This is a genomic window from Mucilaginibacter frigoritolerans, from assembly GCF_007830615.1.
In the GTDB taxonomy this organism is placed as follows: Bacteria; Bacteroidota; Bacteroidia; order Sphingobacteriales; family Sphingobacteriaceae; genus Mucilaginibacter; species Mucilaginibacter frigoritolerans.
In genome coordinates, this window is sequence record NZ_VLLI01000001.1 from 519,042 (window position 1) to 576,712 (window position 57,671).

At 37.0% G+C, this 57,671-nt stretch carries 55 protein-coding genes and 1 pseudogene (2 of these 56 cut by a window edge); 19 read left to right on the forward strand and 37 right to left on the reverse strand.

Annotated features, from left to right (window positions below; translation table 11 throughout):
• The 4 genes from secDF to JN11_RS02180 all read right to left on the reverse strand — a co-directional run.
• Positions 1–2,454: the 5' portion of a protein translocase subunit SecDF gene (gene secDF / locus JN11_RS02165; protein ID WP_144909170.1), read on the reverse strand. The gene continues 528 nt to the left of window position 1, outside the view; 2,454 of the gene's 2,982 nt are visible here — the first part of the coding sequence; its start codon is at positions 2,452–2,454; the stop codon falls past the left edge of the window.
• Positions 2,455–2,679: 225 nt separating this feature from the next.
• A complete protein-coding gene (locus JN11_RS02170; RefSeq protein ID WP_144909171.1) occupies positions 2,680–3,162 on the reverse strand; it encodes a dihydrofolate reductase in 483 nt (160 codons plus the stop codon).
• 42 nt (positions 3,163–3,204) lie between these two features.
• Positions 3,205–3,438, reverse strand: coding sequence for a four helix bundle protein (locus JN11_RS24945; protein WP_211360626.1), 234 nt, complete (start codon positions 3,436–3,438; stop codon positions 3,205–3,207).
• 71 nt (positions 3,439–3,509) lie between these two features.
• A complete protein-coding gene (locus tag JN11_RS02180; protein ID WP_144909173.1) occupies positions 3,510–4,331 on the reverse strand; it encodes a thymidylate synthase in 822 nt (273 codons plus the stop codon).
• A gap of 262 nt (positions 4,332–4,593) precedes the next feature.
• Between JN11_RS02180 and ispE the strand changes: the two genes are divergently transcribed.
• Complete coding sequence (gene ispE, locus JN11_RS02185; RefSeq protein ID WP_144909175.1) at positions 4,594–5,397, forward strand: 4-(cytidine 5'-diphospho)-2-C-methyl-D-erythritol kinase; 804 nt, start codon at positions 4,594–4,596, stop codon at positions 5,395–5,397.
• Positions 5,398–5,460: 63 nt separating this feature from the next.
• Here ispE and JN11_RS02190 read toward each other — a convergent pair whose 3' ends face one another.
• The 6 genes and pseudogenes from JN11_RS02190 to tgt all read right to left on the reverse strand — a co-directional run bounded on the left by JN11_RS02190 (position 5,461) and on the right by tgt (position 10,739).
• Positions 5,461–6,348 (reverse strand): NAD(P)-dependent oxidoreductase, encoded by an 888-nt coding sequence (locus JN11_RS02190; RefSeq protein WP_144909177.1) that lies wholly within the window; start codon positions 6,346–6,348, stop codon positions 5,461–5,463.
• 4 nt (positions 6,349–6,352) lie between these two features.
• Positions 6,353–6,631, reverse strand: a complete 279-nt coding sequence (locus JN11_RS02195; protein ID WP_144909179.1) for a LapA family protein — start codon at positions 6,629–6,631, stop codon at positions 6,353–6,355.
• Positions 6,632–7,596: 965 nt separating this feature from the next.
• Positions 7,597–8,085 (reverse strand): DMT family transporter, encoded by a 489-nt coding sequence (locus JN11_RS24910; RefSeq protein ID WP_317131264.1) that lies wholly within the window; start codon positions 8,083–8,085, stop codon positions 7,597–7,599.
• Between the two features lie 51 nt (positions 8,086–8,136).
• Positions 8,137–8,493 (reverse strand): annotated as a pseudogene (locus JN11_RS24915) (EamA family transporter); the annotation flags it as partial.
• Between the two features lie 8 nt (positions 8,494–8,501).
• Positions 8,502–9,608, reverse strand: a complete 1,107-nt coding sequence (locus JN11_RS02205; RefSeq protein WP_144909182.1) for an LptF/LptG family permease — start codon at positions 9,606–9,608, stop codon at positions 8,502–8,504.
• Positions 9,609–10,739, reverse strand: coding sequence for a tRNA guanosine(34) transglycosylase Tgt (tgt, locus tag JN11_RS02210; RefSeq protein WP_144909183.1), 1,131 nt, complete (start codon positions 10,737–10,739; stop codon positions 9,609–9,611).
• Positions 10,740–10,958: 219 nt separating this feature from the next.
• Here tgt and JN11_RS02215 point away from each other — a divergent pair, with 219 nt between their 5' ends.
• From JN11_RS02215 to dprA, 4 genes are all read left to right on the forward strand, one after another.
• Complete coding sequence (locus tag JN11_RS02215) at positions 10,959–12,077, forward strand: glycosyltransferase (protein WP_144909185.1); 1,119 nt, start codon at positions 10,959–10,961, stop codon at positions 12,075–12,077.
• On the forward strand, positions 12,068–12,673 hold the full coding sequence (locus tag JN11_RS02220) for an RNA polymerase sigma factor (RefSeq protein WP_144909186.1): 606 nt from the start codon (positions 12,068–12,070) through the stop codon (positions 12,671–12,673). Before JN11_RS02215 ends, JN11_RS02220 begins: the two co-directional genes overlap by 10 nt.
• On the forward strand, positions 12,663–13,292 hold the full coding sequence (rsmG, locus tag JN11_RS02225; protein ID WP_144909649.1) for a 16S rRNA (guanine(527)-N(7))-methyltransferase RsmG: 630 nt from the start codon (positions 12,663–12,665) through the stop codon (positions 13,290–13,292). Before JN11_RS02220 ends, rsmG begins: the two co-directional genes overlap by 11 nt.
• 102 nt (positions 13,293–13,394) lie before the next feature.
• The gene (gene dprA, locus JN11_RS02230; RefSeq protein ID WP_144909188.1) at positions 13,395–14,495 is read left to right on the forward strand and encodes a DNA-processing protein DprA; all 1,101 of its coding nucleotides are present in this window, start codon (positions 13,395–13,397) and stop codon (positions 14,493–14,495) included.
• Between the two features lie 26 nt (positions 14,496–14,521).
• Here the strand turns inward: dprA and JN11_RS02235 are convergent, their stop codons facing one another.
• The 7 genes from JN11_RS02235 to sppA form a co-directional block, all read right to left on the reverse strand.
• Positions 14,522–14,998, reverse strand: coding sequence for a SixA phosphatase family protein (locus tag JN11_RS02235; RefSeq protein WP_144909190.1), 477 nt, complete (start codon positions 14,996–14,998; stop codon positions 14,522–14,524).
• A gap of 162 nt (positions 14,999–15,160) precedes the next feature.
• On the reverse strand, positions 15,161–16,192 hold the full coding sequence (locus tag JN11_RS02240; protein WP_144909192.1) for a glycosyltransferase family 9 protein: 1,032 nt from the start codon (positions 16,190–16,192) through the stop codon (positions 15,161–15,163).
• A complete protein-coding gene (locus JN11_RS02245) occupies positions 16,193–16,798 on the reverse strand; it encodes a DUF4254 domain-containing protein (protein WP_144909194.1) in 606 nt (201 codons plus the stop codon).
• Positions 16,799–16,813: 15 nt separating this feature from the next.
• Positions 16,814–17,317 carry a D-glycero-beta-D-manno-heptose 1-phosphate adenylyltransferase gene (rfaE2, locus tag JN11_RS02250; protein ID WP_144909196.1) on the reverse strand — a complete coding sequence of 168 codons (504 nt, stop codon included), beginning with the start codon at positions 17,315–17,317 and terminating at the stop codon, positions 16,814–16,816.
• 4 nt (positions 17,318–17,321) lie between these two features.
• Entirely contained in the window at positions 17,322–17,876 is a 555-nt protein-coding gene (gene gmhA, locus JN11_RS02255) for a D-sedoheptulose 7-phosphate isomerase (RefSeq protein ID WP_144909197.1), read from the reverse strand.
• A gap of 37 nt (positions 17,877–17,913) precedes the next feature.
• Positions 17,914–19,599 (reverse strand): DNA polymerase/3'-5' exonuclease PolX, encoded by a 1,686-nt coding sequence (locus JN11_RS02260; protein WP_144909199.1) that lies wholly within the window; start codon positions 19,597–19,599, stop codon positions 17,914–17,916.
• Between the two features lie 147 nt (positions 19,600–19,746).
• Entirely contained in the window at positions 19,747–21,528 is a 1,782-nt protein-coding gene (sppA, locus tag JN11_RS02265; RefSeq protein WP_144909200.1) for a signal peptide peptidase SppA, read from the reverse strand.
• Between the two features lie 87 nt (positions 21,529–21,615).
• Here sppA and folK point away from each other — a divergent pair, with 87 nt between their 5' ends.
• Positions 21,616–22,095: a 2-amino-4-hydroxy-6-hydroxymethyldihydropteridine diphosphokinase gene (folK, locus tag JN11_RS02270; RefSeq protein ID WP_144909202.1), complete on the forward strand. Its 480-nt coding sequence runs from the start codon at positions 21,616–21,618 to the stop codon at positions 22,093–22,095.
• 23 nt (positions 22,096–22,118) lie between these two features.
• Positions 22,119–22,496, forward strand: a complete 378-nt coding sequence (locus JN11_RS02275) for an Hpt domain-containing protein (RefSeq protein ID WP_144909204.1) — start codon at positions 22,119–22,121, stop codon at positions 22,494–22,496.
• Between the two features lie 75 nt (positions 22,497–22,571).
• On the opposite strand, the gene purS is transcribed toward JN11_RS02275, so the two are convergent.
• From purS to rho, 3 genes are all read right to left on the reverse strand, one after another.
• A complete protein-coding gene (gene purS / locus JN11_RS02280; protein WP_144909206.1) occupies positions 22,572–22,826 on the reverse strand; it encodes a phosphoribosylformylglycinamidine synthase subunit PurS in 255 nt (84 codons plus the stop codon).
• A 23-nt stretch (positions 22,827–22,849) separates the two neighbouring features.
• A complete protein-coding gene (gene pssA, locus JN11_RS02285) occupies positions 22,850–23,605 on the reverse strand; it encodes a CDP-diacylglycerol--serine O-phosphatidyltransferase (RefSeq protein WP_144909208.1) in 756 nt (251 codons plus the stop codon).
• 91 nt (positions 23,606–23,696) lie between these two features.
• Positions 23,697–25,322 (reverse strand): transcription termination factor Rho, encoded by a 1,626-nt coding sequence (gene rho, locus JN11_RS02290; RefSeq protein ID WP_144909210.1) that lies wholly within the window; start codon positions 25,320–25,322, stop codon positions 23,697–23,699.
• Between the two features lie 405 nt (positions 25,323–25,727).
• Here rho and pyrF point away from each other — a divergent pair, with 405 nt between their 5' ends.
• Complete coding sequence (pyrF, locus tag JN11_RS02295) at positions 25,728–26,558, forward strand: orotidine-5'-phosphate decarboxylase (RefSeq protein ID WP_170227679.1); 831 nt, start codon at positions 25,728–25,730, stop codon at positions 26,556–26,558.
• Positions 26,559–26,584: 26 nt separating this feature from the next.
• Here pyrF and JN11_RS02300 read toward each other — a convergent pair whose 3' ends face one another.
• The 3 genes from JN11_RS02300 to JN11_RS02310 form a co-directional block, all read right to left on the reverse strand.
• Positions 26,585–27,949, reverse strand: a complete 1,365-nt coding sequence (locus JN11_RS02300; RefSeq protein WP_144909214.1) for an exonuclease domain-containing protein — start codon at positions 27,947–27,949, stop codon at positions 26,585–26,587.
• Positions 27,950–28,110: 161 nt separating this feature from the next.
• On the reverse strand, positions 28,111–29,955 hold the full coding sequence (yidC, locus tag JN11_RS02305; protein WP_144909216.1) for a membrane protein insertase YidC: 1,845 nt from the start codon (positions 29,953–29,955) through the stop codon (positions 28,111–28,113).
• Between the two features lie 20 nt (positions 29,956–29,975).
• On the reverse strand, positions 29,976–31,586 hold the full coding sequence (locus JN11_RS02310) for a CTP synthase (RefSeq protein WP_144909218.1): 1,611 nt from the start codon (positions 31,584–31,586) through the stop codon (positions 29,976–29,978).
• 228 nt (positions 31,587–31,814) lie between these two features.
• Here JN11_RS02310 and JN11_RS02315 point away from each other — a divergent pair, with 228 nt between their 5' ends.
• Positions 31,815–32,858 carry a hypothetical protein gene (locus tag JN11_RS02315; RefSeq protein ID WP_144909220.1) on the forward strand — a complete coding sequence of 348 codons (1,044 nt, stop codon included), beginning with the start codon at positions 31,815–31,817 and terminating at the stop codon, positions 32,856–32,858.
• A 54-nt stretch (positions 32,859–32,912) separates the two neighbouring features.
• Here the strand turns inward: JN11_RS02315 and JN11_RS02320 are convergent, their stop codons facing one another.
• The 5 genes from JN11_RS02320 to trpS form a co-directional block, all read right to left on the reverse strand.
• Entirely contained in the window at positions 32,913–33,566 is a 654-nt protein-coding gene (locus JN11_RS02320) for a hypothetical protein (RefSeq protein ID WP_144909222.1), read from the reverse strand.
• Between the two features lie 77 nt (positions 33,567–33,643).
• Entirely contained in the window at positions 33,644–34,321 is a 678-nt protein-coding gene (locus tag JN11_RS02325) for a hypothetical protein (protein WP_144909224.1), read from the reverse strand.
• An 84-nt stretch (positions 34,322–34,405) separates the two neighbouring features.
• Positions 34,406–35,134, reverse strand: coding sequence for a 3-deoxy-manno-octulosonate cytidylyltransferase (kdsB, locus tag JN11_RS02330; RefSeq protein ID WP_144909225.1), 729 nt, complete (start codon positions 35,132–35,134; stop codon positions 34,406–34,408).
• Between the two features lie 78 nt (positions 35,135–35,212).
• Entirely contained in the window at positions 35,213–35,827 is a 615-nt protein-coding gene (locus tag JN11_RS02335) for a deoxynucleoside kinase (protein ID WP_144909227.1), read from the reverse strand.
• Between the two features lie 137 nt (positions 35,828–35,964).
• Complete coding sequence (gene trpS, locus JN11_RS02340) at positions 35,965–36,960, reverse strand: tryptophan--tRNA ligase (RefSeq protein ID WP_144909229.1); 996 nt, start codon at positions 36,958–36,960, stop codon at positions 35,965–35,967.
• A 37-nt stretch (positions 36,961–36,997) separates the two neighbouring features.
• On the opposite strand from trpS, the gene JN11_RS02345 reads away from it, so the two are divergent.
• The 4 genes from JN11_RS02345 (at position 36,998) to JN11_RS02360 (ending at position 39,629) form a co-directional block, all read left to right on the forward strand.
• Positions 36,998–37,723 carry a lysophospholipid acyltransferase family protein gene (locus JN11_RS02345; RefSeq protein ID WP_144909230.1) on the forward strand — a complete coding sequence of 242 codons (726 nt, stop codon included), beginning with the start codon at positions 36,998–37,000 and terminating at the stop codon, positions 37,721–37,723.
• An 83-nt stretch (positions 37,724–37,806) separates the two neighbouring features.
• On the forward strand, positions 37,807–38,538 hold the full coding sequence (locus JN11_RS02350) for a lysophospholipid acyltransferase family protein (protein WP_144909232.1): 732 nt from the start codon (positions 37,807–37,809) through the stop codon (positions 38,536–38,538).
• Positions 38,535–38,822, forward strand: a complete 288-nt coding sequence (gene gatC, locus JN11_RS02355; RefSeq protein ID WP_144909234.1) for an Asp-tRNA(Asn)/Glu-tRNA(Gln) amidotransferase subunit GatC — start codon at positions 38,535–38,537, stop codon at positions 38,820–38,822. Before JN11_RS02350 ends, gatC begins: the two co-directional genes overlap by 4 nt.
• Before the next feature lie 75 nt (positions 38,823–38,897).
• Positions 38,898–39,629, forward strand: coding sequence for an ABC transporter ATP-binding protein (locus JN11_RS02360; RefSeq protein ID WP_144909236.1), 732 nt, complete (start codon positions 38,898–38,900; stop codon positions 39,627–39,629).
• Between the two features lie 65 nt (positions 39,630–39,694).
• On the opposite strand, the gene JN11_RS02365 is transcribed toward JN11_RS02360, so the two are convergent.
• The 3 genes from JN11_RS02365 to JN11_RS02375 all read right to left on the reverse strand — a co-directional run bounded on the left by JN11_RS02365 (position 39,695) and on the right by JN11_RS02375 (position 41,645).
• Positions 39,695–39,877, reverse strand: coding sequence for a bacteriocin-like protein (locus tag JN11_RS02365; RefSeq protein WP_144909238.1), 183 nt, complete (start codon positions 39,875–39,877; stop codon positions 39,695–39,697).
• 95 nt (positions 39,878–39,972) lie between these two features.
• A complete protein-coding gene (locus JN11_RS02370; protein WP_144909240.1) occupies positions 39,973–40,593 on the reverse strand; it encodes a hypothetical protein in 621 nt (206 codons plus the stop codon).
• Between the two features lie 62 nt (positions 40,594–40,655).
• Positions 40,656–41,645, reverse strand: a complete 990-nt coding sequence (locus JN11_RS02375; RefSeq protein WP_144909242.1) for a chitinase — start codon at positions 41,643–41,645, stop codon at positions 40,656–40,658.
• Positions 41,646–41,803: 158 nt separating this feature from the next.
• On the opposite strand from JN11_RS02375, the gene JN11_RS02380 reads away from it, so the two are divergent.
• The 3 genes from JN11_RS02380 to JN11_RS02390 all read left to right on the forward strand — a co-directional run bounded on the left by JN11_RS02380 (position 41,804) and on the right by JN11_RS02390 (position 42,927).
• On the forward strand, positions 41,804–42,352 hold the full coding sequence (locus tag JN11_RS02380) for a cob(I)yrinic acid a,c-diamide adenosyltransferase (RefSeq protein WP_144909244.1): 549 nt from the start codon (positions 41,804–41,806) through the stop codon (positions 42,350–42,352).
• A gap of 88 nt (positions 42,353–42,440) precedes the next feature.
• On the forward strand, positions 42,441–42,662 hold the full coding sequence (locus tag JN11_RS02385; protein WP_002996718.1) for a DUF2795 domain-containing protein: 222 nt from the start codon (positions 42,441–42,443) through the stop codon (positions 42,660–42,662).
• Positions 42,663–42,777: 115 nt separating this feature from the next.
• On the forward strand, positions 42,778–42,927 hold the full coding sequence (locus tag JN11_RS02390; RefSeq protein ID WP_144909245.1) for a lmo0937 family membrane protein: 150 nt from the start codon (positions 42,778–42,780) through the stop codon (positions 42,925–42,927).
• A 68-nt stretch (positions 42,928–42,995) separates the two neighbouring features.
• Here JN11_RS02390 and JN11_RS02395 read toward each other — a convergent pair whose 3' ends face one another.
• On the reverse strand, positions 42,996–43,706 hold the full coding sequence (locus JN11_RS02395) for a 2-C-methyl-D-erythritol 4-phosphate cytidylyltransferase (RefSeq protein ID WP_144909248.1): 711 nt from the start codon (positions 43,704–43,706) through the stop codon (positions 42,996–42,998).
• A 99-nt stretch (positions 43,707–43,805) separates the two neighbouring features.
• On the reverse strand, positions 43,806–44,855 hold the full coding sequence (queA, locus tag JN11_RS02400) for a tRNA preQ1(34) S-adenosylmethionine ribosyltransferase-isomerase QueA (RefSeq protein WP_144909250.1): 1,050 nt from the start codon (positions 44,853–44,855) through the stop codon (positions 43,806–43,808).
• Between the two features lie 246 nt (positions 44,856–45,101).
• Here queA and JN11_RS02405 point away from each other — a divergent pair, with 246 nt between their 5' ends.
• Positions 45,102–46,349, forward strand: a complete 1,248-nt coding sequence (locus JN11_RS02405; protein WP_144909252.1) for an ABC transporter permease — start codon at positions 45,102–45,104, stop codon at positions 46,347–46,349.
• A 23-nt stretch (positions 46,350–46,372) separates the two neighbouring features.
• Here the strand turns inward: JN11_RS02405 and JN11_RS02410 are convergent, their stop codons facing one another.
• Entirely contained in the window at positions 46,373–49,483 is a 3,111-nt protein-coding gene (locus JN11_RS02410) for a PAS domain-containing hybrid sensor histidine kinase/response regulator (protein ID WP_170227674.1), read from the reverse strand.
• Positions 49,484–49,868: 385 nt separating this feature from the next.
• On the opposite strand from JN11_RS02410, the gene JN11_RS02415 reads away from it, so the two are divergent.
• Positions 49,869–51,155, forward strand: a complete 1,287-nt coding sequence (locus JN11_RS02415) for a citrate synthase (protein WP_144909255.1) — start codon at positions 49,869–49,871, stop codon at positions 51,153–51,155.
• A gap of 173 nt (positions 51,156–51,328) precedes the next feature.
• Here the strand turns inward: JN11_RS02415 and JN11_RS02420 are convergent, their stop codons facing one another.
• From JN11_RS02420 to JN11_RS02430, 3 genes are all read right to left on the reverse strand, one after another.
• The gene (locus JN11_RS02420; protein ID WP_144909257.1) at positions 51,329–52,396 is read right to left on the reverse strand and encodes a SusE domain-containing protein; all 1,068 of its coding nucleotides are present in this window, start codon (positions 52,394–52,396) and stop codon (positions 51,329–51,331) included.
• Positions 52,397–52,460: 64 nt separating this feature from the next.
• On the reverse strand, positions 52,461–54,104 hold the full coding sequence (locus tag JN11_RS02425) for a RagB/SusD family nutrient uptake outer membrane protein (protein WP_144909259.1): 1,644 nt from the start codon (positions 54,102–54,104) through the stop codon (positions 52,461–52,463).
• A gap of 32 nt (positions 54,105–54,136) precedes the next feature.
• On the reverse strand, positions 54,137–57,190 hold the full coding sequence (locus JN11_RS02430) for a SusC/RagA family TonB-linked outer membrane protein (RefSeq protein ID WP_144909260.1): 3,054 nt from the start codon (positions 57,188–57,190) through the stop codon (positions 54,137–54,139).
• Between the two features lie 346 nt (positions 57,191–57,536).
• Here JN11_RS02430 and JN11_RS02435 point away from each other — a divergent pair, with 346 nt between their 5' ends.
• Positions 57,537–57,671 carry the 5' portion of an alpha/beta hydrolase gene (locus tag JN11_RS02435; protein WP_144909262.1) on the forward strand. Its footprint extends 1,008 nt past the window's final position, so only the first 135 of its 1,143 coding nucleotides appear in the window; its start codon is at positions 57,537–57,539; the stop codon falls past the right edge of the window.

The following is a 57,671-nucleotide window of genomic DNA, read 5'->3' on the forward strand; positions in this document are numbered from 1 at the left end:
TGCTATAGTGGGGTCAACCTTTTGTGAGCTTGCAATGTTAGCTGAGGTAATAGTAGTTTGTGGTGTTGAAGCAAGTGCTTTTATTAAAGCATCTTTTACCTTTTGATCGGTATTAGGAGCAGTGCTGTTAATTAAATATTTGGTAGTGATACTAATCCTGTCAGTACCAAATGTTTTAACCTCATTACCTTCACCAAGGGTCTTATCAACAATTTTACGAACATCTTCAGTAGAGATATTTGGACTATTAAATTTAACCACATAGTTATGACCTCCCACAAAATCAACTCCATAATTGAAGCCCTGGGTAGCCATTGAAATTAAACCTGCAATGATAAATGCACCAGAGAAGATATAAAATTTGAAACGGTTTTTTACGAATGCATAGTTTGCATTTTTAAAGGTATGTGAACTCCATGGGTTTGAGAATTTGATATCCCAACCTTTTTCAAGCATGTATTCAAATATCAACCTAGAAATTAATAATGAGCAGAACAATGAAGTTGCGATACCGATCATTAATGTGATAGCAAAACCTTGTATCGGGCCTGAACCAAATACATAAAGTATTAAACCGGTTAAGAATGTACTGATGTTTGAATCGAGGATTGACGACAATGCATGTTTAAAGCCATCAGTAACTGCAATTCTTATTGATTTGCCAAGTGCTAATTCTTCACGTACACGTTCATAGATCAATACGTTCGCATCAACCGAGATACCTAAGGTAAGTACTATACCCGCAACACCCGGCATGGTTAACACTGCACCAAGGCTGGTTAACACACCCATCAGGAAGAAGATGTTGATAATAACCGCAACTACTGCAACAGTACCCCCGCGGTTGTAATAAGCAATCATAAATACCAGTACCACCAATAAACCGACAAGGCTTGATAATAGGCCTGCGCTTATAGCTTCCTGACCTAATGATGGGCCAACCACAGCTTCAGCAACGATATGAGCAGGAGCTGGTAAGCGACCGGCTTTTAATACGTTGGCCAAATCTTTTGCCTCTTCAGTAGTGAAGTTACCTGAGATTGAAGATACACCTCCAGAGATTTCATTTTGAACAACAGGAGCTGAATAAACATTATCATCCAAAACAATTGCAATGGATTGTTTGCTGTTTACATCAGCCGCCGCTTCAGCAGTAACCGCTGCCCATTTCTGAGCACCGTCTGAATTCATGATCATTACTACTTCAGGGCTACCTTTTTGGTCAACGTCATTATGTGCGTCAGTAATTACATCGCCAGCTAATACCGGTCCGTTTTCGGCACCTACTAATTTGATGGCATATAACTCAAATGATTTAGTTTTATCAAGTGGTTTTACTGACCACAGGAATTTCATATTTTGAGGAATAACAGATTTTACCTCTGGGCTGTGCAGGTATGCGTTAACCTTTGCAGTATCTTTAACCTCAGCATGACCAACAATTGGGCCGCGGCCTAACTCTGCTTGTCCGTTTTGTCCTTGGAAAACCATTGGTTTCAAAACATTGAACAATGGATATTGATCAGCAAATTGTGATTTATTATTTAAAGCAGATGCACCGGTATCTTTAGATGCATTTTTCTGAACTTTATTTAATAAAGCTAAAGCGCCTTGTGCTTTTGCAGAATCAGTAGTTGCAGTTGCATTTTTAGCTACTGCTTTAGTAGTATCTTTTTTAGCTGCTTTGATTTTAGCTGCAATTAAACCGTTGATGTTGGTTAGCAACTGGTAAACCTGGCTATTATCATAAGTTTGATAAAACTCCAACTTGGCAGTACCTGATAAAAGTTTACGAACACGATCGGGTTCTTTTACACCAGGTAGCTCAATTAAAACACGATCAGTACCTTTTTGCAACTGAATGTTAGCATTCGCTACACCAAATTGGTCAATACGGGTATTGAGGATGGTGTATGATTGCTGAACAGCTACAGCTGCCTGATCTTTCAGGTAAGTTTCAACTTCAGAGTTTGAAGCATTAAATTTCAAATGATCCTGGTTATCTTTTGTTGAAAAGATAGCTGCTAACTTACCATTTGGATTAAGTTTCTCATACTCGTTAACGAATAGAGTAATATAATCTGTTTGGTTGGTGATGGCATCAGTGGTTGCCGCAGCAAGCGCCTGGTTAAACACCGGATCAACATTGTTATTCGAAAGTTTTTTTACCAGCTCGTTTAACGAGATCTGCATGGTAACGCTCATACCACCTTCAAGATCCAGACCTAAGGCCAGTTCTCTTTGTTTAACATACTGATAATTGTGTTTGAATAGCGGATATACCGGTTGTGTTGAAACAGAATCCAGATAAGCTTTTACTTTCGTCGTATCACCTTTAGCGTACACCTTAGCGTCATTTTCAACTTTGTGAGCTACCCACGTGAATGAAAGCTGGTATAAGCATACGATTGCCAGCACTATGGCGAAAAATTTAACAACCCCTTTACCTTGCATTTGAATTTAAAATATGTAATTAATTAGTTTATAAGCATTTTAAATAAGACGGCAAATCTAATAAAATTTCCTAACCATGAAATTTTTAATTAAAACAAAATGACGATAAGTGAATTTAGTTGCCGAAGATTAGAAGAAATATTATTTAATAATTGATAATGAGTGGTTTAGATTTATAAAGAAAAAGCCATTTAGCTTTTAAAACTTAATGAAAGTTACGCTTTATTAAGTTCTTTCATAAGTTATGAATGAATAGGGTAAAGAATTTTTTTCATCGGGCTGATAATCTTCACGATAAACTTCGTTCCATTCGTTTTTATTAATTTCAGGGAAAAAGCTATCGCCATCAAATTCTTTATGAACAATGGTTAAATATATCCTGTTAGTTAAATGTAACGATTGTTTGTAGATCTCTGCACCGCCTACAATAAATACTTCTTCTTCATCTTTACTTAAGGCCAAAGCGGTTTCAATTGAATTTACTACTTCACAGCCTTCAATAGCAATATCCTGACGGGTTATAATGATGTTACGGCGTTTGGGCAGTGGTTTGCCAACAGACTCATAGGTTTTGCGACCCATAATTACCGTATGGCCGGTAGTAATATCTTTAAAATGCTTTAAATCATTTGGCAGGTACCAAAGCAATTTATTGTCTTTACCAATAACATGGTTTTCTGAAATGGCTACAACTATTGTTATTATCATTTGGTCATCGGGTCATTTAGTCATTGTTGCAATGTCCAATAGTTATTTTATTGGGTTTGGTGCCTTGCCAATGAATTTTGTATAAATATTTAATTTTAGATGGATGGTTTCTAATTGTTGCATTGGCGATTGATAAGCCTCATCATTTAAACCTCGTGTTTTTGCTTTTCTAAGCCAACCTTTGGTTTCAATTATTGAACCTCTGCTAAAGTAGCAGAAGTTTTTGTTTTCTTTATAATGAAACCGGCCAAATCCTTTGGTAATGCTTGATCCAATAGAATCGTGAGGAGCGGACTACTTGTTTTCCTACAGTGTCTTTTGCGAAAATCAATCACTCAATGATATTACTAAACCGCTACTGCCGCCTTAATATGAGGCCAAGGATCATAATTTTCTAAAGTGAAATCTTCAAACTTAAATTGGAAAATATCTTTTACTTCCGGATTAATCTTCATGGTTGGCAACGGCCTTGGCTCCCGGCTTAGTTGAAGCCTGGCCTGGTCGAGGTGATTGTTGTAAATATGAGCATCGCCGAAGGTGTGGATGAAATCACCATAGTCCAAATCACATACCTGCGCTATCATCATGGTAAGTAGAGCATATGACGCAATGTTAAATGGTACTCCTAAAAATATATCAGCGCTGCGCTGGTATAGCTGACATGATAATTTACCTTTTGTTTCTCCTTTTAGCAGGTTAGCAGGTTCTACATAAAACTGGAACAGGCTATGGCAGGGTGGGAGTGCCATCTGGTTAACATCTGCAACATTCCAGGCCGAAACGATCATTCTTCGTGAGTCGGGATTGTTTTTAATCTGATTAACAACTTGTGTTATCTGATCAATATGGCCGCCGTCTGGTTTTGGCCATGAGCGCCATTGGTATCCATAAACCGGCCCGAGGTTGCCTTCGGCATCGGCCCATTCATCCCAAATGCGTACGCCGTTATCTTTTAAATATTTAATATTGGTATCGCCGCTTAAAAACCAAATCAACTCATGGATGATCGATTTTAGGTGCAGTTTCTTAGTAGTCACCATCGGGAAGCCATCCTGCAGGTTAAATCGCATCTGGTAGCCAAACACACTCAGCGTTCCTGTGCCGGTGCGGTCATGTTTTTGAGCACCGGTTTCCATCACATGGCTCATCAAATCGAGGTATTGTTTCATTTTTGGGGAGTTGATTGGATTGATTAAGTTGGATACGACTGATTAAGTAATTAATCCCATCACTATGCCTGCTCTATCAACAAAATAAATGCAAATAAAAATAATCTATCACTGGTATCCTAAAGATGTGCAAAAATAGCGAGTTGTTAATCATTTCTATTTACGGTAACATAATAACTTTGCAATAAAAGAAGGTTATTTGTGTGGCCACAGATAAACAAAAAGATCAGTTTTTAATTTATTCAATCACCCCAATCCAACAATGCTTATATTTCCTAACGCAAAAATTAATATTGGTCTTAATGTAATTAATCGCCGGGATGACGGTTATCATAATCTGGAAACTGTTTTCTATTCTATAAAAATAAATGATGCCCTTGAAGTAATAGAAGCACAGGAATTGAGTTTTGAGTCATCAGGGTTAAAAATACCAGGTAGAATAGAAGATAATCTGTGCATAAGGGGATATCATTTACTGAAAAAGGATTTTGATTTACCTCCGGTTAAGATCCATCTGCATAAAAATATTCCAATAGGAGCAGGGCTTGGAGGCGGATCAGCCGATGCAGGCTTTTTTATCCGGCTAATGAATCAAAAATTTGAGCTTGGATTATCTGATGATCGTATGATTGACTATGCCAGGAAGCTTGGGGCTGATTGTGCTTTTTTTATCAAAAACAAACCAGTGTTTGCTTTTGATAAAGGCGATGAGTTTGAACCAGTAAAGCTCGATCTGTCTGTCTATGAAATTGTATTGGTGATGCCCCCGGTTCATGTTTCGACAGCTGAAGCTTACGGAGGAGTTAAACCGGCAGAGGTAAAGCAATCGTTAATGGAATTAGTAGAGCTTCCGGTTAAAGAATGGAAAAGTCATATTAAAAATGATTTTGAAGTTTCCATATTCAAAAATCATCCTGAGATAAGAGGAGTAAAGGCTGCACTTTATGAAGCTGGTGCTATTTATGCCAGCATGAGCGGGAGTGGAGCCTCTGTATTTGGCATATTTGATAAATTGCCGGACTTGAGTGAGTTTGAAAAATCAAACCAGGTGTTCACTAATTTATAAATGATGATTTCAGATTTATTGACATTGAAGATCAATAAATCTGAAATCGTTTATCCGGGGCTCTTAAATCCCCGCATCTTCGGTTACCCCGCGTCCAATGCCTTCAACCCAATCAGTATCACCCCAACCTTTGGCTATGGCTGTCAATAAGCGGTTGTGAACGAGGGATACAGCTGGCATAGGGATTTCGCTGGCTTGTGATAGTTTGAATGCCAGGCGGGCGTCTTTATAGCCTAATGCTGATTTAAAACCAACTGGCTCATATTGCTTGTTGGCAATCAACTTGCCATAGTTTTGAAAAATTGGGGCATTGAAAATTGTTGATCCAAAAAACTCCGCAACCTTTAATCGATCTATTCCATTTTTTTCGGCTAGGGTATAAGCTTCGGCCATCATTTCAATCGAAGCCATGATCATAAAGTTGCCTGCAATTTTTACCACATTGGCACCACCATGGGTTTCCCCAAAGTCAACTATCCCCTGTCCTAAATTTTCTAATATGGGTTTTGCAATTGCTTTGGCCTGTTGATCTCCCGAAACACAGATCCATAATTTTTTTGCAGCAGCAGCTTCCGGCCTCCCAAATACTGGTGAGGTAAGGTAGCTGTTTCCTGCCTGGGTATGATGCTTAGCTAACAGTTGTGAGGTCTCTGGCGAGATGGTGCTCATAGAAATATGGACGCTGTTTTTAGGGAGCGTTTTTAAGATACCCTCTTCGCCCAAAACGGTCTCTTTTAAAACTTCGTCATCGGCCACCATAGTGATAATGGCGTGCACTCCTTTTGCAGCCTCTGCCGGACTTTTACATTTGGTGATGGATGCCTGGTCAAGCTCATCAGCTTTTGAAATTGTACGGTTAAAAATCATCAAATGATAGCCCGCGTTAATCAAATTTTGGGCCATGTTGATACCCATATTTCCCAGTCCGATAAATCCTATTTTCTTTTCCATTTTTTTAATTTATATAATCCCTGTCTTCGTCGCTTAGTGTATTGTGATTTCTATGACCATGGTCATCATTAGTGTAGTCATCTCCCAGTCGTTGTGCTTTTTTTGGACGACCGACAAGAACCCCTAAAATAAAACCTATCCCCGCCACAAACAAAAGCAAAACTAATTTTGACATGGCAAATGTGATCCATAAAAATTCAAAATTCACCCTGCCTGTATTTTGCATCAGTACTATGGTAAATAAAATAGTTATGAGGATAATGACGATTGTTTTTATACGCATGATGTTTCCGGTTAATATTTAATGCAATATCCGGTTTTTAAAAATGGAATAAAAATCCATTAAAATTTAGGGTGGTTTTTAAGAGGTGAGGCGGGATAGATTTTCATATAAAGACATCAATTTTACTAAGACCTTCATCCACAAATTAGGTGCATTGTTTAAGCGGTTTGTTGATGATTGAAATTAAGGGTAGGTGCGGATTTTTTTTAGAATTTGATTTTACAAAACAGCGCGCGTAAGACCTTACTATAAATTTTAAACAAGAGCTACAGCAATTTTCCTTCCCGCATTTATCCTCTAAAATCTGGTACGAGGATTTGTGTGAGAATAAATAAAATCAGCGCAAAAATTAATTTTGTATACCAATTGTCTTTTAAATTTCTATTTATCTAAATCTGTTTTTAGTCGATTTCAATACACTTAGCCTGATTTATTACATCAAAATCTGTTATTCTAATTGAATATTTATATATCTCTCGCAATTATACTGATTTATAGATGAATATATTGTTTTTATGATCCTTAAATGGAGCTATGCTAAAATTACTAGTATTTTGAGAATTTAAATCTTTTACATCGTTTAATTAATAGTTTATATATATATCATAAATTAAAGATTATTAGTTATTTATGTTTTTAATAAAATTGAATATATTCTATTTTATTAAATAAAATTGATGATAAATCAGACGATTTTGCTATTAGTTTTTTAATTCTTTTTATTTTGTATTCAGTACACTTATTGAGGATATGGAATTTCCGTTAAATCGATTGAATTTAGTGGGATGTGGAAATCACCTCCCGGAAATTAAGTGCCATTAGAGGGGCTGAAAATGCGAAATTGGGTATGGCGCACTTATCCCCTACCCGGGGGAGCAAGCAAGCAAAAGCATGGAAAACCAATAGGAAAATGAAGAGCTAACTATCAAGTCAGCCTGTTATTGGGGATTGAAAAGATAGTTAACTTATTGGCGATTTCTGCGCTTGGCTATTTGTTTTTGCGTTACCGGGTAAAGCATTATTGTTGATAAAATAACCACTGCGCCTGCCCAGAAACCAGGCGTCATTTTGTTGAGATCGCCGAAAAAGAAGAAGGCGATTATTATTCCATAAACCGGTTCCAGATTAGTGATCAGTGCGACTCTGAAGGCCGAAAGTTCTCGCATAACATAAACCCCTATAACATAAGCTACCGACGTGCAAACAGTGCCAAGCAGCACCAGGTATACTATATCAACATGGCTTGGAACAATTGATTTATTAAAACCATGGGTGAAAAAAAGGAATAACGTTATCCAGAAAAATGCTCCCGAAAGCTCATAAAATGCGATAACAGGGGCATTTAAATTCTTAACTAATTTTGAATTGAATATGGCAAAAAGGCTTGCCAAAAGTGCACTGCTTAATCCTGCTATTATACCCTTAGTGTATTGTGTTTCGAATTTAAATATCAATACAATACCACATATGATCAGAATTCCTGATAAAATTTCGAGCTTTGAAATACGTTTTTTATTGATGACGGGCTCTAAAATTGCGGTGAATAAAGTTATAGATGAAAGGCAAACCAAGGTGATTGCAACGGTTGATAATTTGATTGCGGCGAAGAATAAAATCCAGTGCCCGCCTACAAGCGCCCCATTAGCAATGAGCTTTAAAAAGGAGAATTTACTTACCTTGAAATTGGTTCTGCAAATGATAAAATATATCAGTAAAGACACCGATGCTATGAATACCCGATACCATACCAAGCCTACAGCCGGTATGGAAATAAGCTTGCCAAGTGAGCCTGTAAAACCCCAAACCAAAACTGTACAATGCAGTAAAATAAGGTTTTTATTTATAGAAGAACGACCAGTCATGGTGGCAATTATTTAGGTGCTTTTGAGAGTAAATAATACCCAACCAGACCAAATATTCCATTAGGAACACACACAGCTATTAAGGGGGGTAAGCTTCCTTTAATGGCGAAAACAAAGGCAAACCGGTCTACAACGATGTAAGTAAAACATAGAAAAATACCGATCCCCAAGGGTAAACCGATACCCCCACGCACCTTCCTGGAGGATATGGAAACGCCAATAAGGGTGAGTACAAATGACGATAAAGGATAAATAAAGCGTTGATATTTTACATACTCCATTTCTTTTAATGCTCCTGTTCCCCGTATTTTTTCCTTTTCAATATTTCTGCTCAACTCACTTGTTGGCATAGCCGTATAGGCGTTATCATATACTATAAAGTCTGTTGGGCGCATGTCGAGTACGGTGTCTTTAATTTTTCCTTTGCTATCGAACCAGCCCTCTTTGAGGCCGTTTATATACTTAACAGTATAGTTTCTTAATGACCATACCCGTTTAACAGAATCATACACAACAGAACCAGCACAAAGCTTTTCTCTTAATTTATCATCATCAAATTTCTCCATTATGAACTGGTAACCAGTATGAATGGTATTATCAAATGATTGCATGTACACAAACGTGTGTTTATCTAATTGTATGTGTACCTCGCTCTTTGTTGGATCCTCGCCATTAAACTGGTGAGCGTTTTCAAAGGTTATTTTTAGCCTGTTAGTAAATGGAATAAGGTAAATATTAGCAAAAAATGATACAATGAATATTAACAATGCACAAACAAAATATGGTCTTAAAAAGCGATTAAAGCTGGCTTTGCTACTTAATATAGGTACAATTTCTGTTTGATTAGCCATTTTTGCAGTAAAGAATATCACTGCCAGGAAATTAATAAGCGGCGATAGCAGATTGAGGTAAAAAGGTATAAACCCAGCGTAATATTGAAAAGCTATTTCTTTAAATGTGGAATGGTTCTTTAAAAAATTATCAAGGTGTTCAGATATATCAAAAACAACCGTTACTACAGTGAATATACCCAGGGTAAACACAAAAGTGCCCAGATACTTTTTAATAATATACCAATCAATTACCTTTAAATACCTATCTAAAATAGCTTTCATTTATAGCCTTTGTCCTAAACGGTTAACCATTATTTTTTTCCAGTTATAAAACTCGCCAGCAATAATTTTCCCCCGGGCTTCCTTAACCAACCATAAGTAAAAATGCAGGTTGTGCAAGGTGGCAATTTGCGCCCCCAATATCTCTCCCGAGTGTATTAAATGGCGTAAATATGCTTTTGAATAAACCTTGTCAGAAAACAGCTCGCTGTTTTCTTCAATGGCAGAAAAATCATTTTTCCATTTCTCATTCTTGATGTTTATTATGCCATCCTTTGTAAAAAGCATTCCGTTACGTGCATTACGGGTTGGCATAACGCAGTCAAACATATCAATTCCTAAAGCAATATTCTCCAATATATTTACAGGCGTTCCAACACCCATTAAATAACGCGGTTTTTGCTCTGGTAATATATTGCAAACCACTTCTGTCATGGCGTACATCTCTTCTGCAGGTTCACCTACTGATAATCCGCCTATGGCGTTACCTTCTCGTTCATACGATGCAATAACTTCGGCCGATTTTATACGTAAATCTTTATAAACAGATCCTTGTACAATTGGGAATAAAGTTTGGTTGTAACCATATTTAGGTTCGGTGCTATCAAATCGGTCGCAACAGCGTTTCAGCCAGCGATGAGTCATTTCTATTGATTTACGTGCATATCCGTATTCGCAGGGGTAAGGGGTGCATTCATCAAATGCCATTATAATATCAGCGCCTATAATACGCTGTATATCCATCACATTTTCGGGAGTGAAAAGGTGTTTAGATCCGTCGATATGAGATCGGAAAGTAACACCTTCTTCCTTTATTTTCCGCACCTCTGTTAATGAGTAAACCTGGTATCCACCGCTGTCAGTTAAAATAGGGCCTTCCCATCCGTTAAAACGATGTAACCCTCCGGCGCTTTCAAGCGTATGCAATCCTGGCCTTAAATATAAATGGTAAGTGTTGCCAAGTATAATTTGCGCTTTAATATCATTTTTAAGCTCGTGTTGATGTACTGCCTTTACCGTACCTGCAGTGCCAACGGGCATAAAAATAGGAGTTTGTATAGTTCCATGATCAGTAACGATCTCACCCGCGCGTGCTTTTGAAAGCGGGTCTTTAGCTGTTAAGTTAAATTTCATTATAAGGATGCAAAATTAACATAATAGTTGTAAAGGGTTGAAAATGTTTAAGAAGATAAAAGGAAGTTAATTTATAATATCTGAACAGACTATAAACGCATTAAAATGCTATTTATGCAACGTTTTAACTAATTGGAACTATTTGAACTTATTATAACTTATTACAACAATTTCAACTAATTTCCACAAATTTGTAGACTATTTAATTTAAACTAGAATTTGGAAACATATATACCCGAAGCACTGTTTATTGTATTTTTGCTTTGCTTAATAACGCAATTGTACATTTTAGTTATTAATCAAAGTAAACTAAAAAAATATAATCCTGCTGATGAGTTGCCAGCAACTTCGATCCCCGTTTCTGTAATTATAAGCGCACGTAATGAGGCCCCCAATTTACTTGTAAATCTACCCTTAATTCTGCAACAAAATTATCATGATTTTGAGGTAATAGTGATAAATGATTGCTCGTATGATGGTACCGAAGAGATTTTGAAAGGTATTAAAGAAAATTATCCTGAGTTAAAAATAGTTACTATTACGGAGCATGATCGCTTTAAGACAGGGAAAAAGTTTGCTTTAACTTTAGGTATAAAGGCTGCCAAAAATGAACATTTATTGTTTACTGATGCTGATTGTAAACCAGCCTCTGAACATTGGATAACCCGTATGGCGGCTAATTTTGAACCCGGTATTGAAATTATTTTAGGCTATTCGCCTCATATCAAAACCCGTAATTTTTTAAACGCGCTTATCCGATTTGAAACCATAAAAACGGCTATCAATTATTTATCAGCTGCTATAAGAGGAAATGCTTATATGGGAGTTGGTCGTAATTTAGCTTATACAAAGACCTTGTTTTTTTCGGTGAAAGGATTCGCGTCCCATATGCACGTATTATCGGGTGATGATGATCTTTTTGTGAACCAAAATGCTACTCAAATCAATACAACTATTGAAGTTCACCCGGATTCGTTTGTTTATACCGATGCCAAAACATCTTTAGCATCCCTGTTTCGCCAAAAAAAGAGACATATGGGGGCTGGTAAATTGTATAAAGGCAAACATCGCCGGGCGCTAACTGTTGAAGCATTAAGTGGTTTTTTGTTTTATATTTTATTAACATTGAGCCTAGTTTTCAACTTCAACCCTTTGTTAGCCTTAGGTTTGTTTATGTTTAGATTGATTATTCAATTAATTATTTACAGTAAACTATTTAAGCGTTTAGATGGTAAAGACCTGCTATGGTATTTCCCTTTTCTTGATATGATTTATTACATTTACCTCAATACATTTGGCTTTATAGGCTCTTTTTTAAAAACTAATCGATGGAAATAAATTCGAATTTTACCGAGAACGCGAAAAACGATTTTCACCTTGTTGTTAAGGCGCGACAGGGAGACCAAAAAGCCTATGCCGACCTGATGCACAGGTATAAGGATTCAATTTATTTTATGGTGCTTAAGATGGTAAATAACAAGGAAGACGCAATGGACTTAACCGTTGAAACCTTTGCGAAAGCCTTTGAAAAACTTGAAAAATACCAACCAGACTATGCTTTTAGCACCTGGTTGTTTAGAGTTGCAACTAATAATTGTATTGACTTTATCAGGAAAAAGAAACTCAACACTATGTCAATTCATGGAATGATGGATGAAGACGGCGAGGAAAAACAATTACAAATCAAGGCAGATGTACTTAACCCTGAAGAATCATCTATAAAGAAACAGCAAACACAAGAGCTGAAATTATTGATAGAAAGTTTGCCTGCCCGATACCGTAACCTGATTACATTGCGTTATTTTGATGAACTTTCATACGAGGAAATTGCACAACAATTAGATTTACCTTTAGGTACTGTAAAAGCCCAGCTATTCAGAGCAAGGTACTTGCTTGGAAATATCATTAATCGTTTTAACAGAGATGACATCTGATATTATAGTAAAATATTTTCCATCACTAACTGAAAAGCAACTACAGCAATTTAACAGGCTTCCTGAGTTATATAATTACTGGAACAACCAGATTAATGTAATATCACGTAAAGATATTGACCTGCTTTTTGAACGGCATATACTGCATTCATTAGGAATAGCAAAAGTGATGCAATTTTTACCAGGAGAAAGTGTGTTGGATGTTGGAACTGGTGGCGGTTTTCCAGGTATTCCATTGGCAATTTTATTTCCAGAAACACAATTTTATCTGGTTGATTCTATTGGGAAAAAGATAAAAGTAGTACTTGAAGTTGCAAAGGCGCTGGAGCTTAAAAATGTTAGGGCTTCACATAATCGAGCCGAAGAAATCAATGAAAAATTTGATTTTATAGTATCAAGAGCTGTTACCAGGCTGGGTGAGTTTTATCCTTGGATAAAAGACAAATTTAGTAAAGCTTCAAAAAATGTCTTGTCTAATGGAATCCTCTATTTAAAAGGTGGGGATCTGGAAGAAGAGATTAAAGAATCAGGACTACAGGTAAAGCAATATTATTTGAAAGATTATTTTAAAGAGGAATTTTTTGAGACCAAGCAGGTTATTTATATTAAGGGAAAATAATATCATCTGAAATAATTTTAATTCCTCATTTTATTGTCTTTATAAACCACATTTTTATTTTTTATCAAATACTGTTTTCCTATTTTAGGCGATAAAATCCTTATGCCTTTACATCACCAAATCGGGTTAACTTTTCTGAAAAATATTGGGCCTACATTAGCAAAAGTGCTTGTGAGCTATTTTGGCGATGCTGAAAATGTTTTTAAAGCATCCAATGCAAAACTGCTGAAAGTACCGGGGATAGGTGAAAAAACAATTGCCCAGCTAAACTTTGGCGAAGCTTTGACTAAAGCGGAAGCGGAGATGAAATTTATAGATAAACATGGGATAGATGTTATTTTTTATACGGATAGTGCTTACCCTAAACGATTAAAAAATTGTAATGATTCGCCGGTGCTTTTGTACACCAAAGGGAATTCCGATTTAAACGCACAGCATATTATAAGTATCGTTGGTACACGCAATGCCACTGAATATGGTAAGCAATTGTGTAAACAACTGATAGAGGAACTACAGCAGTATAATGTGTTAGTAGTAAGCGGTTTGGCTTTGGGTATTGATGTTGCAGCACATAAAGAAAGCCTTAAATTAAATGTACCAACTGTTGGCGTGCTTGCACATGGGCTTGACCGGGTTTATCCCAATCAAAACCGTTTAATAGCCGAAAAGATGCTGGAAAATGGCGGGTTATTAACCGAATATCCATCAGGAACTACTCCCGATAGGGAGAATTTTCCGCAACGCAACCGGATTGTAGCAGGTATAGCTGATGCCACTATTGTTGTTGAGGCAAGTATAAAAGGTGGTGCATTGATTACTGCTGAAATTGCTAATTCTTATAACCGGGATGTTTTTGCTTTCCCAGGTAGGGTTGGAGATGATTTTTCAGAAGGCTGTAACTTTTTAATCCGAAATAATAAAGCGGCCTTACTTACTTGTGCTGCAGATTTAGCCTATAGTTTGGGATGGGAAACCAATAATTCCGCTAAACCGACCATTGAACAATTTGTATTGCCCATTGATCTTTCAACTGATGAAAGATTAATATTTGATATTCTGCAACAACATAAAAATCCAATAGCCATTGATGATTTAACCCTGAAAATAAACATGACCACAAGTATGTTGGCTATGAACCTGCTTAATATGGAAATGCAGGGCTACATTAAATCATTGCCAGGAAAAACCTATCGTATTAGTTAGATATTGGTTATGGTCTTATAAGTAAACTACTCCTTTGGAGAACTATAGTAAGTTAATTTCCCAGTATCACGACTTATTGCGGCCCATTCATCCGTTTCAAATTCAATCAATGCTGTTGTGCTGGTGTGCACTTCTCTTGCCTCGCCGGTTAAATAATAAAGTATCTGGCTTACGCCTGGATTGTGGCCTACAATACCAATAAAATCATATTCGGCAGGTAATTGATTAATGATTTTTAGCCAGGTTTGCTGACTGGCTTCATATATAGCTTTATTTGAAGTAGGATTAGCTAATTTAAGGTGATCAGTAAATATTTCGGCAGTAGTTTTCGTACGTAATGCAGGACTGGTAATAATAGTTTGGGGCACTATGTGCTCATCCTTTATACGGTCGGCCATAAAAGCAGCATCCTGCATACCTATATATTTTAGCGGCCTGTCAATGTCTTTTCCTGCAGTTTCTTTTTCTGCTTTGGCATGCCGTATCAACAATAATTTTTTCATGTCGATTTTTAATTTTATAGTTACCAACCCATATTATTATCATGTTTTCAGGCTATTCCATTAGCTTTGTTACACGATACAAAGTACGATTAATTTGCTGTTTAATTGAAGCTGGGTTTGATGTTTTTTGTTTTAACTACGAAGCGATTTTTAAATGAATAATCAGATTAAGAACTTGTTTAACTTACTGATAACCATAGATGGATCAATATTGTTTAGGCAAGCATAATCTTTACGAAAGCACGGCTTATTTCCATACACAGAACATGGTCTGCATTCGATATCATCCGCAACTATATTAGTTTCGGATTGTCCATAGCCTAAAAATCCGGCATAATGATGCGTAGCACCCCATACTGAAACAACCGGAATCCCTTCCAGCGATGCCAGGTGCATGGCTGCCGAGTCCATGCTCATCATCACATCCAGCTGCCTTATCAATAAAAGCTCCTGTTGCATAGTTAACCTGCGCACCAGGGAAGTTGCATTTTTATATTTTAACTCCCACTGTTTACAGATCTCTTCTTCCATTGCCGAACCGCCAAAAAGGAATAGTTTAATGTCTTTACTATTAAAATATGCTATGATTTCTTCTGTTTTATCAAGCGGGTAAATTTTTCCTTTATGCTTTGCAAACGGAGCAATACCAATCCATGAGGTTGTTTTTTCGCCGACAATCTTTATTAACGCGTCATTATCAACTACTTGTTTTTTTTGAAGCTGATGATTCAGTGTTACGGGATATCCTAATCCACGAAAAACATCTGCATAACGTTCTGTTGTCAATTTCAGTGGTTTTAATACCTTATTAGGAAATTGAGTTAAGAGTTTTTTTTCTGAACGCCCTTTATCAATATATCGGAAAGGGATACCTGAAAATTTTAAGAGATTCCTTAATATTTTAGTACGTAAATTATCGTGCAGATCTGCTAAAGCATCATATTTATGCTGTTTTTTTAGCTCGCTTACTAGTTTCATTAAACCCTTAAAGCCTTTATATTGTTTGTTAAGGTTGGCAGGGAAATAATTTAAGCGGGGAATATTATCAAAAAAAGCAGTAAACTCCGGGCGGGAAACATAGGTTATGTTAACGTCAGGATGCTGATTGAGCAGCGCTTTTATAACCGGAACAGTCATAGCCACATCACCCATTGCCGAAAACCGGGTCACTAATAAATGTTTTGTTGCTGACATTTATTTTTTGCTATTGTATAATACCGGGTTAAGTTCAGGGTCATTATACATTTTCATCTGGCGGTATACTTTCATGTATTTACTGCCGTTTTCAATATCCTGAAGTAATTCATCTATAGCCAAAGAAAGGTCTTTTTGCTGCTGGAGTAATATAGCCAGTTTCTCTTTACGCTGTTGTAATTGAAGTTGATCAACATTTGCACGGGTTGTTTCCTCATGCATGTGATATATTTTCAGAGCAAGGATAGATAGCCTGTCAATTGCCCATGCCGGGCTTTCGGTATTTATTTTGGCTGCTGAAGAAGGCCGAACATTTTTATATTTGTCTAAAAAATAGCTGTCAATATATTCAACCATGTCGGTACGTTCCTGGTTAGAACTATCGATACGCCGTTTCCATCTTAAAGCTTCAACAGGGGCAATGTTCGGGTCGCGGACTTCATCTTCCATATGCCATTGAGCAGTATCAATCCAGCATTTGGTATACAATAAATTGTCAAGTGAGCCGGCTGGATATGGGTTTTCGCAGGTTTTATCAATATCATTAAATAGGTGATAATCTTTAATAACTTGCTCAAATACCTGGTTACAGCGTTCACTAATCATTTTATATTTATAGAATTAAATTGTTTTTCCTTTTATCCGCTGGATAATAGAAGTTGAGGAATATCCCTCCACAAAGTTAATAGTTTTAACTTCACCGCCATTTGCTATTACTTCTTTCCCGCCAACAATATTTTCAATGGCATAATCTGCACCTTTAACCAAAATATCCGGAAGTAATGTACTGATTAAGTTTAAGGGGGTATCCTCCTCAAAAACTACAATAGCATCAACAAAAAATAATGCTGCCAATAACATAGCACGACTGTTTTGATCGTTGACCGGCCTGCTTTCGCCTTTTATACGCTTTACGGAGCTATCTGCATTAAGGCCGATGATTAATTTGTCGCCCAGTTCTGCTGCTTTTGCCAGGTAAGTAATATGGCCTATGTGCAGTAAATCAAATACGCCATTGGTAAAAACTACTTTGTTGTTGTTTTTTTGCCAGGCTGTAATTGTTTCTTTGAGCGAAGAAATGTCAGTTATTTTATTGAGCAGTGTTTTTTCGATATCGCTTCTCATCAGCTTAAAATAAATCGTCAACAGCTTTGCAAAGTATATGGCCTATTAGAATGTGCATTTCCTGAATACGTGCAGTAATATCCGATGGGACAACGATATTTAAATCACAAAGGCCATTCATTTTTCCACCGTCTCTTCCTGAAAGTCCGAGTGTATGGCAATTTAATTTTTTAGCAGATTCAAATGCATTTAGTATTCCATGGCTATTGCCACTAGTTGATATTCCAATAAAAAGATCGCCTTCCTGAGCTAATGCTTCTACTTGTCTTGAAAAAACATGTTCGTAGCCATAATCATTGGCAATAGCTGTTAAGGCAGAAGTATCAGTAGTAAGTGCAATTCCGGGCAATGCTTTACGGTGTTTAACGAAGCGGCCGCTTAGTTCAGCTGCGATATGTTGCGCATCAGCTGCACTACCACCGTTTCCGGCCAGTAATACCTTTTTGCCATTTTTTATAGCAGAAATAATCATTTCGCAAGCTTGCTCAATATCGGGTACAAGCTGTTCAATTACCTTTTTTGTTAATTGCTGATGATCATTAAGTTCTTCTATAATCATATTTTAATTAGATGTCTGATTGGTTGTGTTTAATATGTTACTCTGCAATAGCTGAGGTTTTCTTTTCAAATACGCTTTTAATTTCCTGCAATGATAACGCATTCAAACATCTTTCCTTATATAAACCGCCTTTTCTGGCGGCTAATAATCCGTATTGTGTATCGTGGAAGCCTTCGGTACGATGTGCATCAGGATTTATAGAAAGCCAAACACCTTTGTCAAGTGCATACTGGTGCCAGCGCCAATCCAGATCAAGCCGTAATGGGTTCGCATTTATTTCAATCACCACATTATTTGCTGCACAGGCGTCAATTACCTTTTTGTAATTGATCGGGTAACCATTACGGCTTAGCAACAATCGCCCGGTAGGGTGACCAAGTATAGTGGTATATGGATTTTCAATCGCTTTTATAAGCCTTGAAGTTGCTTTTTCTTCATCCATTTTTAGAATGGAGTGAACCGATGCAACAATAAAGTCAAAACGTTTTAATATTTCATCAGGATAATCCAGAGAGCCATCGTACAAAATATCCGATTCAATACCCTTAAAAATGTGGAATCCAGTTAGTTTTTTATTTAGATGATCAATTTCTTCCTGTTGCTGTAATACACGCTCTATACTTAATCCTTTGGCATAAAATGCGCTTTTGCTATGGTCGCACATGCCCAGGTATTCCAGCTTTAACTCATCCCGGCAATACAAGGCCATTTCTTCAACTGTATTGATGCCATCGCTCCAGGTGCTGTGGTTATGTAATGTGCCCTTTAAATCATGTTGTGTTATAAGTATTGGTAGTGTGTTTTTTGCTGCCTTTTCAATAAAGGTTGTTCCTTCGCGCAACTCAGGGAGTATAAACTCCAGGCCTGCTTTTTTATAGATCAACTCTTCGCTGGTAGGCTGATCAATGGTATCGGTAGTTTTGGACAGTACCACCTTTGCATGTTCATCATCCCCGGTTTGTATAAATAGCTCCTGGTAAAAGTATCTTTTCTCAACGCAAACAATGGTTATATGTAAGCCATTTTCAAGTTTGCTGTTAATATGGTTTCCTTCTGCTTTTCCATCATTAAAAATAGCTGATTGGAGCAGGCTATTAAATGCAATTTCCTGATCGCGGCTTCCTACTACAATTATCAATTTACTGATGATCTCGCAGCACCTGCGAAACTCACCGGCAGATTCAATTAATCCTTCAGGCAAAATGCTTTTAAGCTGTTCAATTAAATCTTTAGCAATCGGGCTTACCTGAGCATATAAAAACTTACCGTGACTGGCCATGGTAAATTCAATTGCCTTTTGAATATCTTCTTGTGTTTTAAGACCAAAGCCTTTTGCTTCAACCAGGCGATTTTCATTGCAGGCATAAAATAGCTCGCCTACGTTTTCAATACCCAAATCATGCCATATAATGGCCACTTTTTTAGGGCCGATACCCTTTATATTCATTATTTCAATAACGCCGGCAGGAGTTTTATCCAGCAGTTCATCCAGCTCAGCCATGGTGCCGGTTTCAAGCAGTTCGGTAATTTTTCCGGCAATGCTTTTACCAATACCATCAACTTTTTCTAATTCAGCCAGGGTTTTACCTGCCACAGGAAAAGGGAGCTTATCAACCTTAAAAGCTGCATTGGCAACTGATTTAATTTTGAATGGGTTAGCATCATGCAGTTCCATCAGTTGAGATAGCAGGCGAAGCTTACGGGCTATGGGTTTGTTTTCCATAATTTATTTGAAGGTGTAAAAATACAAAAGCAACATGTATTAGAAGATGTTTTGATGAAGCTTTATTTTTTGTGTATTTAAAAACCAGTAAATAACAAAAGACCATCCGGAAAGGATGGCCTTTTAATCAAAGTGTATTTAAAAAAATTAATTAATCACAATATCATAAGGTAACCTGGCCTGTGGCGTACGCATCATTTGGGTTACGCTTTTTATCTGTTCGTAATATTTAAAATTATCGCCCAGTTCTGATTTTACCATACTTGTTTTTACTTCAGCAGTTAAGCCTGCGCCAAACTTGTTAAAGATGCTTTTTTGCTCAGGATATGCAACCAGTTTATAGTTTTTAATACCGGCCTTTTTAGCTGCCGATTTAACCGCATCATTAATATTACCCAAGCGATCTACCAAACCCTTTTCTATAGCCTGTTCACCAGTCCAAACGCGACCCTGGCCAATGCTATTAATATAGGCTTGTGTTTTATGACGGCCATTGGCTACCGCTTTTGTAAAATCATCATAGCCATGATCAACCTGATTCTGTAATATGGCATGCTCTTCGGGAGTGAGTGGCCGGCTGATGTTGCCTAAATCGGCATATTTACCTGTTTTTACACCATCGAAAGTCACACCTAACTTATCGTTAAAAAACTTTTGCATGTTAGGCAGTACTGCAAAAATGCCGATTGAGCCTGTAATGGTATTGGGTTCAGCAAAAATAGAGTCAGCTGCACATGAAATGTAATAACCGCCCGAAGCTGCATAATCGCCCATGGATACAATAATTGGCTTTGCTTTTTTAGTAAGCATTACTTCGCGCCATATTACGTCAGATGCCAGCGAACTACCACCGGGTGAATTTACACGTAAAACTACCGCTTTTACTTTATCATCAAGCCTTACCTGGCGTAAGGCTTTTGAAATACTTTCAGAACCTATTGAATTGTCATCACCATCACCACCATTTATTTCGCCAGAGGCATACACAATAGCTATGCGATTTTTTGATTCTTTTTTATTGTCATCTTTAGTTTGAGATTCACTTTTTAAGTAGTCGCCCAGTTCAACAGTTTTTAAGTCATCCTTTGTGTCAAGACCGGTTCGTTGTTTTAGCTCATCTAAAATCTCATCTTTATATTTAAGTCCATCAACCAGTTTATACTTCAATGCATCTTCCGGAAGCCTAACCTTTAGCTCATTAGCATAATTGAATAAGGAGTCTTTATTGATTTTGCGGCTTTCACTAATCCCGGTTAAAAAATGATCATATAATGAACCCAGATAGGAGGTAACCTGTAAACGGTTTGCATCACTCATTTTGGTTAAAAAATAAGGCTCAACAGCGCTTTTGTAAGTGCCTACTTTTATTATTTGTGCTTCAATACCCAGCTTATCAAGCGCACCTTTTAAGAACGTAATTTGCTGGCTAAAACCATGAAATAAAAATATTCCTTTTGGATTGATGTAAACCTTATCCGCAACAGAAGCCAGGTAATAAAAGCCTTGTGTATAAATTTCGGAGTAAGCAATGATGAATTTTCCGGATTTTTTAAAATCTATTAAGGCATTTCTTATCTCTTCGGAAGTAGCTTCACCGGGTGTGATGTTACTTTCATTCAAAAAAATTCCTTTAATATTATCGTCAGTTTTTGCCTTTTTTATATTGACTAAAATGTCATTTAGGCCAATGCTTTTTTCGCCATCAATACCTAAAAAGTTTAATGCCGATAAAGGATTATTTGGGGTACGCTCCGAAACAGGATAATTAAATGATATTTGCAAAATGGAGTTTGGTTCAACTTCTACCGTTTTATCATTTGCTTCAGCAAAAATGCCGAAAATTAGTACAATAATGACGACTAGTACAATAACGCTTGTGAGAAGAAATCCTACCATGCTGGCAAGGACAAATTTGAAGAATTGTTTCATTAAGTGTTTTAAATCTTTTATCTATGCAAACTTAGCAATTCATTGCTGTATAACATTAAGAGCTTTGTCTATAATATTTGTTACAACATGATTGATGTTTTTTTATTATTAGGAAGTAACTTGGGAGATAGGCATTTGTTTCTTAATCAGGCAATTGAGTACCTTAATAAGGATATTGCTCCTGTATTGAAAATTTCATCAATTTATGAAACACAATCGTGGGGCAAAACAGATGCTCCGGATTATCTGAATCAGGTAATTGTTTTACGAACAGAACTTTCTGCCCGGAAAGTTTTAGAAAAAGTATTGCATATTGAAACCATATTAGGCCGTCAGCGTGAAGAGAGGTGGGGATCAAGGACAATCGATATTGATATTCTGTTTTATGGACAAGAAATCCTTAATGAGCCGGATCTGCAAATACCACATCCACAGTTGCATAATCGCCGTTTTACGCTGGAACCATTGGCTGAAATTTCTCCCGGATTTGTCCATCCTGTGTTAAATAAAAATATTTTACAGATCAAAAGCGAACTTAAAGACGACTTGATCGTAAAAAAGTTATAATTTTGAAAAATATAAACCTTTTTATGTCTCACATTTTACCTGATCAGGATCTAGACCTTGGCGTTTTGTACGAAATAGCTGATGGAAGCGAAGAATTTATCATCGAATCAATCGACATGTTTCTTCAGCATACGCCTGAAATGCTTGAAGCTATTTCATCAGCTATAGCAAACAAAGATTGGCCTGTTGCCGCTTCCGTTTCGCATAAACTTAAACCTAATCTTGGTTTTTTTGGAATGCCAATAAGCCAGGCCACTATACAAGAGGTTGAACTGATGTCAAAAGCGGGTGCACCTGATCCTGAATTAGTGCTATCCAAATTTAATGAGGTACAAGCCCGGGTACAAGCTAACATCATCACTTTAGAAAAAATAAAAGCTGATAAAGAAGCTGGGGCGTAATTAGTAATTAGAGATTAGTTGCTTTACAAACTGATTTATATTGCAGCTAATCTCTGAAGGTGGATCACTTAATCACTAAACTTCGTGTAATTCGAAAGAATAGCTTTCCATAATAAGATTTGCCAACAGGCTTTTACAAGCTTGTTCAACCTTATTGTGGGCAGTTTCTGTACTCTCGGCTTCAATTTCCAATGAAATGTGTTTGCCAATACGTACGTTTTGTATTTCGGCCAATCCAAGATTTTTCATGCTACCTGTTACTGCTTTTCCTTGTGGGTCAAGGATTTCTTTTTTTGGCATTACGTCAATTTCGGCCTGGAACTTTTTCATTAAATTAGTTTTTATAAATGTTATTAAGAGTGGTTCTTTACATCTTTAGGTGTACCGCTCATAATACTTACACTTGTGAATTTGAATTGAATTATTGAAAGGGTAACATATATAAATATGATTACCGGAACTGCCGCAAATTTAAAAAATAGTATCAGTATTGCCGAAAATAGTAGTAATAAATAGCGGAAAATATTTTCATTAAAATCCTTGTTCTTAAATTTTAACGACATCATCGGCATTTCTACTACTAATAATGAACACATTATAATAATAAAAACTGATAAAATATATGGATTTAAAAGATAAGGGGTATAATACCTGTTATGATGATCAATAATTAAAGGAAATGATGCTATTAAAATTGCATTGGCAGGGGTTGGCAATCCTATGAAATTTTCAGCCTGGCGTGTGTCTACATTAAATTTAGCCAACCTTAATGCCGAAAACACAGGTATTAAAAAGGCAATAAAATTTAAATAGGTACTAACAGTGTCTATTTGATGTGCCTGCAAAAGCAATTGATACATAATTACTGCAGGCAGTACTCCAAAGCTAACCATGTCTGCAAGTGAATCAAGGTCTTTCCCTATTCCTGAAAATGATTTGAGCACGCGGGACGCAAGCCCGTCAAAGAAATCAAAAATTGCAGATAAGAAAATAGCGTAGGCTGCTGCTATCAGATTGCCCTGAAATGCAAATACAATACCTATGCAGCCACTAAAAAGATTGGCACAGGTTATAGCGTTCGGCAAATGTTTTTTGAGACGAGTCTTCATTCCGCTATGAAGGTATCAAGATTAAATTAAGTATTTATGAAGTTTTGCATTAACTTTTTATATTAATATAAACTTCATAAACACTAAATTATTACGAATTCATTGATATCAAAAACTCTTCGTTGGTTTTTGTACCTTTTATCTGACTTTGTAAAAACTCCATTGATTCCTGCGAATTCATATCAGCCAGGTGATTACGCAAAATCCATATCCGTTGTAAGGTATCGCGGTCAAGCAATAAATCATCACGACGAGTACTTGATGCAGTAATATCAATAGCAGGGAAGATACGTTTGTTTGATAACTTACGGTCAAGCTGAAGCTCCATATTACCTGTACCCTTAAACTCTTCAAAAATAACTTCGTCCATTTTTGAACCTGTTTCGGTAAGGGCAGTAGCAATAATAGTTAATGAACCTCCATCTTCAATGTTACGGGCAGCACCAAAGAATCGTTTAGGTTTGTGCAGTGCATTAGCATCAACACCACCTGATAATATTTTACCTGATGCAGGAGCAACGGTATTGTAAGCACGTGCCAAACGGGTAATTGAATCGAGCAGGATTACTACATCATGTCCGCATTCAACCATGCGTTTTGCTTTTTCTAAAACAATATTGGCAATTTTTACGTGGCGTTCAGCCGGTTCATCAAAAGTTGATGAAACTACTTCTGCACGTACGCTACGGGCCATATCAGTTACCTCTTCCGGGCGTTCGTCAATCAGTAATATAATCAGGTAAACTTCCGGATGGTTTTTTGCAATGGCGTTGGCAACGTCCTTTAACAGCATTGTTTTACCTGTTTTAGGTTGAGCCACAATTAAACCACGTTGCCCTTTACCAATAGGCGAAAACAAGTCCATAATGCGGGTTGAATAATTACCCGGATCAGTAAATAGGCTTAACTTTTCGGAAGGGAATAATGGTGTTAAGTGATCAAAAGGAACGCGGTCACGTACTTCGGCAGGTATACGACCGTTTATGGCTTCAACACGTACCAAAGGGAAATATTTTTCGCCTTCTTTTGGTGGCCTGATGCTTCCGCGAACGGTATCGCCCGTTTTAAGACCAAAAAGTTTTATTTGTGACTGAGATACATAAATATCATCAGGAGAGGTCAGGTAGTTATAATCAGACGAACGTAAGAAACCATATCCATCAGGCATAATTTCTAATACACCTTCATTTACAATAACGTTGTCAAAATCAAGGTTTATTGCTGGTTCCTGGCTTTTTTGCTGATTGCCTTGGTTGCTTACTCTGCGCTCAAATTTTTGAGGACGAGCTTCAGGTGCAATTCCTTCTGCTTTTGGGATATTTTCGCCAGACTGTAAAGAAGGAGTTTCTTCTTCAGTAACAGCTACTATTTCGTTATCCTCTTCATCAGCAGAAGGTTCATCATCAGGCATATCAAATAGATTGGTATCGTCTAACGGAACTTCAACACGAGGTTTATTAGTGCTTTTTATAGTGCGGATTCTTTTACGGGCCTTATCAGTAGGTTCTACTTCTGGCTCCGTTTTGTCAATAGTGGCATAATTGCTATCAACTGCCTGTTGTTGGGCCCTTGCAGCTTCAATTAGCTGCTCTTGCTCCACAATGCGGGTAATTAGCTGCGCCTTTCTAAGCTCATCAGACTCGGCAATACCTAAATTTCTGGCAATTTCGCGCAACTCTGAAACGAGTTTGTCGTTCAATTCGTTTGTATTAAACATGTTATGAATTAATATTTCAAAAGGATTTTAAATTGAATACTTTTTGTGATTTTTTATATTTTTCACCGGTACTATAAGGCTATCGTCAGTAAAGCTATTTGCGCAATGGCAATGAATTTAAGTGTTTAAGCAAATCCAATTTATATTTTAAACATGGAGATGTTTATTTGAAAGAAATTTGTTTTGCAACTTTGTTTATGCAACATCTAAATCCACGTAAACTAATTAATAAATAACCTGGAGTTTTAAATTGTTTCTTTGGTGCAAGAAAAATTCAACGGAAAACACTGCAATTTTAATCATTTAATTTAAAAAATCAAATTATTTAAAAAAATAACCTCGAAGGGTGAACAGTTAAGTTTATTTTTAGTTTTTTTGCACATCAAAAGTTAATTTCTTTTCATGATTTCCCGCCCGCAGCTAATTTCCCAGATCAAACAGAAAAAATCATTTTTATGTGTTGGACTTGATACCGATATTGAAAAGATACCTTCTTTTTTAAAAGAATATCCGGATCCGGTATTTGAATTTAATAAAAGGATAATTGATGCTACAAAGGATTTGTGCGTATCCTATAAACCAAACTCAGCATTTTATGAAAGCAGGGGTCTTAAGGGATGGCAAAGTTTAATTGATACCTGGAAATATCTGCCGGTAGATTGTTTAAATATAATTGATGCCAAACGCGGTGATATCGGTAATACATCAGATATGTATGCCAAAGCTTTCCTTGATGAAAGTGCCACCGGGATGAGTTTTGATGCCATAACGGTTTCGCCATATATGGGGAATGATACGGTGAAGTCCTACCTGGCGTATCCAGGTAAGTGGGTTATTCTTCTGGCTTTAACTTCATCAGCCGGAAGCAAAGATTTTCAATACCTGACTACAGAGCATGGGTTTTTATACGAAACGGTAATTCAGAAAGCCAATACATGGGCCGGAGATGACCGAATGATGTTTGTAGTTGGTGCAACTAAGAGCACTGAATTTGCAAATATCCGTAAAATAGCTCCTAATAATTTTTTGTTGGTACCTGGAGTAGGCGCGCAGGGAGGTAATTTGGCCGATGTTTGTCAGTACGGAATGACTAAGGATTGCGGATTAATAGTAAATGCCTCACGGTCTATTATTTATGCTTCAAATGGCGAAGACTTTGCAGAAGCTGCAAGGGCAGAAGCTTTAAAGATTCAACAAGAGATGCAAATGGAATTGGAAAAGGCCGGAGTTATTTAATTTTACAATAACAAAGGAGACTTTGTTTAACTAAACACCACCTTCCGTTCCGGGAATTTAGTTACATATCCAGCTATCATTCCTCTTATATAATCATTACCCGGATAGGGGGTAAGATGGTTTTTGAGCTGGGTTAAGCTATCTACATTAAAATAATGGGAAATGTAACCCATTCCATAAAATTTACCTTTCTCAATCAGTAAACAACTATGCTCATCATCTGTACGGCCAGCATCTCTGATGGCAAAAGTTGGTAGGGCTTCGTTTAATTCATTGATTGCTGCTTCAACTTTTTCATTATATTCATGAGGCAACAGCCCTCCATGGCAGGCACAGTTTTCACCGTGTATGCCCGTGCATAATTCATTATTGTTTTGGATGAAACACAACTTTGGGCAAAGCTCAAAACTTTCTATCAACTTTAGTAGCAGGGTGCGCCCTTCAAATAAGGTATTGCAGCTATAAATAGCACCTGTCATTTTGCGGTGTTTGTCAACCGCCAGGCGCATGTAGCCACGCTGATCCTCAAATGCATATAAACTATAAGCATGCTCAAAACGCTTTAACGATCGGTTGTATTTGGGCCACAGGCGCTTAATTTCAACTGCTTCCAGTACTAAAGCAACCAGTTCGGTGCCGCAAAGCTGATGAGTTATGCGATGAATGTTCCTTAAAAACTCCTGCCTTTGTGGCCCGGTATTATTACCGGTAAAATGACTGCATACCCGTTTCTTTAAGTTTTTTGCCTTGCCAACATAAATTACTTTCCCTTTATCATCATGAAAATAATATACTCCGGGGGATGATGGCAAAGTTTCTACATCTCGTTTAGGCAGATTAGCGGGTAAGAGTTGTTCTTTTGAAGTTACTTTTAAGGACTGCAGAATATGGTTTTGAGTGTCACTTTTTAGTAATAACGAAAATAATTGAGCGGTGGCTTCTGCATCACCGGCAGCGCGATGGCGGCTTTCGTTGTCAATGCCTAAGTGCCTGCAAAGTTTACCAAGACTATATGAAGGCAGTCCCGGAATAATTTTACGGCCCAGCCTTACCGTACATAATTTTTTGCTTTGTAAATCGTATCCGGCCGCAAGTAGATTATGCCGCACAAAAGAATAATCAAAATTTACATTATGGGCTACAAAAATCTTGTTGTTAAGGAGGTGATAAATATCATGTGCTACATCTTCAAATGGCGGTGCCTTTTCAACCATTTGGTTGGTAATACCTGTTAAGGCACTGATATAAATAGGGATGTCTCTTTTAGGGTTAATGAGTGTTGAATAACGCTCAATTACCTTTTTACCATTATGTATGCAAATAGCAATCTCGGTAATGCCATTAGCACTGGCATGCCCCCCCGTAGTTTCAATATCAACAATTGCATACATTGGTGTAAATGTAATAAGTTTTTGCTAATATATTTAGTTTAATTTTTTGGAAGCCAACGGCAACGTAATTAATAAAGTTAAGAAGATAAATTCTCCAATAAAAAGAAATCCCGGCAGTATTACCTGTCGGGATTCTTTTTTATTTCTTTTAGGACTGAAATTTATTTCTTTTTTGGAGGATTTGGCGCTGGCGACAATTGCTGTTTTTGGCGCATCATTTCTTCCATACGGGCTTGGAAGCCACCGGTTTTTTTCTTGTCGTCCGGTTTCTTTTTATTTTCCTGTATCTGTGCATGAATCTTTTTATCATCAACCATTAAACGGATAATGTATTGCTGTAAGAAAGTCATCATGTTGGCCAGGAAGTAATAATAGTTCAAACCTGCAGGATAACCATTCAGTGCTCCTAAGAATATGATAGGAGTGATGTAACCTATATATTTCATTTGTCCGGTTGCACCCGAAATCTGATTGTTGAAATAAGTATAGATCAAGGTTGAAATAGTCATCAGCAAACACATTAAACTTAAGTGGTTGCCAATGAATGGAATACTTGGGAAGGTAATGATTGAATCGTAAGTTGATAAATCATGCATCCAAAGGAAACTTTGTCCGCGTAACTCAAATAAACTTGGGAAAAAGCGGAAGAAGGCAATTACAATCGGCATCTGTATTAACAGGGGCAAACATCCCCCTAAAGGATTAACACCTGCTTTTTTGTAAAGCTTTAAATATTCTTGCTGTAAAAGCGTTGGGTTGTCTTCACCTACCTTAGTTTTAATTTCATCCATCTCCGGTTTAAGCACACGCATTTTAGCCATTGAGAGATATGATTTGTAAGTAAGTGGTGATAATACCAGTTTAAGGATAATGGTTAGCGCTAAAATGATTAAACCATAATTCCAGTTGAATTTCTTAAGAATATTAAATACCGGTAATACAGCAAAACGGTTAATATATTTCAACGGGCCCCAACCTAAATCAACTTGTTTTTCTAAGGCAAAGCCCTGGTCTTTTAAAGTTGAGTAACGGTTTGGACCGAAATAGAATAACAAAGGAAAAGTTCCGTCGGTATTACGTGACAATACGAGATTGGCACTCATCTGTTTGCTATCAGTTGTATCAGTAACATCAAGGCTTTCTGCTAAACTAGATTTATCAAAACCTTTTTCAGCTATGATAACACTGGAGAAAAAGTGTGCTTTGAATGAGATCCACTGCAGTTTTTTGTCAGTTATTTCTTTCTGATCATCTTTGGTTTGACTTAGGTAATCATTTTCGCCATCAATATTGTTATATGAAACGTACGAATAGCGACGCTCCTGCTCCATATCTTTTTCCTGCTTGCGTACGCTGGCAGCCCAGTTAATGTTTATGGAGTTGCTGTTAGCAATTACCTGATCTAACCCGGTTTGTTTAATGGTTAGGCCCAGTTTATAACCTGTTCCTTTTAACGAATAGATGTAATCAACATACTGTGTAGCGCTATAGCTTAAACGCATGGTTACAGTGCTTGAATCAGTACCGGTTACTTTAAGTGAGCTTACACTTGGCGTAAAGTATAATTTGCCGGTATTGATGCTGTTATTACCTGCTGTAAAGTTTAAGCCAAACTGGTTTTTATCTCCATCAAAAAGAATAAGCGGTTTTTTGTTAAAAGTCTTATAGTCTTTCAGCTCAACAGAATAAACCCTGCCACCACGAGTGGAAAGCTTTACAATAAGGTCTTTGTTTTCTAAAGTTACCAGTTTATCGGTACCAACTGTTGCGGCGCCGAATGGCATTTTTAAAATAGCAGAATCTAATTGTTTAGCAGCAGTAGTTTTAGCAGAGTCAGTAAACTTAGCGGTAGCAGCAGCTTTTGGCAATTGACCCCTTTTTACAGAGTCAGCATGTGCCTGTAATCTTGCTTTTTTTAAGTCAGTATCTGACGGTTTCAAGAAATAAATGGAGGCACCCATTATAATCATGATCAGGAATAATCCTGTAAACGTATTTTTATCCATTTTATGTGTAGTACAATTACCTATTTCTTACGGGCATAAGCCATCGAAGCGGCGACAAAGTTAATAAAAAGTGGGTGTGGATTTGCAACTGTTGATTTTAATTCGGGATGGAATTGGGCGCCCACAAAAAATGGGTGATTTTTGAGCTCTACAATCTCTACCAGGTTATTCTCCGGATTGATGCCTGTAGGCATTAAACCTGCATTTTCGTAGTCTTTTAAATAATCATTATTGAACTCATAACGGTGCCTGTGACGCTCGGAGATATGTGTTTTTCCATAAAAGTTTGCCGCTTTGCTGCCTTTTTTTAAATCGCAGGCATAAGCGCCCAAACGCATGGTGCCGCCTTTATTAACCACTTTCTTCTGATCTTCCATCATTCCTATAACCGGGTGAGGGGTATCAGGGTTCATTTCGGTGCTGCTGGCGTCTTTAAGACTCAAAACATTACGGCCAAATTCTACAACAGCACACTGCATGCCTAGGCAAATACCAAAAAATGGAATATTGTTTTCGCGTACATAGCGGATAGCTTCAATTTTTCCTTCAAAACCACGTTCGCCAAAGCCCGGAGCAACTAAAACACCATGAAGGCCCTTTAATCTCTCAACGGCGTTTTCAGGGGTTAATTGTTCTGATGGAATGTATTCCACATGCACTTTACATTCGTTTTTTGCACCTGCATGAATAAATGATTCGCTGATGGATTTGTAAGCATCCGGAAGTTCAACATATTTACCTACCAGGCCAATTTTTACTTCGGAGGTAGGGTTTTTTAAGCGACCCAAAAAGTCTTTCCAGTTCTCTAAAGCCGGATCAATTTTATGTGGTAGTTTTAATTTGGTTAATACCGTTTTATCCAGTTGTTCTTTTAACATTAACAATGGCACATCATAAATAGTTGATGCATCAATTGATTCAATAACGGCATTAATATTAACGTTGCAGAATAAAGCTATTTTTTTGCGGATATCCATGGTAAGGTGATGCTCTGTACGGCAAACCAGGATATCAGGCTGAATACCATACTCCAACAGCATTTTAACAGAGTGCTGTGTGGGTTTGGTCTTTAATTCGCCAGCAGCAGCAAGGAATGGGATGAGCGTTAAATGGATAACCAATGAATTGCCCGATCCGTTTTCCCATCTGAACTGACGTACTGCCTCAATGTAGGGTAATGATTCGATATCGCCTACGGTACCACCTAATTCGGTTATCACGATATCATAGTCGCCGCTTTCGCCAAGGATGCGGATATTTCTTTTTATTTCGTCGGTAATATGCGGAACTACCTGTACTGTTTTACCTAAAAAGGCACCCTCACGCTCCTTGTTAATCACATTTTGATAAATACGGCCGGTAGTAATGTTGTTTGCTTTTGAAGTAGGGGTATTTAAGAAACGTTCGTAGTGACCAAGGTCCAGATCAGTTTCGGCACCATCTTCGGTAACGTAACATTCACCGTGTTCGTAGGGGTTTAATGTACCCGGATCTATATTGATATAGGGGTCGAATTTTTGGATCGTAACACGGTAACCGCGCGATTGAAGAAGTTTTGCAAGTGAGGCAGATATAATGCCTTTCCCTAACGACGAAGTAACGCCGCCCGTAACAAATATATATTTAGTCATGATTTTTTGCTGATTTGCTTCGGATTTATGCCAAAACAAATTGTTTGTGTACGGGATACAAAAGTAGGAAAATTTTCAGGACTTGGCGGAAGAAAATGTAATTGTTAAAAAGGTATGAAAATTAGATGACTTTACAGTTGGAGATGTTCATCTGCCTAACAAAATCTTTACGCAGTCATCTAGAAATGACGGATGCTTTTCAAATAAATCTGCCTAATTTGGGGTGCTATGAAAAAAAACAAATATTTTGTACACCCATTATTGGGTTTGTTGCTTGTTTTACAAGGTTATATAGCTATTGCCCAAAATAAGAAAACAGAACGCTCATGCCCCTTCGTTTTTGAGCTGCATAAAAAGGGTGGAACGCAAAAATTGCGTTATGCAAGTAACCACTTTTTAACAACGGTGGATACTTCGGTGAAAACCTTGCTTGTTTATATTCATGGCATTAACCGCAACGGAGAAGACTACTTTGAATATGGTGAACGGATGTTAAGGGCGACTAATAAAAAGAAGGAAACTTTGTTGATAGCTCCTCAATATGCCAATGCAGAAGACCTGGATTATTATCAATTGGGTAATGATTTTTTATACTGGAAAAAAGCGGAATGGAAGGATGGACATACGTCCATTTCGAGCGATAACAGGCCTCAAAGTTTAAAAATCAGCTCGTACGAAGTATTGGATTCCTTATTAACAGCGGTACTTAGCTCGGGTAAATTCCCTAATATACAAAGAGTAATTGTATGCGGGCATTCGGCAGGGGGGCAATTTGTACAGCGTTATTCGGCTATTACACCTGTTCCTGATAGATTTACTCAATATAAATTCAGGTTTTTGGTGATGGACCCATCATCGTATATGTATCTGGATGGAAGACGTCCGCTGGCTGATAAAACTTTTGGCGTGCCTGATACATCAGGCTGCCCGGAATATAATAATTACCCCAAAGGATTATTAAAACTTAATACTTATGCAAATACAATTGGTGCGGAAAATATAAAGCGTAACGTGATGCAGCGGGATATTGTGATTTTATTAGGCGAGAAGGATACCAGAACAGATGATCCTAATTTAGATGTAACCTGTTCTGGAAATTTGCAAGGCCGTTTTCGCTTGGAGCGGGGTTTAAATTACGTATCGTATCTTAGTTGTTTTCCCGGATATACCCATAAAGGTAATTACAATGTGGTAGCAGGCAGTGGTCATAATGGCGATACTATGATCAACTCTGACGAAGCAAAAAAATGGATATTTGATGAGGGTAATTAATAAATTACTTTCGTGCTACGCGATTTTTTTGACTTCGCGTAGCACATGATTCAATCAGTTTTTATTGGAATTATTGGTTTTATCATCTTTTTTAACAGATGTATTGCCTGCAGGATCTTTATAAGTAGTGTCTCCTGTATTATACAAACGCACCAGGTTTAGGATAGCCTTAAAGCTGAATTTGTTTTCTGACAAATACTTGTCAGAAACCTCTTTATTATCCTTTATCAGATCCAGAAAATTGTCTTTCCTATCTTTTTTAGAATCCATGGAAAAAATACTTGTGGTTTTTAACTCACTTACCGTATCTGTAGCCTTGCTAACGTACCATACCTTTGTAGAGGTACTTACTCCATTAGCAGATGTGTTGGTGTAGATCATTTCATACAAATTTATTTTACCTTTTTCTATAACCGTCATATACAAAGGTTTTGTAGGGAAAAAGGTGGTGGCCTTTTTAATTACAACAGCTCTGAATGTTTGGTTTCTACGCGCAATTGAGTATTCTTTAACTTTGTCAACTTTAATTTTTTTAGATTCATTGGTGCCTTCAACCTTATACTTAGGGGAACCTATTAAAGGGAAACTGATTTTACAATTTATGGAATCACCATTTGTGGTAATAATATAATCTTGTTGAGCTTTGGCGGTGAAGGCAAATGAAATTATGGCAATTAAAATAAATGCTTTTGTAAATAGGGTTTTCATTATTTTAAGTTTAATGAGGTTTAGCTTATTGAATGCTTTAATTGTAGAAGTTTCCAGATATGTTTTAACTATATATCTTAGTCTTGATTTGGGTTGAAACCATTTGACGAATCTTCTTTAGGCTCTACATAAGGGGGGTCTTTATAGGGTGTACCTGTATTGTAGAGGTGTATGAGGTTTCGAATGGCTTTAAAGCTAAAATCATTATCTGCTAAACATTTATTGTAAACCTCTTTATTGTCCTCAATCATGTTCAAAAATGCACGATTTTTGATTCTTAATTTAGATGATGAGGTAAATATACCGTCGGTTTTTACTTCACTTACCCAATCGTCGATTTTGCTGACATAGTATTTAATAGTGGAAGTACCTCCACCTATAGCAATAGGGCCCAGGCCAACCCCAACCGAAGTTCCTGGTGTGCTGTAAATCATTTGATATAAACAAATTTTGCCCTTTTCCAAAACAGGCATAAATAACCGCGGGTTTTCATTAAATCCGGCACCACTCATATCCAATACCGATTTGAATAATGCATCCTGATCCGCTATATAATACTCTTTAATTTCATCGGGCCTGATCTTTTTGGACTCTTTAGCTCCTTTTGCTTGATATTTGGGAACTCCAAGCAAGCGGACATTAATTTCACATGTTAGTGAATCGTCACCTGCGGTGATCACATAATCATGCTGAGCTTTGGCTGTAAGGGCAAATAAAATGGAGGTGATAAATGTAATTGTGAATAGGGTTTTCATTGTTTAAGGCTTAACCAGGTTGTTAAATTCAGGGCTTTATTTTTTACGTCAGCTTCCGGCCCGATAAGTTTTATGCGAGAGCTATTATTTCGTTAACTTTTCCAAATCCTCCGGCGTATCAATAGCATAAGTTTCCAGTTCAGTTTCGGCTACTTTTATACGATAGTCGTTTTCTATCCAGCGCAGCTGTTCCAGGTTTTCCGCTTTTTCGAGGGGAGATACTGGGAGTTTGGTGATTTGTTGTAAAATATCGGCGCGGTAGCCGTAAATACCAATGTGTTTAAAATAAGTATAGTGTTTTAACCAATCTGTTTGCTCTTGTCCGCGGATATGGGGCAACGGGGAGCGTGAAAAATAAACGGCCTCCGATAGTTTATTGATTACCACCTTGGGCGAATTGGTATTAAATAATTCCTGCTCAGTATTTACCTTCTTTATAAGGGTAGCAATTTGCGTATCTGCATTTTGAAAGCAGGAAGCCAGTTTGCTGATCTGTTCCGGGTCAATATAAGGCTCATCACCCTGTATGTTAATGATTACCTCGTATTGCGGATGTTTAAGGGCAACTTCGGCACAGCGGTCGGTTCCGCTTTGATGATCGGGCGAGGTAATGATGGCCGATCCGCCAAAATCATGCACGTGTTTGTAAATGCGTTCGTCATCGGTAGCAACAATCACTTCAGCCAGTTGATCACACTTTTTTGCCTGCTCATAAACCCTTTGAATCATGCTTTTACCAGCAATATCAACCAATGGTTTACCCGGAAAGCGGGTAGATGCATAGCGGGCAGGGATTATTCCGAGGATATTCATTATTTACTATTTTAGATTTAAGATTTACGATTGCAAATAGGCAGATCAATCGTAAATCTTAAACCGTAATGCTAAAAATTAAAATAACCCGTGTATTTCACGCTCAATCATTTGTACAACGCTGGCCAGGTCTTCGGTGTTATTGGCAAAGTCAATATTGTCTTTATCAATAATCAGTAATTTGCCGAGTTTGTAACCTTTTATCCATTTGTCGTACTTTTCATTCAGTTTTGACAGATAATCCAACCTGATACCTGATTCGTATTCGCGGCCACGGTGCTGTATGTTGTTTACCAGGGTAGGGACAGATGCTTTGAGGTAAATTAAAAGATCGGGCGGTTTTATAAACTCGGTAATGTTATCAAACATAGCCTGGTAGTTCTCATAATCGCGGGTGGTCATCAAACCCATATCATGCAGGTTTTCAGCAAAGATGTAGGCATCTTCATAAATAGTCCTGTCCTGGATAATGTCCTGTCCACTTTTCTGGATCTCGATGATCTGGCGGTAACGGGTATTTAAGAAATAGATTTGCAGATTAAAGCTCCAGCGTTTCATATCACTGTAAAAATCTTCCAGGTACGGATTATTATCTACAGCCTCATATAAAGGATCCCAGCTATAATTTTTCGCCAATAATTCGGTAAGTGTGGTTTTACCTGCGCCTATGTTTCCTACAATAGCTATGTGCATATCAGTATTTAAGTTATTTATCTGAACCTCAAGTTGCCGAATTTACAGAATTACTTGAATTTTTAATGGATAGATTTCTTTTTCATTGAATGAATTCACAGAAATAATTCTGAAAATTCTGGTTCAGGCTTTACTCCTTAAAAATTTTTAAAGCCGATAATTTCTCTTACTTCGCGGATAGTTCTTGACGCACTTTCTCTGGCTTTAATGGCACCATGACGGGCCACCTGACGCAAATAAAGGGTATCATTAGCGATATCATTTATTCTTTCGCGGATAGGTGCTGTAGCGATAATGATATCTTCAGCCAGCTGTTTTTTTAGATCACCATAACGTATCTGGCAGGTATTGTACAGGTTATCAAAATGCTCATAAGTATCGGCAGATGATACCACTTTTATAATATCGAACAAGTTTTGAATTTCGACAGGTTTCTCTGAATTTTCAACAGTAGGGCCGCTGTCTGTAACGGCACGCATTACCTTTTTACGGATAGCCTCGGGCGAATCGGATAAATAAACCGCATTGCCTTCACCTTCTGACTTACCCATTTTACCTTTACCATCCAATCCCGGAATTTTTACAAGGTTATCGCTAAAGTTGAAGGCATATGGCTCCGGAAAATATTCTTTATTATATAGTCTGTTAAAGCGGTTACCAAAGGTACGGGACATTTCCAGGTGTTGTTCCTGATCCTTGCCCACTGGCACTTTTGTGGCCTTGTGAATAAGAATATCCGCAGCCATTAAAACAGGGTAGGTAAGCAAGCCTGCATTCACATTATCAGGATTTGCGCGTACTTTGTCTTTAAATGATGTAGCACGTTCCAACTCGCCTAAATAGGCGTTCATATTTAAGTAGAGATACAGCTCAGATACCTCAGGCACATCAGATTGTATATAAATGGTGGCACGTTCAGGATCAATCCCGGCGGCCAGGTATTCTACCAGCACCTGTTTAATATTGCCATGTAAGTCGGCAGGAGTAGGGTGGGTAGTTAACGAATGCAGATCGGCAATAAAAAAATAGCAGTTATACTCGTGCTGCATTTTTACGAAGTTTTGTATTGCTCCGTAATAATTTCCTAAATGTAAGTTCCCGGTTGAACGGATACCACTAACAACAGTTTCCATGGGGCGAAAGTAAGTAATTTTTATATTTTTGGTGAAAATGAAAATGTTATTAAAGAAAGTACACGTTTACTTATACGTTATTAGTGTTGCCCTTACTTACTTTTTATTATGGCCCATATTTTACTATTTATCCCGTAAACCATCGCGCTATAGAAGCATGAATGCCGTGCGGCGTGCATGGGGATTTTTGAGTTCGGCCCTTGTTGGTTTCTTTTTTAAATATGAATATGAGCAACTGATAGACTGGAGCAAAACCTATGTTGTTTGCCCCAATCATACCTCCAACCTTGATATTGCAGCTATGTGTATACTGGTAAACAATAATTGCAGTTTTATGGGTAAGGAAGAATTGAAAGATGGCTTGGTTACAAAACTATTTTTTAAATCGGTTGATATACCGGTTAATCGTGATAGTAAAATGTCATCTTACCGGGCTTTTAAAGAGGCTGGTGAACGACTTAAAAACGGAACTTCACTTATTATTTTTCCAGAAGGAAAGATTGATGACGAGTATCCGCCCAAATTACATGAGTTTAAAAATGGGCCTTTCAGATTAGCCATAGATCTGAAAATACCTATTATTCCGGTGTCGTCATCCAATACATGGAAAATGCTTTGGGATGATGGTACTAAATATGGCACCAGGCCAGGTATTTGCAAGTTTTATGTACATAAGCCCATTGGTACCCATAATTTAACCGCTGACGATGCTGATACGCTTAAAGATGAAGTTTATAATATTATTCAGCAAAAGATTGGTTAATGGGTTGGATTAAATAATGAAAAAGTATATTCACTTAATCAAAGCTATTTGACTCCAACGACTTTTTTTTTATTTTGGTGATCATGAAACTCACCCTAAAAAGATTACACACCTATTTTTACCGATATAGTGTTGCTTTCTTTTTTATTTTGGTATGGCCCATATTGTACTTCTTATCCCGAAAAAAGCAGCGCTACAAATATATTAACGGATTTAGAAGATTGATTATCAAGTTAAGTACTACTGTTTCGGGCATATTTTTCAATGCAATTGAAGAAGAAAAAGTTGACTGGAGTCGCACTTATATTATAATAGGTAACCATACCTCAAATCTTGATGTTTCAGCAATATGTATCACTGCAAAAAACAACCATTGCTTTATTGGGAAAGAGGAATTGCTGAATAATATGGTTTTAGGATTTTTTTTCAGAACGATAGATATTACGGTGAATCGCGATAGTAAAATTTCATCATTTAGGGCATTTAAAACAGCTGCTGAACGATTAAAGGATGGGGTAAGTGTAGTGATTTTTCCGGAGGCCACCATTCCGCGTGATTACCCACCAAATTTGCATTCCTTTAAAAATGGCGCATTCAGATTAGCCATCGAACTGAAAATTCCAATTTTACCCATTACATCTATTGATACCTGGAAGATTTTTTGGAATACAGGTAGTGAATATGGCAGCAGACCGGGCATTTGTAATATATTTGTACACAAACCGATTGAAACTGCGCATTTAACATTGGATGATGCTGATGCGCTACGCGATGAGGTGCATGATATTATTAAACAGAAACTAGTATTGTTATGACCATAGATGAAGAAACCGTTGATAAAATAGCCCATTTGGCCAGGCTTGAACTCTCAGATGATGAAAAGCAGGAAATGATTGGCGACATGAACAAGATACTTGGTTTTATGGATAAGCTGAATGAAATTGATACAGCCGGAATTGAACCGTTGATTTATATGACCAACGAGGTGAATGGGTTTAGGGAAGACGTGGTTAAGCAGGATATTACGCATGAAGAAGCGCTGGAAAATGCACCTAAGCATGATAAGGATTTCTTTTTAGTGGCGAAGGTGATTGGGTAGTTATTCCCAATTCTTTTACTTTTTAAAAAAATGCTGTAACAAAGTATCCGTCACTATAGTCAAAACAAGAAAATTATGGAGCCACTCATTACTTTAAAAGATATAGGACGGAAATACGTAATAGGAACTGAAGTTATTCATGCGCTTAAATCCGTATCGTTAACTATCAATAAGGGCGAATTTGTGGCTTTAATGGGCCCCTCTGGATCGGGGAAGTCTACTTTGATGAATATTCTAGGCTGTTTGGATACCCCTTCAAAAGGCGAATATATTTTGAACGGTATAAACGTTAGCCACATGACTGATAACGAACTGGCTGAAGTAAGGAATACTGAAATAGGTTTCGTTTTTCAAACGTTTAATCTTTTACCCCGTAATACAGCATTGGATAATGTGGCTTTACCCCTCATTTATGCCGGTGTAAGCAAAGAAAAGCGCCAGGAACGAGCAAAAACCAGTTTAGAAAACGTAGGTCTTGGCAACCGTATCACCCACAAGCCCAATGAGCTTTCAGGCGGACAGCGCCAGCGTGTTGCTGTGGCCCGTGCCTTGATCAATAATCCATCTATTATATTGGCTGATGAGCCTACGGGTAACCTGGATACCAAAACTTCTATTGAAATAATGGGCCTGATGGAGGACATCCATGCCAAAGGTAATACCATTATATTAGTAACTCACGAAGAGGATATAGCGCTACACGCCCACCGTATAGTACGTATGCGTGATGGTTTGGTTGAAAATGATTTTGCCAATACCAATATTCAAAGGGTACAAAGACAAGGAATTCCTGAATTTAAAGATTAATTCATTTTACCATACCATGCGTTCACGGTGTTCATTTTAAAATACTATGAACCCACGCGTTTTTCTTAGCAGCAGCCTAATAGCTCACCAGTTGGGCAGTATAAATCCTGATTGTCTCCAAAATAACAATCAGGGCTTAATCCACCACCGGGTAAATTATCATCAGGGATAAAGCAAAAGCATCCGGCAGGAGGGGTTTGTAATCCGCCTTTAATGTTTTTCAATTCTTCTCTGGTTAATTTTTTCATAATGTGTGTTTAGGTATAAATATTAATGGATTGAAGTTAATACTTCTAAGATAATACAATACTCTGATAATTAGCGTTACATCCCAGAAATAGAATCAACTACATGTATTACATACACGTGTTACAAATTCCGCCAAAAATACAGCTCTTTCAGGCGATATGGGTTTACGGTCGCCAATAACAAGGGTGTGTTCAACAATTTCAATTATAAAATTATCTTCGCGTACATCCATAACAGCGTTTCTAAAATGGCGGTCTATAGCCCTGGTAGCTTTTGTGCGGTCATTTACTAAAACGTAAAAGGTATCGCTAAATGCTTTATCCTCTTCAAAATCCAGTTCAACCGGGTGAACCAGCTCAATTATTTTATCGGCAATTGTTTCGCGACGGATTAATACCCGACCAAAATCATGTTTCAGATAAGCCAACGCCCAGGTCTGATGTTCCAAACAACCGGCAATGCTACCCTTTTCATGATTTTTTGTTTGCGTTTCCAGGAAAAACAAGTAGCTGTCATTTTGCTGATGTTTAATAGCAAACGAATCCCTGAGATTGAAATCCATATAGCTGTTAAATATTTCAAACTGCTCCAAATGAAAATCAATAGTTCCGGTTGTCTCAACCTGGAATTTTGATTTAAGCGCTTTATAGGTATCGTGAAAGCGATCTATTTCTTCAGAACAAAGGCCTATGGTATCAAATGGTAAGTTATTCATACCCGATAAAAATACTTAATTGCTGTCAATAAGCAAATAGGGTATTTGAATACTCTACACCGTTAGTATGATTTCATATTACCACAAGAGCAGGCACAGTTAGGATCACTGACACCAAGTTTTTTTAGGAAATATTGATAAAAGGCAATACGGTTATTCATGCCATATACATTATTGCCCTTGCCGCATTCCACTTGTCCATTTATGATGTTGATGGTCATCCCGAAGCCTGGCGTACGTCCTGCGGCTTTATCGGTAGCTTTAGGAACCCATTTGCCAGCCATTACATCATGAGCTGATGGCTTGTAGGTTTGCGGGGTCATCCAAAAGTATATGGCTGTTTCAAATGCCACAACCGGATCTGTTTCCACAAGCCCCGGGTTGTTTAACAAAACTGCTTTATCTCCAAAAATACAATCAGACGCATAGCCATAATTACCGTTATAGCTTAATTGCATAGGGCCGCGGCCATAATATTTTTTTCCGGCAACAGCGGGGTATACATCATTAGGGGCAACGTAGGGTAAAGAGGTGTTGTTTTCATGGATAAACATCAATCCATCATTATATTTTCCATCCTCACCATGGCGGGTTTCGTGGGCAATGTTGGCAAAAAATGCCGCCAGTTCTTTTTTATTTGTAGTAATATCTTTTTCTGAGCAAAAGTTGCCGAAATCAATCACATAAGAACTATCAGGCTTTTTTTTGGCCCAGTCTTCATTCCAATCTTCATCCTGGCGAATTATAACCGCTTTTCCCGTTCTTTTATCGGTACGGGTAAATTGGTAAACAGAAACTGCTCTTCTTACCACTTTAACTTTTATAAGTCCCAGTTCTTTTACTGCCCTTATAAAGGCGGTATAGGTATAAAACTTATCTCTCATAGGGAAAAGATCATTGAACTGTTTTTCGCTTAAAAGACCGCTGATTTCAGTTTTATGTGCCGGTGAAACTGATTGTGCGTTACTGTTGCTGTAGCAACTTACGCTAAATAATAAAAAAGAATTTAACAGAATAAGACCTGAACGGAGTATAAATGGGATTGATTTCATTAACCAGATTGATTATGTGTTACTTCAACAAAAGTAATAACATAAAAAGATGTATACTGTTTCTTTATTTGGTGTTAACGCTTGCAAGTAAATAATAAATATAGAATTAGATGGTTAAATTCAAATCAAAATAATAAATTCGAAATTGAACAAATAAAATGAAAATATATACCAAAACAGGCGATAAGGGTGTTACTTCATTAATCGGGGGGACGCGTGTTGCAAAATACCACATCCGTATTGAAAGTTATGGAACGGTTGATGAATTGAACTCATATGTTGGCTTAATTGCTGATCAGGATATATCAGAGCATGATAAAGGTGTATTGAAACAGGTGCAGGACAGATTATTTACCATTGGTTCATCTTTAGCTTCGGATCCGGAAAAATCAAAGATGGTAATACCCGACCTTCATTTAACTGATATTGAGTTACTTGAAAAAGAAATGGACCTGATGAATGAGAATTTGCCAGAATTGCGCCATTTTATTTTGCCGGGAGGTAGTAATGCCATTTCTTATTGCCATATTGCACGATGTGTTTGCAGGAGGGCTGAAAGGATCACTGTGCAACTTGCTGAAGAAAGTTTTGTTGATGATAAAGTGAATATTTATCTGAACAGATTGAGTGATTATTTGTTTACTTTGGCGAGGAAGATTGGACATGATGGTAAAATCACTGAAAATCAGTGGATACCACGTGTTTGAAAATTTCAAAAAAAATATTGATAATCGAATTAAAAATATTATACTTTTGCGAAAAGTTAAATTTACCGAATAAAATAAATAATAGAATATGTATTGGACACTTGAACTGGCATCACACCTTGAAGATGCACCCTGGCCAGCAACAAAAGATGAGTTGATTGATTATGCTATCCGTTCCGGAGCGCCTGTTGAAGTTATTGAAAACTTACAAGCCCTGGAAGATGATGGTGAGCCGTACGAAAATATAGAAGAGATATGGCCTGATTACCCTACAAAAGATGACTTCTTTTTTAATGAGGACGAATATTAAAATTTATACAAAACATTGAAACCCTGCCTAAAACAGGGTTTTTTTATGGGCACTTCTTTTTTGGAATGGTTTTAGTTATGGTGATGTAAATTAATAACAACTAAAACATTACAAAATGAGAAGTTTACTTTATTTAATCGCTGTTATCCTTGTAATAGGATGGATATTTGGATTCTTTGTTTATCCTGTTGGCGGTGGCCTTATTCATATCCTTTTAGTAATTGCTATTATCGCCTTGCTTTTAGGTGTTATTAGAAGAGCATAAATTTATCAATAGTAGTCTGTGGTTCACAGTTCATAGTTAAAATACTATGGTCGGTGAGCCATGTGCTATTAGCATTTCATGAGTAATTCAGCAATAGCAATATCCTCAGGAAAAGTTATTTTAATATTGTTGTAATTGCCTTCAATCAGGTTGATCTTTTCTCCCATCTCTTCAACCACACTAGCATCATCAGTGAATTTGGTATTATAAGGCTGTAAATATGCCTTTTTTATTTGTGCGGATTGAAAAGTTTGCGGGGTTTGCACCAGGTAAATCTCATCACGAACCAAAGCCACTGAAATATTATTTTTCAATTGCCTTACTGAATCACGGCTTTTAACAGCCGTAATGGCGTTTCCATGTTCGGCGGCATATTTATATGATTTATCAATAATCTCTTTGCTGGTGAGTGCTCTTACAGCATCATGGATGGCCACAAGTGTATCTACGTTATCTGGAATAATATCTAAGCCGTTTTTTACTGAGTGAAACCGTGTTTCCCCTCCATTTACTAATTTAAAAGGGATATCAAAATGATGTTCAATACATAGTTGGTTCCAGTAGTTGTGGAAACCGGCGTGAAGAACAATAATAATGGAAGGATTAGCTTCTGTTTTGTGAAACGCTTCAATAGTATGCATTAAAACAGGCTTGCCATTAATCAGCAAAAATTGTTTTGGAACTACAGATTGCATCCTTGTACCAGAACCACCTGCAACAATAATAACGTAGTTGGATTTTGTATTTGAAAGAGGAGAAATTGGATCGGGAAGGGACATTTGATAATTAATAAACGATCAAATTTAGTATTATCAATTAAATAATTTGAGATATGAGTTTATAAGCTCATATCTCAAATCTAAGAGGTCTTTTCTGTATTAGATAATCAGCATAGCATCACCGTAGCTGTAAAAACGATATTTTTCTTTTACTGCTACTTCATATGCATTCATTACATGCTCATATCCACCAAAAGCACAAATCATCATCAGTAAGGTTGATTCAGGTGTGTGGAAGTTAGTAATCATTGAATTAGCAATGCTGAAATCGTATGGAGGGAAGATGAACTTGCTGGTCCAGTCGTTGGCTGCCTTTAATGTTTTATTTGCTGATACTGCAGATTCAACGGCACGCATTGAAGTAGTACCTACAGCACATATTCTTTTTTTGCGCTCAATTGCTCTGTTTACAATATTGGCTTGTTTTTCCTCTATAATAAATTGTTCAGAGTCCATTTTATGTTTGGTAAGATCTTCAACCTCAACCGGGCGGAAAGTACCTAAACCAACATGTAAAGTAACCTCGGCAAACTCAACTCCTTTTAATTCAAGGCGTTTCATTAACTCACGGCTAAAGTGTAAACCAGCAGTAGGAGCAGCTACAGCACCTTCGTGCTTTGCAAAAATAGTTTGATAGCGGTCCTTATCTTCGGCAGTAGCTTTACGTTTTATATATTTTGGAAGCGGTGTTTCTCCAAGTATCTCAACATTACGACGGAATTCTTCGTCTGTTCCATCAAATAAAAAGCGTATTGTACGACCACGGGAAGTGGTATTGTCAACAACTTCAGCAATTAATAAGTCGTCATCACCAAAGTAAAGCTTATTACCAACGCGGATTTTACGGGCCGGATCAACCAAAACATCCCATAATCTAAGTTCTTTGTTTAACTCTCTTAATAAAAAGACTTCAATAGTAGCACCGGTTTTTTCTTTATTACCGTACATACGAGCCGGGAATACTTTGGTATTGTTAAGGATCATAACATCCTTATCGTCAAAATAGTCAAGTACGTCTTTAAATATTTTATGCTCAATTTTACCCGAATCGCGGTGCAGCACCATTAATCGCGATTCATCGCGTGTGTTGGCTGGCGTGTGGGCAATAAGTGAATCGGGCAGGTTAAATTTAAATTGAGATAATTTCATGTTTAATTATATGAATTTTCAAGGGCGCAAATGTAAGAGTTTTTTTAGTATTTTCACCGATTTTTTTTGTTGGCTAGGCTTATATTGGTTATTAAGGTGAATAGTTTAACACCAATTTTGATTATTGGTTTTTAAAAATTAAAATAAATGTAACTTAAACTTCGTAGCATAGTCTAAAAAATATATTTCCCGTAACCAAAATCAGGTATCGGTAGATTACTAATCTAAATAATGAAATCATAACCGATGATATTTTTAAAACTTTTCAAAGAAAGCTTCTTATTTGCTTATGATTCTTTAAGGCAAAATAAGTTACGCACATTTTTGTCATTACTGGGGGTAACCATTGGTATATTTACAATTATATCGGTTTTTTCAGCAGTAGATACCTTGCGCAACAATCTGCAGGAAAGCGTAAATAAACTCGGTAGCAACAGTATTTATATACAAAAATGGCCATGGGGTGGGGGGGATGAATATCCATGGTGGAAATACATGCAACGCCCTGTTCCTAAATTGAAAGACTTTTATGAATTGCAAAAACGCAGTCAAACTGCTTTTGCAATTTCATATGAAATAAGTATTGATAACCGTATAGTAAAATATAAAAGTAACACTGTTGAAGGTGCTGAAATTGACGCTGCATCACAGGATCATGATAAAACATGGAACTTTGATTTTGAGGATGGCAGGTACTTTACCGACATGGAATCGAGATCTGGTAGCCCTGTAACAGTAATTGGTTATGATATAGCGCAAAATTTATTTCCTGACGGCGGAGCTGTTGGTAAACAACTGAAAATAATGGGCCGTTATGTAACCGTGATAGGCGTTTTTAAAAAGGAGGGGAATGACATTTTAGGGATATCGGATGATAAGGAGATTTTATTGCCACTTAACTTTGCAAAAAACGTTATTGATATCCAAAATGAAAATTATAACCCACAGATTGTAGTTAGGGGCAAAAGTGGCATAACTGATGTTGACGTTGAAAGTGAATTAAGAGGTTTGATGCGTTCAATACGACGTTTAGGACCTGGTGTCGATGATAATTTTGCTTTGAACAAAACCAGTATACTTTCCAATCAGTTGGATGTTGTGTTTGGGGTGTTACATACAGTGGGATTAATTATTGGCTTGTTCTCAATCTTGGTTGGAGGATTTGGAATTGCCAATATTATGTTTGTCTCGGTTAAGGAACGGACTAATATTATAGGTATCCAAAAGTCGCTTGGAGCGAAAAGCTATTTTATTTTATTACAGTTTTTAATTGAAGCCATTATTTTATGCTTAATGGGTGGGATAATTGGTTTGGCAATGGTTTACGGTGTTACCATTCTGGTTAAAGCAGTAGCTGATATTCAGGTAATATTAGATGTCAAGAATATTATCATAGGAATTGGTACGTCAATAACTATTGGTGTTATTTCAGGTATTATCCCAGCCTATTTCGCTGCAAGACTTGATCCTGTAGAGGCTATACGATCAAACTAAACTGATAATGGAGAGCTGATTTATTACTCAGATCCACTCTCTATCTGAACATAGTGTTTGGCTATTTTTTCAAACAATACCGTCGGTAAAAATGGTTTGGTCAAATAATCACACATACCAGCTGTAAAAGCCTTATTATATGTTTCGGGCATAGCGTCGGCAGTTAGTGCAATAATAGGTATATGAGGATTGGTCTTTTTGATAATAACTGTTGCTTCAAATCCATCCATTATTGGCATTTGCAGATCCATAAGAATCAAATCATAATTATTTTTCTCGGTCATTTCAATAGCCTGTGATCCGCTGGTAGCTTCATCAACTTGTGCTTGCCATTTTTTAAGGAATTTTGAAGCAATAAGCAAATTCATTTTGTTATCATCAACAACAAGAATGCGCATACCTGTAAGGTCTGTATTTAGTTGTGAGGGTGTTGATGAATATAACTGATTATCCTTGGTTTGTTCGTATAAAGCAACGTCAAACGATATTGAAAACGTAAATTGTGTGCCATGTCTTGGTTCACTTGAAACGGCAATAGTACTTTGATGAAGTTCAATCAGTCTTTTTGTTATAGCTAAACCTAAACCCGTGCCTCCATAATTACTGTCCGCATTTTGTGTTTCTTGTTCAAAAGGATGAAATATGATGGCCAGGTTTTCCGGGGCAATGCCAATACCAGTGTCAGTTATAGTAAACTTAATAGTAACATGATTGTTATTAAGTTCTTCCTTTTCAAGCCTGATAGTGACTTTTCCGTTATGAGTAAATTTTATGGCATTACTTATCAGGTTATTTAATATTTGTCCTAATCGTACTTGGTCACCATTTATATATCCCGGAATCGCATTATCTATAATTAAATCAATGTGTAGGTCTTTTTCTGAAGCTTTTGAGAAAAATGATTGCTTTATTTTTTGTACCAGTTGATAAATGTTGAAAGGGGCCTTATTTAAATCCAATTTACCGGCTTCAATTTTATTGTAGTCTAAAATGTCGTTTATTATCGCAAGTAAATTTTCACCCGAAAATTTTAATGTATTTAGATATTCTAATTGTTCGGGTCTCGGATCTTCGCTTAATAGCAAATTGGTTGTTCCAATAACCGCATTCATTGGGGTTCTTATTTCGTGACTCATTGTCGATAAAAACTCCGACTTAAATCTTGATGAACGTTCGGCTTCTTCTTTTGCCGTTATTAATTCCCTTGTTGCTTTTTCGCGTTCGGTTATATCCTCTCCAATACCTGTAACTTCTTTAATTCTGCCATTTTCGTCGTAGCTTACTGTATTTTGCCAGCTAATAATACGTTTTTCTCCATTTCTGCATATTACCGGGTTAACAAACTGTAGTTCAAATGCATTATTTTTAAACCAATTTGTAAACAGTGCTTTTAAATCTTCAGTAACAAAATTATTCAGCCAGTTTAAGTTTAAAAGGTCATTTTTTTCATAGCCAAGCAGGTCTGCCATATACTTGTTGCAGAAAATAATATTGCCTTTACTGCCAATTGATATAGCAGGCATTTTTATGGTTTCAAGAATCAGTTTAAACTTGTTTTCTGTTCGCTGATAATCAATTTCTGCTTGCTTTCTGTCTGTAATATCTTGTAACGTTCCAATAATTTTACGAACCTTTCCGTCATCACGACGCATTATTTTCCCAATAATAATGCTTAGGTGCTTAACATTACCTTTGGGCGTAACAATTCTGTATTCGTAAGAGGTATGGCTAACATTGGGAATATTTTTTAAATGCCTTTTAATTATCTGCCTGTCACCAGGATGTGAATATTCTACTAATAATTTCACCAGATCTTTGTCGGCAATTTTTTTCTGATTAACCTCAAAAATGTTATTAATCTCATCAGACCATTCAAGCTTATTTAATATAACATCCCATTTCCAATTTCCTATTTTGGCTATAACTTGTGCCTCAAGCAGTTCTGCCTGACTTACCTTAATTTGTTTTTCTGATAATTTATTATCGGTAATATCCTGAGTGATACCATGAATGCGTTTAGGTTTGCCTTCATTGTCAAGTTCGAGGTTTCCCTTAAGAAGTTTAAAATACTTAAGATTTCCTTTAGGGGTAATTATCTTATGTACATGTTGAATATCGTCTTTTAAATGAATGTTCGTAAGGAAATCATAAGCGCCATCCCTGTCTAACGGGTGAATAAGACTTAGATGGAAATTGAACTTATCAATATTTTCTTCAATGGTATCAATTTCCATTATGTTGTACATGGTTTTTGACCAGTAAGTCTCATTTGTTTGAAAATCATACCACCAATTACCTGTTTTGGCAATGGTTTGAGCTTGCAGTAATAAAGCTTCACTTTCTTTTAATGCATTTTCATACTTTTTCTGCTCCGAAATATCAGTTACTGAAGCCGAAATACGACCTGTATAGTTGCCTTTTCCATCAAAAACAGGCGAAAGTTTTCCTACAAACCATTTATCAGTACCAAAAAGAGAGTAAAATTCAATGGAAGTGGGCTGTCTATTTTTGATCACATAATCCAATGCTTCATTAAAACTTTTAGCTTTTGCATCACCTAAAATCAACTCTAATCTTTTTCCAATAAAAAGTTCAAGATCAACCCCTCTATTATCAGTGTGTGGGAACCAAGTGTTTAAACAAATCTTGTTTTCATCAAATTCAAAAACAATATCATTAAGTGAATTGATAAGCGCAGTGAGGTTTTCGCGTTTTTGACGTAGTCTTTCACTATTAGTGAATAATGATTTATTAAGCTCAATTACATTGCTAATGGCATTGTCAAATTTTACTTTATATGCCAGCATCACCAAAAATGAGATATAAGCTATAATGGTGAAGATGATTAATAAACCAACTAATACAATTTCTGAAATGTAGAGTTTTGGAGCAGTTATATAAGCAATAACCGTAGCAATTATATTAAGAGAACCAATGGCAATAAATTCCCAGCGCTTGTTACAGAAAAGGGTAAGTGCAATAAAAATTGTTATGGCACTAAAAAGATAGACGTGTTCAAACCCATTTCGACCTAAAAGAATACAATTATTTATTACTAAAAATGAAATAATGGTAAGGTATTGACTTATGGTATAATATATTTTAGTTGGCTGGAATGAAAAACTAAATGCCATTACGCAGATTAAACAATTAACCATGCGGAGCCATAACGGATCAAAGGAATTATAAAAGCACAAATAATGTAATGAAGGGCTGGCTATAAATAACCCGATTAGGAGTAATCGGTAAATGGTGTTTTTATTTTGCAGGAATAATTGAAGCTTGCTGCTGAAGGACATTTATTAAATTATTAATAATTAGGGTTTTAATCTGTTTTGTAAATGATATTTAATATAATATTAATGACTAATTTATAATATATGCAATATGAATTATTTATCAAATCAATGTCATTAAATAATAACTTTATGTACCATGAAAATTTTACAAATAGTAAGCTATCATCAGGCCGATTAATACGCAGATTTAATTACATTTGTTGCATCTAATAATATTCGTATGTCGGAGACTGCACAATTAAAAATTGGCGATAAAACTTATGATTTGCCCGTAATAGAGGGCACTGAAGGTGAAAAAGCTATTGATATTTCAAAATTACGAGATCTAACAGGCTATGTAACGCTTGATGTAGGGTACAAAAATACAGGTGCTACAAAAAGCGCTATTACCTTTTTAGATGGTGAATTAGGCATACTTAAGTACCGTGGTTATCCGATAGAAGAACTTGCTGAAAAGTCAAGCTTTATAGAGGTTGCATATTTACTAATACATGGCGAGCTACCAACACAACAACAACTAACTTCTTTCCAGTATGAGATAAGCCGGCATACGCTTGTTCATGAGGATATGAAAAAGTTTTTTGATGGGTTTCCATCAAAATCACATCCAATGGGGCAGTTATCATCATTGGTTTGTGCTTTATCTGCATTTTATCCGGAATCGTTAAAATCTCATCAAACAGATGAGGAGCAGCATCTAAGCATTATAAAAATGCTGGCAAAAATGGCTACTGTTGTTTCATGGATTTATAAAAAATCTTTAGGGCATCCGGTTATTTATCCGCAAAATAAGTATGATTATGTAACCAACTTCCTGCACATGACCTTTGGCCAACGTACAGAGGAGGTTGAAATAGATCCGGTAATTGTTAGCGCAATGAATACTTTGTTGATATTACACGCCGATCACGAACAAAATTGCTCTACTTCAACAGTGCGTATTGTGGGTTCGTCAGAATCAAATATTTATGCTTCTGTTTCTGCAGGTATATCAGCCCTTTGGGGGCCTTTACATGGAGGCGCTAACCAGGCAGTAATTGAAATGCTTGAGCAGATAAAAGAAGATGGCGGAGATACTGATAAATGGATAGCCAAAGCAAAGGATAAAAATGATCCGTTCCGATTAATGGGATTTGGTCATAGGGTTTACAAAAATTTTGATCCAAGAGCCAAAATCATCAAAAAAGCATGTGATGATATTCTTGAAAAATTAGGTATTGACGATGAGGTGCTCGAAATAGCCAAAAGGTTAGAAGAGGTAGCTTTAAAAGATCCTTATTTTGTTGAACGTAAATTATATCCTAATGTGGACTTTTATTCTGGTATTATTTACCGCGCATTAGGTTTCCCAACGGATATGTTCACCGTTTTATTTGCTCTTGGCCGTTTGCCAGGATGGATTGCACAATGGAAAGAAATGAAAGATAATAAAGAGCCTATTGGTCGTCCACGTCAAATTTATACTGGTGCTATTAACCGGGAATACGTTGATATAACAAAACGCTAAGTTTTTAAGCTACTGACCCAAGCTTAATGGGTAATAGCTTTCAGGAAGTTAAAGCAGCACAATTTTATAATTGTGCTGCTTTTTTTTGTTTTGAACGATGTAATTGAACGTAAAAAAGCCCGCTGGTTTTAAACCAGACGGGCGTATCAATTAAATCAACTCTCGGTGTTATTTTATTGCTTTACCAAGGTATAGGATGGAGCAAGTAAAGGATTTCCAAAACTTAATGAAATCAAATACGTGCCATTGCTTGGTACATTTATATTAGCCCCATTATTTGAGGTTAATTGCCCAGTAACTGGCGTAACATCTCCCAAAGCAATTGACCATGCATTATCGGCGCGGAATTTAAACTGTCCGCTCGAATTTAATGCATAGGTAACCTGATATGCATTTGCATTTTGATTAAATGGCATTTCAATATCAGTATTCCAATCAATAGCAGCAGTGCCAATTAAGCTCCATGTATGGATGTATGGAGAATAGGTAATAGTGTTTTTAATAGTATTTACGGTTAATAAATATAGTCCGGCTCCCGGCGCAGTTAGATTGGTGCCCACCGAAAGGCTTATATTACCGCCTCCAGCGTCGCCATAAGAAGTATTCCAATTATTAGCAGGCGTTATTTTGAACTGGCTACCAGCTTGAAAATAAACGTACCCGGTATAAACCCCATTATCTGTTGGAGAGACTAAACTATCAGCGGTTGCAGGTATCCATTGGTTAGCCGTAATTGTACTTTGATATGAACCAGGAACATAAATGTACGATACTAAATTAAACGCAGTAACAGTAAGTGATAATGCGTTTGAATAAGTTGGCGTAACAGTTGATGAAAGGGAATACTGAATTCTGGCCTGTATAGGAGTAGGAGTTCCGGCTGGAACTCCTAATTTTAACAGAAGCGTATTAAAATCTGCTGTTGAAAAGCTTTGAGTATACGTTTTAGCACTTAATGTTACAGATGCCGGACTTTTCCAATTATCTCCGGGTAAATCAATTTGCAGCGTATTGGTAATCGCAGCGCTATAACCGTAACTGGCTGCCGAAAAATTAAATGTCACAATTGATGAGGTCGAATCAAATTTTGTTTTATCCAAAACCAAATTTGTACTGGTTACTGTAAGCGTGCCAGCTTTACCTCCATTAGAAGTAACAAGATTGCCGTCTTTCTTACAAGCTGACAATATGAGCATGCAAATGCCGCTCAGTGCCAAATATTTTGTTAGAATTTTTTTCATTTTCTTTTTCTTTTTTAATTAATACACTTTAAACCGTTAAGTGATCATTTATATTTTAAGGTTATTAATAACCTTTATTTTGAATAAGATTTGGGTTAACAGCTAAGTCAGTTTGCGGTAATGGGAATAAATTTCGGTAGTCAGGAACACTTGTTCCGTTGGCTACACCACCTTTAAACGGCCATAAATATGATCCGCTGGTAAATAAACCGTATCTAATTAGGTCAGTACGTCTAAAACCTTCCCAAAATAACTCACGGGCTCTTTCATCCAGTATAAATTGTGTGGTAAGATCCGGTAGTGTAATATTACCAGCTGTACTACCACCGTATGCTCTTGTACGTAACGTATTGATATACCCAAGTGCGGTTGTCGCGTCACCTCCCGCGCCGCCACGTAATACGGATTCTGCATAAATCAAATACATTTCAGGTAAACGGAACAATGGTAAATCAACGTCGCAAAAAGTTGGATCGGATCCAGGTGCGCCTGTACGGGTTACGTTTCTAAACTTATTAACACCTATACCACTAGAAAATGTAGTGACATTTGTAATGTCTATACTTTGACCCGGGTACCAAAACTCTGCACGTTTATCGGCATTGCCGTTGTTAGGGAAATTTGTAGTGTCGGTAGTAGCTGGTGCCGGGAAAAGATTTACGATATTACTTGTAGTTCTTGACCCCGCGTAGCCACTGCTGATACCAAATTTTGCAGGAGGCATTGAACCACCAACCGGAGCATGTGTTAAATATTGTGAGCCTCCGTATCCTTGTGTTCTTGTACCGTCATAGTTAATAGTAAAAATGAATTCTCCTGTTTTACCACCGCCAGCAATACTATTTAAATTATCATCAGCCAACATTAATTGGGTAAAATCTGCTATCAGTCCATAATTGGCACTAATTACTTTTTGTGAATAAGTAATGGCGTCAGTGTAATCAGCAGTACCAGTGTAAACTTGGGCATTTAAGTAAACACGTGCAAGTAAAGCCCATACAGCCGCCTCATCAGCTCTGCCATACTCATTTAGGTTGGGCTTCACCATTAACGGATCAATGGCTTTTAATTCACTAACGATATATGCGTAGAGGTCAGCTCTTGAAATTTGTTTAGGAATAACAGAACCTATTTGGGTAGCATCAGTTACAAAAGGTGGGTTACCAAAAATATCCATCAACACCCAATACTGGTAAGCACGTAAAAAACGGGCTTCTGCAGCATAATAAGCAATTTTGGTAGCATCATCACCTGTTATGCCACGGCTGGCTAACAATGCAGGAGTTGATTGCTGCAGGAAGTTATTACATAAAGTAATTTGATAAAGTGAACGATAGTATAAACCTTGTGATATGGCGTTTGTTGCTGACCAAACCATACTGTGAAGGTCTTGTACCCCAGGGTCACCATAAGTAATAACTGCTTCATCGGTAGTTAGCTCCTGCACATTCCAAAATAAACGAAAAAAATCGGATGTACCTTCATCAATACCGGCTATATCACCTTGTCCGGATGGGCCTTCATTACCTGTAAGAGCAAAGCTACCGTAAACTTTTGCCATAGCTTGTGTATAGCCTGTTGGTGTGCTGAAAACCTGCTGTGACGTAACAGCATCATTTGGTGAAAGTATCAGTTTCTTTTTACACGATGTAATGCTAACAGCTAATAAGCCTGCTACCACAACTATTTTTGTTAAATTTCTTTTCATGTTAAATTTATTGTCGTAATAAATTACAAATATTATAAGCTAAGATTTAAACCTAAAATGTAGGTGCGTGGTCTTGGATAGAGATTGTTATCAATACCATTGGTTACTTCCGGGTCTACTCCTTTGTATTGGGTAATGATAAACACATTATTAACACTTCCGCTAATTCTTAGGTCGCCTGTGTTCTTAAATACTTTTCCAAAATTATAGCCTACATGCATATTATCCATTCTGAAGAAAGATGCATTTTGAACAAAATAATCTGACAAATATTCATTTGAAGCGTTAAGTCCGCTGAAGCCGGTTTGCAGCACATTAGTTGAACCGTTGTATAGGCTTATTGGGTTTATGAAATTACTTCTAAAACCGGTTGCAGAATAAATGTTGTTATAAACGTAATTACCCACATTAGCTCTTGCAGAAAAGCCAAAGCTGATTTTTTTAAATCTTAATTCTGAACTGATTCCATAGTATTCTTGTGGGTCAGGGCTGTGTGCAACCGAAAGATCTGAGCTAGTAATTTGTCCGTCACCGTTTTTATCTACAAATACGCCATCAAGTGGTTTGCCGTCAGCTCCGTAAACCTGTTGATAGGTGTAAAAAGAGTTTTTAGCATAGCCAACCTGGTCAATTTGAATAGTTGTTCCTATACCACCTGAAATACCTCCAACTTGGTTACCCGGAAAATTGGGGTTAGGGATAGATGTCAAATTAGTGATCTTATTTCTGTCAACAGTAGCATTAACACTGGCAGTCCATGAAAGATCTTTTGTGTCGATTATCTTTACATTAACACTAAATTCCAGGCCTTTATCCTGCATGTTACCCACGTTAGCAACTATTTGATTACCAAAGTTACTACCTGCTGGTTCATTAATGGTAGCTAACAGGTTTTTAGTTTTTCTGAAATACAGATCCAAACTACCTGTGATGCGGTCATTAAGAAAACCGTAGTCAAATGCAGCGTTTGTTGTAGCTGTTGACTCCCATGTTCTGCCTGGATAAAATGCTCCCGGACGATATACCTGAAAATAGGTGCCATTACCAAATTCATATTCGGCAGATCTATTACCTAACGAATATGGTGATAGATAATCATAGTTTCCTATTCCATCCTGGTTACCGGTAACACCATATTCTAAACGGAATTTTAAGTTTGATAATGTTGTGTTTCCTTTCAAGAAATCTTCATTGCTGATAACCCATGCACCAGCCACAGAAGGGAAATATCCTGTACGGATGCCCGGAGCAAATCTTGTTGATACATCCTCTCTGATAGTACCGGTTAATAAATATTTACTGTCATATGAATAATTTACCCTGGCATATAATGATGCTAATTCACTTTTTTGCAAATCAGTAGGATAATTGAATGCTGAATTTGGCTGCACCTCACCATTACTAAAATAAGTTAGGTAATTGGTATTCGTAATGGAATAGGTTTGAGTTGAATAACCAGCAACCGCGTCAACATGGCTTTTAATAGATTTAAAATCATGAGCATAACTTAAGTATCCCTCAAGTGTGCTATTACCTGTTACACCTTTGTATTTGGAATCTTTACCTCTTTGAAGTACACCATTTGCATCTGCTGTACCTGGATATTGTGAAGCAGCTGAAGCTGGTATAATATCATACCCTTGTCCGTTTGAACCATCATAGGCAAGATTTACATTCGCATGCAGGTCAGGAAAGAAATGCAGTTTATAATCTAGAGCTAAGCTGGTAATTGCCCTGTAAACCGTACTTCTATTATTCTCCTCTTCTAACAAACCAAGCGGGTTTCTGGTTGCAAGTGTGTTTAAATTCTCGGGGTTGGTACTGGTTGGCGATAAAACTTCATAAAAGCCACCATAAGCGCTATTGCCCGAATAAACAGGATCCGTTGGATTAAAGCTGGCTGCGCTTCCTATGGCACCCTGGTTTGCAAATCGTTGCTTAACCTGTGAACCCAGGAAATTAAAATTGATTTTTAAATGATCTGTAAATAAGCTAGGGCTTAAATTGATATTGCTGGTATAGCGTTCTAAAGAGCTGGTTTTTAAAATACCGTCATCATCTGTATAACCCACGGAAATCCTATATGGTAACTTTCCAGCTGTTCCAGAAATGCTAAGGTTATTATCGGTACTTACAGAGGTTTGATAAATCTGTTTTTGCCAATCAGTATTTGCTGTTCCTAACTGATTCAAATAAGTAGTGTCACCAGGAGCAGTAGCTTGTGACTTGACATAGGTTCTAAATTGATTTGCTGATAGAACAGAGGCTTCTTTAGTTAATTTTCCAACAGAGAATTGGGTACTGAAATTGATCTGTGGTTTACCGCTCTGGCCTTTTTTGGTTGTGATGATGATTACACCATTTGAAGCCCGGTTACCATAGATAGCCGCCGCAGAGGCATCTTTTAAAATAGAGAAAGATGCTATATCATTGGGGTTAATTAAGCTTAATGGATCTGCTACCCCTGAAATTCTTGAGGTCCCATCAGCGTTTCTGCCAGCATCCAACGGAACACCATCTATAACAATGAGTGGTTGATTGCTTCCGTTTACTGAAGCACCCCCACGTATAAGGATCTGACTTCCGGAACCTGGTGCACCACTGTTTGAAATAATGGAAACACCAGCAACTTTGCCCTGAATTAATTGTTCGGGGGTGGTAATAGCACCCTGGTTAAAATCTTTTGCGGTTACTGTTGCAATTGCACCGGTTAAGTCTTTCTTTTTTTCAGTTCCGTAGCCAATTACCACAACTTCGTTTAATCCTGTACTTTGTGGTTGTAAACCAAAATTAATAGTTATTGCTGAAGTGGTAACAGTCACTGTTTTTTTAAGGTCCACATAACCCAGAAACTTTGCAGTAAGCGTATAGTTACCAGATTTAATACCGGTAATGGTAAAGTTACCATTTAAATCAGTAGGGGAACCGATAGTGGTTCCATCAATACTAACCGCTGCTCCGGGCAGGGGCTGATTATTTTCATCAACTACCTTACCTTTTATACTTCCGCTTTGTGCAAAAACGATGACAGAAATCATCATAAAAGCGCATAGAAGTACATACTTTTTTAAGTAATTTTTTCTCATATACTTTTTTTGTTTTGTAATTAAAAAAAGGCAATTTGTGCCTGCTACAATTGGTTTGTTGTGCTGCTGAAACAGCATGTGCCTAATTTACACTTAGAAGTAATAAATGCAAATATTATATAAAAGATAATTTTTGAGGTTTTTATTGGTCTATTATTAACTTTAAAGAAACATGAAATGAGTGTATTTTATTTTAATAAAATCATAAATTTTGCTTCAAATTTTAAGAAAAACGAAGTTTTTGCATTTAAAAAGTGTATAAATTACACAATTGGTAATTTTACTTATATGTAATGGATTTCCGGGAACGTTCCCGGAAAATTAACCGTCTTGTCGACATTTTATAATGAAGAAAAAAAAAATTTTCTGCGCGTTTTTGCTTTCTGCTCAATTTTTTTTGCTGGAAGGGCAACAAATAATTGTCTTTAAAACAAGTAATAAATTACCAGTCAAAGTGTCAAATGTACACCTGTTTTTGGCA

Coding starts and splice junctions, on each gene's coding strand:
- JN11_RS02350 (WP_144909232.1), top strand. CDS start 37,807: ATGAAACTCACCCTAAAAAGATTACACACCTATTTTTACCGATATAGT.
- JN11_RS02180 (WP_144909173.1), bottom strand. CDS start 4,331: ATGAAACAATACCTCGATTTGATGAGCCATGTGATGGAAACCGGTGCT.
- queA (WP_144909250.1), bottom strand. CDS start 44,855: ATGAAATTATCTCAATTTAAATTTAACCTGCCCGATTCACTTATTGCC.
- JN11_RS02365 (WP_144909238.1), bottom strand. CDS start 39,877: ATGAAAAAATTAACCAGAGAAGAATTGAAAAACATTAAAGGCGGATTA.
- JN11_RS02345 (WP_144909230.1), top strand. CDS start 36,998: ATGAAAATGTTATTAAAGAAAGTACACGTTTACTTATACGTTATTAGT.
- JN11_RS02245 (WP_144909194.1), bottom strand. CDS start 16,798: ATGATTAGTGAACGCTGTAACCAGGTATTTGAGCAAGTTATTAAAGAT.
- JN11_RS02300 (WP_144909214.1), bottom strand. CDS start 27,949: ATGTATGCAATTGTTGATATTGAAACTACGGGGGGGCATGCCAGTGCT.
- pssA (WP_144909208.1), bottom strand. CDS start 23,605: ATGAAGACTCGTCTCAAAAAACATTTGCCGAACGCTATAACCTGTGCC.
- JN11_RS02410 (WP_170227674.1), bottom strand. CDS start 49,483: ATGGCATTTAGTTTTTCATTCCAGCCAACTAAAATATATTATACCATA.
- JN11_RS02430 (WP_144909260.1), bottom strand. CDS start 57,190: ATGAGAAAAAATTACTTAAAAAAGTATGTACTTCTATGCGCTTTTATG.
- JN11_RS02380 (WP_144909244.1), top strand. CDS start 41,804: ATGAAAATATATACCAAAACAGGCGATAAGGGTGTTACTTCATTAATC.
- JN11_RS02385 (WP_002996718.1), top strand. CDS start 42,441: ATGTATTGGACACTTGAACTGGCATCACACCTTGAAGATGCACCCTGG.
- rho (WP_144909210.1), bottom strand. CDS start 25,322: ATGTTTAATACAAACGAATTGAACGACAAACTCGTTTCAGAGTTGCGC.
- folK (WP_144909202.1), top strand. CDS start 21,616: ATGATTGATGTTTTTTTATTATTAGGAAGTAACTTGGGAGATAGGCAT.
- JN11_RS02420 (WP_144909257.1), bottom strand. CDS start 52,396: ATGAAAAAAATTCTAACAAAATATTTGGCACTGAGCGGCATTTGCATG.
- JN11_RS02170 (WP_144909171.1), bottom strand. CDS start 3,162: ATGATAATAACAATAGTTGTAGCCATTTCAGAAAACCATGTTATTGGT.
- sppA (WP_144909200.1), bottom strand. CDS start 21,528: ATGAAACAATTCTTCAAATTTGTCCTTGCCAGCATGGTAGGATTTCTT.
- ispE (WP_144909175.1), top strand. CDS start 4,594: ATGCTTATATTTCCTAACGCAAAAATTAATATTGGTCTTAATGTAATT.
- JN11_RS02415 (WP_144909255.1), top strand. CDS start 49,869: ATGTCGGAGACTGCACAATTAAAAATTGGCGATAAAACTTATGATTTG.
- rfaE2 (WP_144909196.1), bottom strand. CDS start 17,317: ATGAGAAGCGATATCGAAAAAACACTGCTCAATAAAATAACTGACATT.
- JN11_RS02335 (WP_144909227.1), bottom strand. CDS start 35,827: ATGCACATAGCTATTGTAGGAAACATAGGCGCAGGTAAAACCACACTT.
- JN11_RS02220 (WP_144909186.1), top strand. CDS start 12,068: ATGGAAATAAATTCGAATTTTACCGAGAACGCGAAAAACGATTTTCAC.
- dprA (WP_144909188.1), top strand. CDS start 13,395: ATGCCTTTACATCACCAAATCGGGTTAACTTTTCTGAAAAATATTGGG.
- JN11_RS02375 (WP_144909242.1), bottom strand. CDS start 41,645: ATGAAATCAATCCCATTTATACTCCGTTCAGGTCTTATTCTGTTAAAT.
- JN11_RS02190 (WP_144909177.1), bottom strand. CDS start 6,348: ATGGAAAAGAAAATAGGATTTATCGGACTGGGAAATATGGGTATCAAC.
- kdsB (WP_144909225.1), bottom strand. CDS start 35,134: ATGAATATCCTCGGAATAATCCCTGCCCGCTATGCATCTACCCGCTTT.
- JN11_RS02260 (WP_144909199.1), bottom strand. CDS start 19,599: ATGGAAAACAAACCCATAGCCCGTAAGCTTCGCCTGCTATCTCAACTG.
- JN11_RS02240 (WP_144909192.1), bottom strand. CDS start 16,192: ATGTCAGCAACAAAACATTTATTAGTGACCCGGTTTTCGGCAATGGGT.
- JN11_RS02390 (WP_144909245.1), top strand. CDS start 42,778: ATGAGAAGTTTACTTTATTTAATCGCTGTTATCCTTGTAATAGGATGG.
- purS (WP_144909206.1), bottom strand. CDS start 22,826: ATGAAAAAGTTCCAGGCCGAAATTGACGTAATGCCAAAAAAAGAAATC.
- JN11_RS02425 (WP_144909259.1), bottom strand. CDS start 54,104: ATGAAAAGAAATTTAACAAAAATAGTTGTGGTAGCAGGCTTATTAGCT.
- JN11_RS02205 (WP_144909182.1), bottom strand. CDS start 9,608: ATGAAAGCTATTTTAGATAGGTATTTAAAGGTAATTGATTGGTATATT.
- JN11_RS02195 (WP_144909179.1), bottom strand. CDS start 6,631: ATGCGTATAAAAACAATCGTCATTATCCTCATAACTATTTTATTTACC.
- JN11_RS02235 (WP_144909190.1), bottom strand. CDS start 14,998: ATGAAAAAATTATTGTTGATACGGCATGCCAAAGCAGAAAAAGAAACT.
- gmhA (WP_144909197.1), bottom strand. CDS start 17,876: ATGATTATAGAAGAACTTAATGATCATCAGCAATTAACAAAAAAGGTA.
- JN11_RS02310 (WP_144909218.1), bottom strand. CDS start 31,586: ATGACTAAATATATATTTGTTACGGGCGGCGTTACTTCGTCGTTAGGG.
- tgt (WP_144909183.1), bottom strand. CDS start 10,739: ATGAAATTTAACTTAACAGCTAAAGACCCGCTTTCAAAAGCACGCGCG.
- JN11_RS02320 (WP_144909222.1), bottom strand. CDS start 33,566: ATGAAAACCCTATTTACAAAAGCATTTATTTTAATTGCCATAATTTCA.
- JN11_RS02360 (WP_144909236.1), top strand. CDS start 38,898: ATGGAGCCACTCATTACTTTAAAAGATATAGGACGGAAATACGTAATA.
- JN11_RS02405 (WP_144909252.1), top strand. CDS start 45,102: ATGATATTTTTAAAACTTTTCAAAGAAAGCTTCTTATTTGCTTATGAT.
- JN11_RS02315 (WP_144909220.1), top strand. CDS start 31,815: ATGAAAAAAAACAAATATTTTGTACACCCATTATTGGGTTTGTTGCTT.
- JN11_RS02395 (WP_144909248.1), bottom strand. CDS start 43,706: ATGTCCCTTCCCGATCCAATTTCTCCTCTTTCAAATACAAAATCCAAC.
- yidC (WP_144909216.1), bottom strand. CDS start 29,955: ATGGATAAAAATACGTTTACAGGATTATTCCTGATCATGATTATAATG.
- JN11_RS02275 (WP_144909204.1), top strand. CDS start 22,119: ATGTCTCACATTTTACCTGATCAGGATCTAGACCTTGGCGTTTTGTAC.
- JN11_RS02370 (WP_144909240.1), bottom strand. CDS start 40,593: ATGAATAACTTACCATTTGATACCATAGGCCTTTGTTCTGAAGAAATA.
- rsmG (WP_144909649.1), top strand. CDS start 12,663: ATGACATCTGATATTATAGTAAAATATTTTCCATCACTAACTGAAAAG.
- trpS (WP_144909229.1), bottom strand. CDS start 36,960: ATGGAAACTGTTGTTAGTGGTATCCGTTCAACCGGGAACTTACATTTA.
- JN11_RS02325 (WP_144909224.1), bottom strand. CDS start 34,321: ATGAAAACCCTATTCACAATTACATTTATCACCTCCATTTTATTTGCC.
- gatC (WP_144909234.1), top strand. CDS start 38,535: ATGACCATAGATGAAGAAACCGTTGATAAAATAGCCCATTTGGCCAGG.